Source organism: Chitinophaga eiseniae (assembly GCF_012641265.1).
Classification (GTDB): domain Bacteria; phylum Bacteroidota; class Bacteroidia; order Chitinophagales; family Chitinophagaceae; genus Chitinophaga; species Chitinophaga eiseniae_A.
On the sequence record NZ_JABAHZ010000004.1, the window covers coordinates 576,715 to 634,385 of the forward strand.

At 46.2% G+C, this 57,671-nt stretch carries 50 protein-coding genes (2 of these 50 only partly in view); 32 read left to right on the plus strand and 18 right to left on the minus strand.

All coding sequences use genetic code 11. The features are described from left to right. The 3 genes in view from HGH91_RS19315 to HGH91_RS19325 are tightly spaced (at most 16 nt apart) and all read right to left on the minus strand, a layout consistent with a single transcriptional unit that may run on beyond the window. Positions 1-1,029, minus strand: partial view of a radical SAM protein gene (locus HGH91_RS19315; RefSeq protein ID WP_168740428.1) — the 5' portion only. 267 nt of this gene lie to the left of the window's left edge; only the first 1,029 of its 1,296 coding nucleotides appear in the window; the start codon lies at positions 1,027-1,029; the stop codon falls past the left edge of the window. 16 nt (positions 1,030-1,045) lie between these two features. Then, positions 1,046-1,633 (minus strand): hypothetical protein, encoded by a 588-nt coding sequence (locus tag HGH91_RS19320; protein WP_168740429.1) that lies wholly within the window; start codon positions 1,631-1,633, stop codon positions 1,046-1,048. 16 nt (positions 1,634-1,649) lie between these two features. After that, entirely contained in the window at positions 1,650-2,693 is a 1,044-nt protein-coding gene (locus tag HGH91_RS19325) for an agmatinase family protein (protein ID WP_168740430.1), read from the minus strand. A 233-nt stretch (positions 2,694-2,926) separates the two neighbouring features. On the opposite strand from HGH91_RS19325, the gene HGH91_RS19330 reads away from it, so the two are divergent. The 20 genes from HGH91_RS19330 to HGH91_RS19425 all read left to right on the plus strand — a co-directional run bounded on the left by HGH91_RS19330 (position 2,927) and on the right by HGH91_RS19425 (position 22,711). Further along, complete coding sequence (locus HGH91_RS19330; protein WP_168740431.1) at positions 2,927-3,325, plus strand: cytochrome c maturation protein CcmE; 399 nt, start codon at positions 2,927-2,929, stop codon at positions 3,323-3,325. Between the two features lie 106 nt (positions 3,326-3,431). Then, a complete protein-coding gene (ccsA, locus tag HGH91_RS19335) occupies positions 3,432-5,912 on the plus strand; it encodes a cytochrome c biogenesis protein CcsA (RefSeq protein WP_168740432.1) in 2,481 nt (826 codons plus the stop codon). Positions 5,913-6,043: 131 nt separating this feature from the next. Beyond that, positions 6,044-7,045, plus strand: coding sequence for an alpha/beta hydrolase (locus HGH91_RS19340; protein WP_168740433.1), 1,002 nt, complete (start codon positions 6,044-6,046; stop codon positions 7,043-7,045). 153 nt (positions 7,046-7,198) lie between these two features. Continuing rightward, positions 7,199-7,750, plus strand: coding sequence for a DUF4294 domain-containing protein (locus tag HGH91_RS19345; protein WP_247651783.1), 552 nt, complete (start codon positions 7,199-7,201; stop codon positions 7,748-7,750). Positions 7,751-7,796: 46 nt separating this feature from the next. Then, positions 7,797-8,294, plus strand: coding sequence for a hypothetical protein (locus HGH91_RS19350; protein ID WP_168740434.1), 498 nt, complete (start codon positions 7,797-7,799; stop codon positions 8,292-8,294). Between the two features lie 35 nt (positions 8,295-8,329). After that, positions 8,330-9,058 carry a bacillithiol biosynthesis deacetylase BshB1 gene (bshB1, locus tag HGH91_RS19355; protein ID WP_168740435.1) on the plus strand — a complete coding sequence of 243 codons (729 nt, stop codon included), beginning with the start codon at positions 8,330-8,332 and terminating at the stop codon, positions 9,056-9,058. Between the two features lie 44 nt (positions 9,059-9,102). Next, entirely contained in the window at positions 9,103-10,014 is a 912-nt protein-coding gene (locus HGH91_RS19360) for a serine hydrolase (protein ID WP_211092359.1), read from the plus strand. A gap of 441 nt (positions 10,015-10,455) precedes the next feature. Continuing rightward, a complete protein-coding gene (locus HGH91_RS19365; protein ID WP_394349218.1) occupies positions 10,456-10,998 on the plus strand; it encodes a peroxiredoxin in 543 nt (180 codons plus the stop codon). Between the two features lie 89 nt (positions 10,999-11,087). Continuing rightward, positions 11,088-11,675 (plus strand): carboxymuconolactone decarboxylase family protein, encoded by a 588-nt coding sequence (locus tag HGH91_RS19370; protein WP_168740436.1) that lies wholly within the window; start codon positions 11,088-11,090, stop codon positions 11,673-11,675. Positions 11,676-11,869: 194 nt separating this feature from the next. Continuing rightward, the gene (gene rpmB / locus HGH91_RS19375; RefSeq protein ID WP_089759466.1) at positions 11,870-12,106 is read left to right on the plus strand and encodes a 50S ribosomal protein L28; all 237 of its coding nucleotides are present in this window, start codon (positions 11,870-11,872) and stop codon (positions 12,104-12,106) included. 30 nt (positions 12,107-12,136) lie between these two features. Then, positions 12,137-12,319, plus strand: coding sequence for a 50S ribosomal protein L33 (gene rpmG / locus HGH91_RS19380; protein ID WP_079468086.1), 183 nt, complete (start codon positions 12,137-12,139; stop codon positions 12,317-12,319). 74 nt (positions 12,320-12,393) lie between these two features. Beyond that, positions 12,394-12,567, plus strand: a complete 174-nt coding sequence (locus HGH91_RS19385; RefSeq protein ID WP_145669504.1) for a DUF4295 family protein — start codon at positions 12,394-12,396, stop codon at positions 12,565-12,567. Between the two features lie 235 nt (positions 12,568-12,802). Further along, complete coding sequence (gene ftsY, locus HGH91_RS19390; protein WP_168740437.1) at positions 12,803-13,765, plus strand: signal recognition particle-docking protein FtsY; 963 nt, start codon at positions 12,803-12,805, stop codon at positions 13,763-13,765. Between the two features lie 208 nt (positions 13,766-13,973). After that, entirely contained in the window at positions 13,974-14,855 is an 882-nt protein-coding gene (locus tag HGH91_RS19395) for a cupin-like domain-containing protein (RefSeq protein ID WP_168740438.1), read from the plus strand. Positions 14,856-15,075: 220 nt separating this feature from the next. Then, positions 15,076-16,386 carry a 30S ribosomal protein S12 methylthiotransferase RimO gene (rimO, locus tag HGH91_RS19400; protein ID WP_168740439.1) on the plus strand — a complete coding sequence of 437 codons (1,311 nt, stop codon included), beginning with the start codon at positions 15,076-15,078 and terminating at the stop codon, positions 16,384-16,386. Positions 16,387-16,589: 203 nt separating this feature from the next. After that, positions 16,590-18,362, plus strand: coding sequence for a DEAD/DEAH box helicase (locus HGH91_RS19405; RefSeq protein ID WP_168740440.1), 1,773 nt, complete (start codon positions 16,590-16,592; stop codon positions 18,360-18,362). 140 nt (positions 18,363-18,502) lie between these two features. Then, entirely contained in the window at positions 18,503-20,455 is a 1,953-nt protein-coding gene (glgB, locus tag HGH91_RS19410) for a 1,4-alpha-glucan branching protein GlgB (protein WP_168740441.1), read from the plus strand. A gap of 293 nt (positions 20,456-20,748) precedes the next feature. Next, a complete protein-coding gene (locus tag HGH91_RS19415; RefSeq protein WP_168740442.1) occupies positions 20,749-21,657 on the plus strand; it encodes a DUF4382 domain-containing protein in 909 nt (302 codons plus the stop codon). Positions 21,658-21,813: 156 nt separating this feature from the next. Beyond that, complete coding sequence (locus tag HGH91_RS19420; protein WP_168740443.1) at positions 21,814-22,413, plus strand: toxin-antitoxin system YwqK family antitoxin; 600 nt, start codon at positions 21,814-21,816, stop codon at positions 22,411-22,413. Positions 22,414-22,552: 139 nt separating this feature from the next. Beyond that, positions 22,553-22,711 (plus strand): hypothetical protein, encoded by a 159-nt coding sequence (locus tag HGH91_RS19425; protein ID WP_168740444.1) that lies wholly within the window; start codon positions 22,553-22,555, stop codon positions 22,709-22,711. 353 nt (positions 22,712-23,064) lie between these two features. Here HGH91_RS19425 and HGH91_RS19430 read toward each other — a convergent pair whose 3' ends face one another. Then, complete coding sequence (locus HGH91_RS19430) at positions 23,065-25,461, minus strand: glycoside hydrolase family 31 protein (protein WP_168740445.1); 2,397 nt, start codon at positions 25,459-25,461, stop codon at positions 23,065-23,067. 260 nt (positions 25,462-25,721) lie between these two features. Further along, complete coding sequence (locus tag HGH91_RS19435) at positions 25,722-26,834, minus strand: YCF48-related protein (protein ID WP_168740446.1); 1,113 nt, start codon at positions 26,832-26,834, stop codon at positions 25,722-25,724. A 145-nt stretch (positions 26,835-26,979) separates the two neighbouring features. On the opposite strand from HGH91_RS19435, the gene HGH91_RS19440 reads away from it, so the two are divergent. Beyond that, complete coding sequence (locus tag HGH91_RS19440) at positions 26,980-30,093, plus strand: sensor histidine kinase (protein WP_168740447.1); 3,114 nt, start codon at positions 26,980-26,982, stop codon at positions 30,091-30,093. 48 nt (positions 30,094-30,141) lie between these two features. Next, on the plus strand, positions 30,142-30,810 hold the full coding sequence (locus tag HGH91_RS19445; protein ID WP_079468073.1) for a response regulator transcription factor: 669 nt from the start codon (positions 30,142-30,144) through the stop codon (positions 30,808-30,810). 361 nt (positions 30,811-31,171) lie between these two features. On the opposite strand, the gene HGH91_RS19450 is transcribed toward HGH91_RS19445, so the two are convergent. After that, on the minus strand, positions 31,172-31,321 hold the full coding sequence (locus tag HGH91_RS19450) for a hypothetical protein (protein WP_168740448.1): 150 nt from the start codon (positions 31,319-31,321) through the stop codon (positions 31,172-31,174). Positions 31,322-31,653: 332 nt separating this feature from the next. Between HGH91_RS19450 and HGH91_RS19455 the strand changes: the two genes are divergently transcribed. The 8 genes from HGH91_RS19455 (at position 31,654) to HGH91_RS19490 (ending at position 44,714) form a co-directional block, all read left to right on the plus strand. Beyond that, a complete protein-coding gene (locus HGH91_RS19455; RefSeq protein WP_168740449.1) occupies positions 31,654-33,561 on the plus strand; it encodes a DNA topoisomerase IV subunit B in 1,908 nt (635 codons plus the stop codon). A gap of 8 nt (positions 33,562-33,569) precedes the next feature. Next, a complete protein-coding gene (locus HGH91_RS19460; RefSeq protein ID WP_168740450.1) occupies positions 33,570-34,463 on the plus strand; it encodes a DUF1835 domain-containing protein in 894 nt (297 codons plus the stop codon). Further along, positions 34,460-34,864, plus strand: a complete 405-nt coding sequence (locus HGH91_RS19465) for a hypothetical protein (RefSeq protein ID WP_168740451.1) — start codon at positions 34,460-34,462, stop codon at positions 34,862-34,864. Before HGH91_RS19460 ends, HGH91_RS19465 begins: the two co-directional genes overlap by 4 nt. 17 nt (positions 34,865-34,881) lie before the next feature. Beyond that, a complete protein-coding gene (locus tag HGH91_RS19470) occupies positions 34,882-37,422 on the plus strand; it encodes a DNA gyrase/topoisomerase IV subunit A (RefSeq protein ID WP_247651784.1) in 2,541 nt (846 codons plus the stop codon). A gap of 214 nt (positions 37,423-37,636) precedes the next feature. Then, positions 37,637-38,224: an RNA polymerase sigma factor gene (locus HGH91_RS19475; RefSeq protein ID WP_168740453.1), complete on the plus strand. Its 588-nt coding sequence runs from the start codon at positions 37,637-37,639 to the stop codon at positions 38,222-38,224. Between the two features lie 51 nt (positions 38,225-38,275). Then, complete coding sequence (locus HGH91_RS19480; RefSeq protein ID WP_168740454.1) at positions 38,276-39,307, plus strand: FecR family protein; 1,032 nt, start codon at positions 38,276-38,278, stop codon at positions 39,305-39,307. Between the two features lie 164 nt (positions 39,308-39,471). Beyond that, the gene (locus tag HGH91_RS19485; RefSeq protein ID WP_211092360.1) at positions 39,472-42,942 is read left to right on the plus strand and encodes a SusC/RagA family TonB-linked outer membrane protein; all 3,471 of its coding nucleotides are present in this window, start codon (positions 39,472-39,474) and stop codon (positions 42,940-42,942) included. A gap of 26 nt (positions 42,943-42,968) precedes the next feature. Beyond that, complete coding sequence (locus HGH91_RS19490; protein WP_168740456.1) at positions 42,969-44,714, plus strand: RagB/SusD family nutrient uptake outer membrane protein; 1,746 nt, start codon at positions 42,969-42,971, stop codon at positions 44,712-44,714. Between the two features lie 48 nt (positions 44,715-44,762). Here the strand turns inward: HGH91_RS19490 and HGH91_RS19495 are convergent, their stop codons facing one another. The 11 genes from HGH91_RS19495 to HGH91_RS19545 form a co-directional block, all read right to left on the minus strand. Then, positions 44,763-45,188, minus strand: coding sequence for a MarR family winged helix-turn-helix transcriptional regulator (locus HGH91_RS19495; protein WP_168740457.1), 426 nt, complete (start codon positions 45,186-45,188; stop codon positions 44,763-44,765). 10 nt (positions 45,189-45,198) lie between these two features. Beyond that, positions 45,199-45,570, minus strand: coding sequence for a VOC family protein (locus tag HGH91_RS19500; protein WP_168740458.1), 372 nt, complete (start codon positions 45,568-45,570; stop codon positions 45,199-45,201). A gap of 101 nt (positions 45,571-45,671) precedes the next feature. Continuing rightward, positions 45,672-46,649, minus strand: a complete 978-nt coding sequence (locus tag HGH91_RS19505; RefSeq protein WP_168740459.1) for a hypothetical protein — start codon at positions 46,647-46,649, stop codon at positions 45,672-45,674. A 26-nt stretch (positions 46,650-46,675) separates the two neighbouring features. Continuing rightward, complete coding sequence (locus HGH91_RS19510) at positions 46,676-47,197, minus strand: D-glycero-alpha-D-manno-heptose-1,7-bisphosphate 7-phosphatase (RefSeq protein ID WP_168740460.1); 522 nt, start codon at positions 47,195-47,197, stop codon at positions 46,676-46,678. Between the two features lies 1 nt (position 47,198). Further along, entirely contained in the window at positions 47,199-47,903 is a 705-nt protein-coding gene (locus HGH91_RS19515) for a nucleotidyltransferase family protein (protein ID WP_168740461.1), read from the minus strand. Then, on the minus strand, positions 47,900-48,475 hold the full coding sequence (locus HGH91_RS19520; protein ID WP_168740462.1) for an SIS domain-containing protein: 576 nt from the start codon (positions 48,473-48,475) through the stop codon (positions 47,900-47,902). Before HGH91_RS19520 ends, HGH91_RS19515 begins: the two co-directional genes overlap by 4 nt. Before the next feature lie 27 nt (positions 48,476-48,502). Continuing rightward, complete coding sequence (locus tag HGH91_RS19525; protein ID WP_168740463.1) at positions 48,503-49,528, minus strand: dehydrogenase; 1,026 nt, start codon at positions 49,526-49,528, stop codon at positions 48,503-48,505. Positions 49,529-49,573: 45 nt separating this feature from the next. After that, positions 49,574-50,707: a glycosyltransferase gene (locus tag HGH91_RS19530; protein ID WP_168740464.1), complete on the minus strand. Its 1,134-nt coding sequence runs from the start codon at positions 50,705-50,707 to the stop codon at positions 49,574-49,576. 17 nt (positions 50,708-50,724) lie between these two features. After that, a complete protein-coding gene (locus HGH91_RS19535; protein WP_168740465.1) occupies positions 50,725-51,723 on the minus strand; it encodes a glycosyltransferase family 2 protein in 999 nt (332 codons plus the stop codon). A 15-nt stretch (positions 51,724-51,738) separates the two neighbouring features. Continuing rightward, positions 51,739-52,278, minus strand: a complete 540-nt coding sequence (locus tag HGH91_RS19540; protein ID WP_168740466.1) for a DUF4199 domain-containing protein — start codon at positions 52,276-52,278, stop codon at positions 51,739-51,741. 9 nt (positions 52,279-52,287) lie between these two features. After that, positions 52,288-53,553, minus strand: a complete 1,266-nt coding sequence (locus tag HGH91_RS19545) for a dihydroorotase (protein WP_168740467.1) — start codon at positions 53,551-53,553, stop codon at positions 52,288-52,290. A 151-nt stretch (positions 53,554-53,704) separates the two neighbouring features. On the opposite strand from HGH91_RS19545, the gene HGH91_RS19550 reads away from it, so the two are divergent. Both HGH91_RS19550 and HGH91_RS19555 read left to right on the plus strand, forming a co-directional pair. Then, a complete protein-coding gene (locus HGH91_RS19550) occupies positions 53,705-54,649 on the plus strand; it encodes a hypothetical protein (RefSeq protein WP_168740468.1) in 945 nt (314 codons plus the stop codon). A gap of 145 nt (positions 54,650-54,794) precedes the next feature. After that, the gene (locus tag HGH91_RS19555; RefSeq protein ID WP_168740469.1) at positions 54,795-56,972 is read left to right on the plus strand and encodes a S9 family peptidase; all 2,178 of its coding nucleotides are present in this window, start codon (positions 54,795-54,797) and stop codon (positions 56,970-56,972) included. 343 nt (positions 56,973-57,315) lie between these two features. On the opposite strand, the gene HGH91_RS19560 is transcribed toward HGH91_RS19555, so the two are convergent. Then, positions 57,316-57,671: the 3' end of a LacI family DNA-binding transcriptional regulator gene (locus HGH91_RS19560; RefSeq protein WP_168740470.1), read on the minus strand. Its footprint extends 670 nt past the window's final position; the window shows 356 of its 1,026 coding nt (coding positions 671-1,026); its start codon lies beyond the right edge, outside the window; its stop codon occupies positions 57,316-57,318.

Sequence of the window (57,671 nt, forward strand, 5' to 3'; positions counted from 1 at the left end):
AAATACAAAGTAGTTGATGGAAGTCCACCCGCCAAATTCACGTACCACCTTCAGGCTCTCTACAATATCATCGAAAGTATAATTATTAGGACGATAGTACGGCGTATAGTATTTTTCCTGGGCAGAGTTCAAACTTACACGGATACTGTTCAAACCTGCTTCACACAAGGCTCTTACGGCATCTGGTTTACTTCCGTTGGTGTTGATATTGATACTGCCTTTAGGCGTATGCTTGCGTATTTCAATGATCGACTCACGAATGGTTTCCCACATCAGTAAAGGCTCTCCTTCACAACCCTGGCCAAAGCTCACGATGGGGTAAGGGGCTGTTTCCAGGTGAGGAACCGTATATTCCACGATTTCTTCGGCAGTAGGTTTAAAGCGTAACCGGTCCTGCGTGGATACAATGCTTTCTTCTTCCGGCTGGAAGGAAATACAACCTACGCAATTGGCGTTACATGCCGGTGAAGAAGGAATCGGGCATTCCCATCTCCCCATAAAATAATTACGGGCAGCAGGACATTCATAAGTCAGCGCACAGTTTTCGGCCAGGTGTTGTACCAGGCGGTTATGCGGATATGCTTCCTGTAAGGTTTTTACCCCTTGCTTTACTTTTTTGGCATCAAATCCTGCGCATTCCTGGCGGATATCGGCTTCAATGCGGGTTGCCGGGACATAAAATTTACCATCGAGCCAACCCACAGCGGTATAGCAAAACAGCGGCAGGGTAGGCGCATCGGGCATGGTTTCGTAGGCAGCCAGGTAAAAGCCGGTATGTGCCGGCGGAATAAAGGCGGCTACAGCCCATCCCTTTTCACAAAGCTGCATGTCGCCGGTTTCGGCATTGATGCCAATACCGCGGCGGCCAGGCAACTCATACAGATTACCTCCTTCCGGTAATTCAATCCATTCATCCGCTTCTACCGGCCATGCATCCCAGCCGCTACGGCCGGTAACATACATGCTGGTATCTTCAAAAATATTTCCTTTACCGTCGGAATATAATATGTAAGGTGTCTGTTTTAACATCGGGTGATTTTATAAATTATTGAACCCTGCTCTGAAAGAAGGTATTTAATGCTGCTCTCTGTTCCTGCCCTGGCTCATCCAGTACTTCCAGTTGCAAAATCTTGTTGTTCTTATAGTCCATTGTCAGCAGGTCGTTCCGCAAAATTACGTTATTCAGTTCGTTCCAGCCAACCAGCCTTTTAGAAAAGAGGGTAGGCAGGGTAATACCGGTATTGTCCATCGTTATATAGGAAGGCTGGAATATTTTGTACTCCATCCAACCTACATAGGCCATACAACAGCCTACTGCAAATAATAAAAGCGCTGTAACCGGGTACAGGTGCGACAGGAAATACAGGCTGCCGGTGAAGCAGATAAAGGCTTCTATCATCCTTGCTACCGTATTGGCTTCTGTAAACTTTTTGAATTTCTTCATCATAAAAGGGAAGCCAATACAGGCTATTCCTATTACGAGGAAGAAGAATACCAGGAACCAGTTGGGCTGCGGACTACGGTACACGCCAATGGCATTAAACAAAAACAGTATGCCGGTAAGGCCATGCATAATCGGTAATAACCGTATTCTGCTGCTGGTATTCGGATGCAGGATGCGCAAGCGGTGCATGAATAGAAATGTAAGATTAAGAATTAGAACTGATCAACAGGTTACAGAGCTTAAACAGTACCCGGGCACCCACATTGGCATCCCACTCATCATGGGAAGCGCTCACTTCATTCAGGTCGAAGCCAATCAGTTTACGCCCGCTTTCCAGCACACGTCTGAAAAGATAATAAACCTGTTCTGCTTCAAAACCACCAGCCACCGGTGTTCCGGTATTGGGGCATAATTTCGGATCCAGTCCATCTATATCAAAGCTGATATACACCTGTTGCGGTAAGGCATCCACAATGCTATCGCAGATGGACTTCCAGGTTTCGCCTTCGAATTGTCTTTCTTTGATCTGTTTATCAAAAAAGGTCACTACCCGACCTTCGCTGTTATTGATATAATCTACTTCTTCTTCGCAATAGTCGCGGATACCTACCTGCACCAGTTTGCTGAGCTGCGGTACTTCGGCCAATGCGTTAAACATAATAGAAGCATGTGAATAGTGGAAGCCTTCATAAGCGTCGCGCAGATCGCAATGCGCATCGATTTGCAGGATACCGAATTCACCCTTGTTTTCGCCGATGGCTTTGAAAAAGCCCAGGGGCGTGCTGTGGTCGCCGCCCACGAGGCCAACCAGTTTACCTTTTTCCAGTAAAGCCTTGGTTTGGTTGTATACCCATTCGTTCATCGCACGGGTACCATTACCCACATCTACCAGCGTTTTCTTCAGGAATTCGTTTTCGGAAATATCTCCCCCTTCAGTCAGGAATTTCAGGTACAACTCCGCTTCCTTACGCAGGTAATCGCTGCGCAGCAAAAGGTGCTTATCTGGTTCACGCATGTAAAAACCCTGTTTCCAGCCATCTTTTATATCCGCATCGTAAAGGTCTACCTGGAAAGAGGCGCGGAAAATATGTTCTGGTCCACGGGCAGTACCGTTATTATACGAAACCGTTACTTCCCAGGGAACTGGTAATAATACCAGGCGCGCTTCTTCTTCAGAAAAAGGTAAGCCGAAAACGTTGTTGGACAGCAGGCCAACTGAATTAGGGTCAAATTGAGATAAATCTGCCATGATAAAATCGTACTTTTCTAAATTCGGCGCAAAGATAGGATTATGTTTACTTCCAGCCTTCCTTCTCCTAAAAAGAATTGCCTTTTATATAAAATTTGCCGTAAGAAGGTCATTTTGACGTAATTTTGCCGATCGATCGGAAACAATTAGAGAAGAGCAAACAGGACGGAAGTGTAATCGTGTGCTGGTAGTGGGTTTTGCCGCTTATGTCAAATAGGGAAGATAATTTTCATATGAAAAAAACAAATATTATTCTGCTGGTGGTAATTGCAATTGCAATTGGAGTGATCGTCACAATGGTGGGAGATTTCAGTACCTATGAAACTTTCGCAACCGCAAGGGAAAAGGAAGGGAAGGAGTTCCATGTTATCGGGAAGCTCGACACCCTCCACGCCATGAGCTATGATCCAACAAAAGATGCTAACTTGTTCAGCTTCTATGTACACGATAAAACCGGGGAATCACATAAAGTAGTATTCTACGGAGCTAAACCTACCGACTTTGAAAAAGCAGAGTCTATCGTGCTCACCGGTAAAATGGAAGGCAACGAATTCCATTGCAGCAAAATACTGATGAAATGTCCTTCCAAGTATAAGGACGACCAGGTTGTCGTAGGCAATAAACAACTGTAATTTAATTGTTTGAGGGTTTTACAGGCGATCAGCTTACTTCCAGAAGTGAGCCGGTATCGCATGAAAGCTTTCAGATGCCGGAATATTCACATCTCAGAGGAATTTTATGAAGTTTGTAGGGGAACATTTACTGCCAGGCCAGATAGGCCACTTCTTTGCCATACTGGCATTTGTAGCATCCATGGTAGCCACCGTGGCTTATTATAATGTGGTTAAATTAAAGGATCCCGCTTTACAGGAGTCCTGGAAAAGACTGGCCCGCTGGTCTTTTATTATACAATCCGCCGCAGTGATTGGTGTTTTTGCCTGTCTGTATCATATTCTGTATAATCACTATTTCGAATATAAATATGCCTGGCGCAATACTTCCCGCGACCTGCCTATTCAATATTTATTATCCAGCCTCTGGTCCGACCAGGAAGGTAGCTTCCTCCTCTGGAGCATCTGGAACAGTATCCTGGGAGTGATCCTGATCCGTACTTCCAAAAAATGGGAGGCCCCGGTAATGACCACCTTTTCCCTGGCACAGCTGATTATGGCCAGCATGCTACTGGGTATTTTCATCCTGGGGTATAAAGTGGGCAGCAACCCGTTCATGCTCCTGCGCCAGGCAGCTGAAAATCAACAGGCGCCCATATTCCAGACACCTAACTATATGGAACATATCCATGATGGTAATGGCCTGAATGTAACCCTCCAGAACTACTGGATGGTGATACACCCGCCAATCCTGTTCCTGGGCTTTGCTTCCATGATCATCCCGTTTGCCTTTGCTTTTGCCGGCATCTGGACCCGCGACTACACCGGCTGGGTAAAACCAGTACAACCCTGGGCACTCTTTGCTGTGGCGCTCCTGGGTACCGGTATTATGATGGGGGCTGCCTGGGCATATGAATCACTGAACTTTGGCGGCTACTGGGGCTGGGACCCGGTAGAAAATGCTTCGCTGGTGCCCTGGCTTACCATGGTAGCGGGTGTGCATACCCTGCTGGCTTATAAATCGACCGGCCACTCGCTGAAATCTAGCGTATTCTTCTTCTTCATCTCCTATATCCTGATCCTCTACTCTTCTTTCCTGACCAAGAGTGGTGTTTTGGGAGATACCTCTGTACACTCCTTTACAGATATGGGAATGACCGCCCAACTGCTGTTTGCCATGCTGGTATTTACCATACCCTCTATTGCATTGCTGGTTATGCGCAGGAAAGAAATTCCAACTGTGCGGAAAGAGGAAAGCAGCTACTCCCGCGAGTTCTGGTTGTTTGTAGGTTCCCTGATCCTGCTGATTGCAGGTATCCAGATTACCTTCACCACTTCTATCCCGGTTTGGAATAAATTACTCAGCGCTACCGGGTTGAAAACATTGTTTAAAATGAATGACATCGCGCCACCATCGGATGTTATTTTCCACTATAATAAGATCCAGGTATGGATTGCCATTGTACTGGGCGTATTGACCGCCATTGTGCAATTCATGAAATACAAAGACACCCCGCGCGGACAATTGACCAAGAAGCTGGCCGTGCCTACTGTTCTGGCATTGCTGCTCACCGGCCTGGTAGCCTGGAAAGGAACCATCACCTACGACAACTATGGCGCAGGGTTCCTGACAGCCATTTACCTGATGCTCTTTGCCAGCATTTACGCGATCACCGGCAATTTCGTGTACATATTTTCCGGGCTGAAAGGCAAACTCAAAAACGCCGGCGCTTCTGTGGCGCATATTGGTTTTGGGATGGTATTGCTGGGCGTGTTAATCTCTTCATCCAGGATGGAAGTAATTTCCCTGGATAAGATGAGAATGCTGAATGATGGTTTCTTTAGAAAGGAAAGCAAGCAGAATCCGCGTGAAAATATCATGCTGCCGAAAGATGTACCGGTTCAGATGGGGGACTATCATGTCACCTATGCCGGCGACTCCATCGCACAAGGCGATCCGAAAACTTATTACATTGTACACTACGAGAAAAAGGATAAACAAACGGGTAATATCCTGGAGAAATTTACCCTTTACCCGGATGCGTTTGTAAACAGGAAGGAAAATGCTATTTCTTCCAATCCTGCGTCCCGCCACTATCTGACCCGCGATATCTTTACTTATGTATCGGCTGCGCCCAATAAGGAAGAAGAAGCAAAAGCGGATACTACCGCATACGTGACGCACGAAATTAAACAAGGCGATTCCATCTTCTTCTCCAAAGGGTTCATGGTGCTCAAGGGATTAAATACCAAACCGGAAAGCCGCAACTATATTCCGCAAAACGGAGACTTAGCAGTGGGAGCAGAACTGGAAGTATATACGCAAACAGACGATCACTTTAAGTTACAGCCTATTTACTTTATCCGCGACAGCAGCTACCAGTACAGTGTGGAAGACACCCTGGCGCCATTGTCGCTGAACGTAAGGTTCTCTAAGATTTTGCCTGCGGAAAATAAGGTTGAGCTGAAAGTAAAAGAATCGACTGGCTTCAACGATTACATTGTAATGAAAGCCATGATATTCCCTTATATCAATGTACTGTGGCTGGGCGTAATCATTACGATTATAGGTACTGCCATGAGTATTTTCCAGAGAATAAGAAGATAACCGGAGATATTTAATAAAAGGAATCCTCCAGCGGCTGGTCCGTTGGAGGATTTTTTCTTTATTAAATGTTCGCGCTGTGTATGGCATATCAGAAATCTTATCTACATTTAATCTTATTAAAAATCCTCGTAATGCCCAGGTGGTTACGTATATCCCTCATCGTTATTGCCACGTTGTCGGTGGTATATCTGTTGGGTCCCAAACCAGCAGATCCGGTATATAGTCGTGCCTTACCGCCCGTTCCGGCGGCCGGCCCGGCGCTCGACAGCTATATAGCCGCGAAAGAATCCCGGCACCTCCTCAAACCTGATAACCAGGCCCGCATCGTGTGGCAGGACTCAGGATTCCACAAAACACCTTATGCGGTAGTATATCTGCACGGCTTTTCGGCCAGCCAGGAGGAAGGAAACCCTGTGCATCGCAATTTTGCGCAAAAATTCGGCTGTAACCTATACTTGTCGCGGCTCGACGGGCATGGCATCGATACCAGCGATCCCTTGCTGCACATGACGGCAGAAGGCTTATGGAAAGATGCAGAGGAGGCATTGAGCATAGGAAAGGCGCTGGGTGATAAAGTTATCCTGGTGGGCACTTCTACCGGTGGCACCCTGGCACTCAAGCTGGCAGCTGCATATCCCAAAGATGTATATGCCGTGATCAATATGTCGCCCAATATAGCGATCAATGACAACCTCGCGTTCCTGGCCAATAATCCCTGGGGACTACAGCTGGCGCGGCTTGTTAACAAGGGCGATTTCAGGCGGGGAAAAGATACCAACCCGGAAGTGGCTAAATACTGGTACAACAGTTATCGCCTGGAAGCAGTGGTACAGCTGGAAAGCCTCCTGGAATCCTCTATGACGAAGGAAACATTTGAAAATATCCATCAACCGGTGCTCAACTTATATTACTATAAAGATGAAGAACACCAGGACCCTACCGTAAAAGTATCCGCTATCCTGCAAATGGAAGAAGCATTGGGTACCCCTGCCTCCCTGAAAGAAGCCATCCCTGTGCCCAATGCCGGCGGGCATGTAATGGGATGCTCCCTGGTGGCACATGATGTGCCTGGAGTAGAAAAGCTTATCAGTGATTTCGCTATAAATAAGCTTAATTTGACACCCATCCAGTGACACTATTTAGTTAGCCGCGAATCTGAAATCTTTTATAACTTGTGATAACATTATATATAGAAGCAACGTTAGGTATCTATGCGGTTCCGTCTTAAACAATTTCTTGTTTCCACTTTCCTGTTAATGGGCCTATCCCTTTGCTATACAAGGACGATGGCACAGGAAGCGCATGGAGCGGACGTAATACCCTTACACGCCATTGTAGTAGGAAAAGACACCATCCCCGTTATCACCCTCGCGATTGTGGATGTGGTAGAAAAAATGCCGAAAGCACTGCGTAAAGAACGGGAACGCTGGAGCCGCCTGCGTAATGCGGTATATGTAACTTATCCCTACGCCCGCTCAGCTGCCCGGGTATTAAAAGACGTAAACAGCCGCCTGGCTACAATGAATAGCAAAAGAGAGCGTAAAGCTTACCTGGCCACTAAGGAAAAAGAACTGAAAGCCGAATTTGGCGATAAGCTGGAAAACTTGTCCGTGTACCAGGGAAAAGTGCTGATGAAACTGATAGACCGGGAAACCGGGCAGAATTGCTACGACATTATCAAGGAACTGAAAGGCGGATTTAATGCCCGCGTATGGCAAACGGTGGCCTTTTTCTTTGGTGGCAACCTCAAAAGCGACTACGATAAACAAGAAGACCACGATATAGAAATCATCGTGCAGGAGCTGGAAATGTACCAGCACTACCGCGCCTACAATTAATTCAGCTATCTTCGTAATATTCGCCTGAATCAGAAAAGGGACTATTATGAAAGCAAGGATCTTACTTATCAGCTTATTGTGTATATCAACGGGGGCCATGGCCCAGTCTGTAGCAGACGATGACCCGGTATATGTACTGGACAGCGTGGTGGTTACCCAAACCGCTATCGGCCAGGTATCCCCGGATCGTATCGGGGTTATTACCATTGCCAAAGGCTCAAAAGCTATCCTGAAATACGGCAGCCAGGCCGCCAATGGCGTAGTATATATTGAAACCAAACCCTTTGCCCGCCAACGCGTCAATGTGTTGTTAAGCAGCCAATCTCCCGCCTACGATAGCCTGTTGCATAAATATGGCAACGACAGCAGTTTTTATTTTATCGTGAACGGCACCCCGGTAACGCCTGTAAATGAAACCGGATTTATGACCCTCGACCGGAAAACATTCCGTTCCCTCCAGGTAATTTCCGAAGCGGTGCTACAGGATAAATACCGCATCATGGATAAGAAGGCCGGTGTGATCATCACCAGCACAGAAGATTAAATATTTTCCCATCTTTGCACCTCAATTTACAGCATATGAAACTGGACATACTGGCTATAGCCGTGCACCCCGATGATGTAGAACTGGGATGTGCCGGCACATTGATGATACATGCACAACAGGGAATGAAAGTAGGCGTGGTAGATCTTACCCGTGGAGAGCTGGGTACCCGCGGTACGCCTGAACTGAGAGAAAAGGAAGCCCAGGACGCCGCAAAGATTATGGGCCTGGAAGTACGGGAAAACCTGGGGCTTGCCGATGGCTTCTTTAGAAATGACACCATGGAACAAATGACCATCATTACGGCCATCCGCAAATACCGCCCCGATATCGTACTGGCCAATGCTGTGGACGATCGTCACCCAGACCATGGAAGGGCCGGCAAACTGATTGCCGACAGCTGTTTCCTGGCCGGATTAAGAAAAGTAATTACTACCATAGATGGACAGGAGCAGGAAGCCTGGCGCCCCGCCCAGGTATTTCATTTCCTGCAGGACCGCTACCATGAGCCTGACTTCGTAGTAGATATTACCCCGGTTATGGAAAGGAAACTGGATGCCATCCGCAGCTTCAGCTCACAGTTCCTGGCGCCGAAAGACCATGAGCCGCAGACCTATATTTCCGGTGCCGGTTTCTTCGACAGCGTTATTTACCGGGCAAAGATGCTGGGTAAAATGGTGGGCGTGGAATATGCCGAAGGCTATACTTCCGCTAAAATGATCGGCGTAAAGAGTTTTGCCGACCTGATTAATAAAACTACCTGATCATAAATACAGGAAACAGCAGGTTCTTTTATTATATTGGTAGTATGAATCCAATGAAGTTACCCATCCTGCTGTGCCTTATTTTCGTCAGCTTTTCCGCGGGCGCTCAAAAGAATGATGAACGCCTTACTGCTATCTTACAGCCCATGTTGCAGTCCTTTCATGGCGTGGCAGGCATTTATGTACACCACCTGGGAAAGGACCGCGCCGTGGCGATTAATGCCGATACGGTGTTTCCTACCGCCAGTATGATCAAAATGACAATCCAGGTTGGCATTTTCAATAAGCTGGCCGCGGGCGAGCTGCAATATCACCAAAACCTCATCTACCGGGACTCTTTATTGTATAAAGGGGAGGACATATTAGGTTCCTTCCGCGACAGCGAACAGATAGCACTGGATAAAGTGGTGATGCTGATGCTAACCATGAGCGATAATACCGCCAGCTTGTGGCTGCAATCGCTGGCTGGTGGGGGAGCGGTGATTAATCAATGGTTGGCCGGGCAAGGCTTTGAGCATTTGCGGGTGAATTCCCGCACCAGGGGGCGGGAGGCGAACCGGGAAGAATATGGCTGGGGACAGACAAGTCCGCGCGAAATGGCCCGGTTGATGGAAATGATCTATAGGGGACAGGTAATTAATAAAACAGCCAGTGAGCGGATGTATCGTAATCTTACCCGCAATTACTGGGATGCCCAGGGGATACTGCAGGTACCCCCAAACGTTCGCACCGCGTCAAAAAATGGCGCGGTGGATGAATCACGTTCGGAAGTGATAATGGTGAATGCGCCTCACGGCGACTATGTATATTGTGTGATTACCAAAAACAACGAGGATCAGGGATGGAACCATGATAATGAGGCATGGCAATTATTGCGGAAGGTGGGATTTGCGATCTGGCAATACTATGAACCGGCCAGCGCGTGGAAACCCGACCCCGCCATGGGGCAGTATTAAGTAACGGTCAATGGGACCCGCTAAACACTAAATGAACAGATCTCGGGTAGCGTCAAATTCATCGTGTTTAATGATACTGTTTTTAATAAACGGAATCAAAGCAAGTCCAATCGTTATAACCACCAGTAAAATGTATTTTTTCTTCATTTCCATGCTATAAATAATTAATAATAAAGTCCTCCTATATAACTAAATAACGTGCCAAAAGGTTACAGAAATAGCATTAAAATGTTAACTCCGTACTATTTTTTTTGTGTATATCGGGCATGTCCCCGCCTTTGCGTGCAGCAGCAGCGGAAAAGCATATATATAGAGAAACTCAATGTCGTATTTCTAAAATCTATTTGATTAATAATGAATGTAATGTGATCTTTGCGGCGTCAAAGAAGAAAAATCATTAGTCTGTAAATCAAAAAGAGAATCGTAATTATGAAAAATGTTATCTTATCCGTAGGGTCAGAGTTTCCCGAATTCAAAAAAACGGCTGTTGTTTCCATCGAAAAAGGTAAAGAGTTTTATGAACTGTCTTCTGAGGAGCTGAAAAACTCTGGTAAATGGATGGTGATGTTTTGGTGGCCTAAAGACTTTACGTTTGTTTGCCCTACCGAAATAGCTGAGTTTAACAAACATGCACAGGATTTTGCGGATCGTGATGCAGTATTGATCGGAGCATCTACTGACAGTGAGTTTGTACATGCTGCCTGGAGAAGAGACCATGAAGACCTCCGTGGTTTACAATTCCCTATGCTGGCAGATACTTCCAAATCTCTCGCCACTGAACTGGGTATCCTGGAAGCCAATGAAAAAGTAGCTTACCGTGCCACTTATATCGTAGATCCACAGGGTATTGTACGTTGGGTTTCCCTGTACGACCTGTCTGTAGGCCGTAGCGTAAAAGAAGTACTGCGTGTACTGGATGCACTGCAAACAGATGAGCTGTGCCCTTGTAACTGGACTAAGGGAGAAGCTACCCTGAGCGTTTAATTAATTCATTACTTATTTTATAGGAGGATATTTTATGCCGGCGTTTACCCGGCGGCATAAAATATCCTCTTTTAGAAAATCTATATATTATGTTTGCAACTACAAATCAGGATACAGCGGTACAATTGCTGGAAACGGTAGGTTTGACGGGGGCGCATCTTTCCGGAAAACTGCAGTCGCTGGCTAATGTGGATGCACGTTACCTGAAGGATCTGAAGATTAATGTGACCAATGCTATTGCGGCAGGGACATTAAGCAAAAAAGAAGCTTACCTGATCGGGTTGGCGGTAGCTGTTAATGAGCGCCACGCCGATTTGCAGACAGCCTTCGAAAAGCTGGCGGTACAGGAAGGCGCTACTGAAAAAGAAACTGCCGAAGTATTGAGTTGTACTTCCCTCATGGCTGCCAATAACGTATATTATCGTTTCAGGCATTTTGTGAATAAGGAATATTATACCGCTACACCTGCAGGCATCCGCATGAGTATTATGGCTAACCCGGTATTGGGGAAAGAGTTTTTTGAGCTGCTCAGCCTGGTGGTGTCTGCCCTCAATGGCTGTGAAATGTGTGTTACCTCCCACGAAGAAGCCGTAGTGAAACATGGCACTGAACAACAACGGGTGTTGGAAGCGGTAAGATTAGGGGCAGTGTTACGGAGTCTTATTGTACTATTGTAAAAAAAATATCAGGCAAAAGGACAGATGAAAATTCGTCCGATAATCTAATGATTATCAATCTTTTGCATTGTGTTCACTTATTAAGTAAAACCGGTGTTAAGGCCGTTTTTTATGCGTATGTGAATAAATTCATTTAATAATATTTGCAAAATCCGTAAAAAATATGGACTTTTGCATTCCTAAATTTTTAGATCATGGCAAGAGTATGTCAGGTGACAGGAAAGAAGCCGATTACGGGTCACCATGTTTCCTTCTCCAACATCAAGACAAACAGAAGGTTTCTTCCTAACCTGCAAAAGAAACGTTTTTTCCTGGCAGAAGAGGACAAATGGATTTCATTAAAAGTATCTGCTGACGGTTTAAGAACCATCAACAAGAGAGGTCTGTATGCGGTTGTGAAGGAATTGCGTGCAGCTGGTCAGGAAATCTAATTCTAAGACTCACTTAATTTGTAATACACAATGGCAAAAAAAGGTAATAGAGTACAGGTAATTCTGGAATGTACAGAGCACAAAGCTTCTGGTCAGCCTGGAACTTCCCGTTATATCTCTAACAAGAATAAGAAAAATACTCCTGAGCGTCTGGAGTTGAAGAAGTACAACCCGATCCTGAGAAAGGTGACTGTACACAAAGAAATTAAATAAGTAATTGTTGATGGTGAATGGCTGTATTTGCATACTGCCAATTAGCCATTAGACCATAAAAACAATAGTATACTATGGCAAAAGTAGCTTCAAAGAACGCGAAAGTAAAAGATGCTAAAGCAGCAGCTGAATCAAAGGTTTGGACCAAGGTTATCAGAGCCGTTCGCTCTCCTAAAACTGGTGCTTATACCTTTAAGGATGCTATCGTGCACAAGGACAAAGTCCTCGAGCACATAAACCAAAAGTAATTCGGCTTTACTAAATAATACTGAAAAGCTGTCCCGTTAAACGGACAGCTTTTTGTGTTAATACCCTTTGGGGAGTTATACCGGGAGAATAATTCATGTAATGAACCATCTGCGGGTAAAATCCGCTTCGCGATTGTTAACACAAAAGACGTATTTTAGCAACTTATTACAACAGGTGCTGCAGTAAGGCAGCCGGATCACTCAAAAAGGGGCACCCATACCCACTAAACTAACTATGAGCTTTTTCAATAAACTATTTTCCAGGGAAAAGAAGGAGAATCTGGATCAGGGATTACAGAAAACCAAAGAGAGCTTCCTGAGTAAGATAGGACGCGCTATTGCAGGGAAGTCGACCGTAGATACCGAAGTATTGGATAACCTGGAAGATGCCCTTATTTCTGCTGATGTAGGAGTGGATACCACTGTAAAAATCATTGATCGGATTGAGGCCCGTGTGGCAAAAGATAAATATCTGGGAACCAGTGAGTTGAACAGGATGCTGCAGGAAGAAATTGCAGCACTCCTGGTAGAAGCGCCGGATAGTGGCTTCCGCGATTTTGACATACCGGCCGGTAAAAAGCCTTATGTGATCATGGTAGTCGGCGTAAATGGTGTTGGTAAAACCACTACCATTGGTAAACTGGCCTATAATTTTAAGAAAGCTGGCAAATCTGTGATGCTGGGAGCGGCGGATACCTTCCGTGCTGCTGCAGTGGATCAGTTAACGATCTGGAGTGAAAGGGCCGGCGTACCTATTGTAAAGCAACAAATGGGGTCCGATCCGGGAGCAGTTGCTTTCGATACAGTGCAAAGCGGGGCCGCTAAAGACGTTGACGTTATTATTATAGATACCGCCGGGCGTTTGCACAACAAACTGCACCTGATGGATGAGCTGGGCAAGATCAAGCGGGTAATGAAAAAGGTTATTCCGGATGCACCACATGAAGTGTTGCTGGTGCTGGACGGCTCTACTGGTCAGAATGCCCTGGAGCAAGCCAAGCAATTTACAGCTACCACAGAAGTAACGGCCCTGGCCATTACCAAACTCGATGGTACTGCCAAGGGTGGGGTGGTGCTGGCAATTGCCAACCAGTTTAAAATACCGGTAAAATACATCGGTATAGGCGAAAAAATGGAAGATTTGCAGGTGTTTAATAAAGAGTCTTTCGTAGATTCGCTGTTTAGCATAAATAGCTGATTACCTGTAAGTTACAACGATTGTTTATCAATTAAAATACATCTTATTTAATATTTCACTTTAAGTAAAACGAAGTTCGGGCTCCAAATGAGGGAGTCCGGACATTTTTATAACTTTCCAGCACGTTCTTTGTTTCTTTAAAATAGTTCTGCATTTATTACATTTGATATTGTTCCCTTTTTGTACCCTTTTTAACCAATTCGTAAGTATGATAGTACAAAACATAGATCGAGTTGAAGGAATTACACCAGCGGATTTCAAGAAGCATTACTACACTCCACGTAAACCTGTTATTATTGCCGGAACGGGACTTAGTCAAAACTGGCCGGCATACTCAAAGTGGACATGGGATTATTTCAAATCGATAGTGGGAGACAAGACAGTAGGAGTTTACAACAATGAACGGGCAAATGAGAATACCCTGGTAAACGGGGCGGATGACTACATCACCTTTGGTGAGTATCTGAGTATGGTGGAGAAAGGGCCGGTTGCCCTCCGCATTTTTCTGTTTAATATCTTCCAGCATGCACCTCAACTGGTGGAAGATTTTACCTGGCCGGATGAGCTGGCATCAGGATTCCTGAAAAAATACCCCATGTTATTCGTGGGAGGAGCAGGTTCAATAGCGCATATGCATTATGATATTGACCTGTCACATATCTTTCATACCCAGTTTATAGGCCGTAAACGGGTATTATTATTAGAAAACAATCAATCTCCCTTTATTTACCGCATGCCATTTACCGTGGAAAGCGCTGCCAGTTTTGTAAACTGGAATGAACACCTGGATACAGAACAGTTTCCTGCTTTAAAGCATGCGCGGGGCTATACCAGTATATTAAATCATGGCGATACAATGTTTATGCCTGCTGGCTACTGGCATCATATGGAATACCTGGATGGCGGTTTTGCCATGAGTTTGCGCGCCCTGGATCCCAGCCTGCTGGGTAAGCTCAACGGGTTATACCATATCGTGGGCTTACGGGGTATGAATAACCTGATGATTAAGATGGCGCCTAAATGGTGGTATCATAAAAAGAGAGAAATGGCCCGGCAGCGTGCCGAAAAAGCCTTGCAGGAGTTACATTGACAAATATGTTCGGGAATGGCTAAGTTGCTAATTAACAGATAGTTAGTATAAATTTCTAATTATCAATTCTTTTTGCTACCTTTGCACCTTCCTTATTCAACCCCCACTAAGACTCAAGTCACATACAGTAAGTCTGCTGTTAAATTCAATCAGTGTCTGTGTGTCTTCGTGGCGGTAGCGGCTCAATGAATGCTTGACCGCTTGTTAAAAACATTCGCGCTTGAAGACAAAAACTTTAAAGAAAGACAAGGTTAATATTATTACGCTTGGTTGTTCCAAGAACATGGTGGATTCAGAGGTACTCAGCGGACAGTTGGCGGCTAATGATATCGACGTGGTGCATGAGAGTGCCAAACGCGACCACAATATTGTGGTAGTGAACACCTGCGGATTTATTGACAAGGCCAAGGAAGAATCGATTAACACCATCCTGGAACAGGTAGAACTGAAGCAGCGTGGTAAACTGGATAAAGTATACGTTACCGGATGTTTGAGTGAGCGTTACCGGGGCGACCTGGAATCAGAGATTGCAGGGGTGGATGCCTGGTTTGGCACCATGGAACTGCCATTGATCCTCAAAAAATTTGACGCAGATTATAAAGCAGAGCTGGTAGGAGAAAGACTTTTAAGTACTCCTTCTCACTATGCTTACCTGAAAATAGCCGAAGGTTGTAACCGTACCTGTTCTTTTTGTGCGATCCCGCTGATGCGTGGTAGCCATGTATCCAAACCGATTGAGGAGCTGGTAAAGGAAGCCGAAAAGCTGGTAAAATCAGGTGTAAAAGAAATCATGCTGATTGCACAGGAGCTGACCTATTATGGTCTGGATCTGTATAAGCAACGTCGCCTGGGAGACCTGATGCGGGCGTTGGCAGGAGTAAAAGGGCTGGAGTGGATTCGACTCCACTATGCATATCCCACCAAATTTCCTATGGAGATACTGGATGTGATGAACGAGTTCCCCAATATCTGCAAGTACATTGATATGCCGCTGCAACATGCTTCCAATGCCATGTTGAAAGCCATGAAACGTCAGATTACCCGTGAAGAAATTGAAGAGTTGGTACATAATATCCGGGCCAAAGTACCGGGTATCTGTTTACGTACTACCCTGATAGCCGGCTTCCCCGGTGAAACGGAGGATGACGTGGAAGAACTGAAAGGCTTCCTGGAAAGAATGCGCTTCGACCGGGTGGGTGTATTTACTTACAGCCACGAAGAAGGTACCAGCGCTTATGAACTGGAGGATAATATCCCGGCAGAAGAAAAGGAGAGAAGAGCGCAGGAAATCATGGAAGTACAGCAGGAAATCTCTCTCGAGAAAAACCAGGAGAAAGTAGGGAAAACATTCAGGGTAATTGTAGATAAGAAAGAAGCGGGTAGATACCTGGCTCGTACAGAATTCGACTCCGTGGAAGTAGACAATGAAGTGATCATTGACACCACTAAACGCCTGAAATCAGGCGATTTCGTGGAAGTCAGGATTACCAAGGCATTCGACTACGACCTGGAAGGCGAGCTGCTGAGCTAACGGGTAGGAATCCGGCGGCGATTCGTTCCGGCCACATTATTTTTATAAACGAGGCAACACGATTCAAGCACAAGCCGTAAATACCGGCGGCTGCACAGCTAATAGTAAACACCTGATAGCTGAAATAATATTTCTAACGGCTGATAGCAAATAGCTAAAAGCCATATCCACAGCTCCCGACGGAGCTTGATTAATGCAAATCAATGACAACATTTGAATCACTGGGCTTACAAGAGTCCATCTTAAGGGGAATTACAGACCTGGGTTTTGTTTCCCCAACCCCCATCCAGGAACAGGCAATACCCGTATTGTTAGGAGGTGACCGCGATTTCGTAGGTCTTGCCCAGACGGGCACTGGTAAAACGGCAGCTTTTGGTCTGCCTTTGCTGCAACAGCTGGATCTGAAGATTAATAAACCACAGGGACTGATCTTATGTCCTACCCGTGAACTTTGTCTCCAGATCACCAATGATCTGAAAAACTTTAGCAAATACCTCGGCGAAGTAAGCATCGTAGCGGTATATGGCGGTTCCAGTATCGTGCAACAGCTGCGCGAACTGAAAAGAGGCGTACACATTGTAGTGGCAACTCCGGGCCGTTTGCTGGATATCATCGACCGTGGCGCCATCAACTTTGAAAATGTGCGTTACGCTGTACTGGATGAAGCGGATGAAATGCTGAACATGGGCTTCCAGGAAGATATCAACAACATTTTATCCAACACACCGGAAGGTAAAACTACCTGGCTGTTTTCGGCTACTATGCCGCAGGAAGTTCGCCGGATCGCCAAGAAATACATGGAAGATCCATTTGAACTGACTGTAGGTAGCAAAAACAGCGGTAACGTTAATATAGAACACGAATACTATGTAGTGCGTCCGCGCGATAAATATGCGGCACTCAAACGTATCGTGGATTTCAACCCTGAGATTTTTGGTATCATCTTTACCCGTACGAAGATTGAATCCCAGGAAATCGCTGAATCGCTGATTAAAGATGGTTACAACGCCGATGCCCTCCACGGTGACCTGACCCAGCAACAGCGCGATAAGGTAATGAAGCGTTTCCGTGAAAGAGCCTTACAGGTACTGGTGGCTACCGACGTGGCAGCCCGTGGTATCGACGTAGATAACGTAACGCACGTAATCAACTACGACTTACCGGATGACGTAGAAAACTACACCCACAGAAGTGGTCGTACCGGTAGAGCGGGTAAATCCGGTATCTCTATCGCTATCATCAGCGCTCGCGATACTGGCAAAATTCGCCAGATTGAACGCGTGATCCAGAAGAAATTTGTGAAAGCGGAAGTTCCGGATGGTTTTGCAGTATGTGAAAAACAACTGTTTGGCCTGGTACATAAAGTACATAACGTAGTTGTAAACGATGAGCAGATCGAGCCATACATGGAGCGTATCAACGAAGAGTTTGCAACCATGAGTAAGGAAGATCTGATCAAGCGTTTCGCTTCCCTGGAATTCAACCAGTTCCTGGATTACTACCAGGATGCACCGGATCTGAATGCGAAAGATGATCGCCGTGTGGGTGATGACAAGGGACCACGCAGAAGCGACGGTAAATTTACCCGCTTGTTCATCAACCTGGGTTCAGTAGATGATTTCAACCGTGGCGATATGCTCCGTTACCTGTGTGATAACACTGGTTTACGTGGCAACAAGATTGGCCGTATCGACCTGAAGGGCGTATATTCTTTCTTTGAGGTAGAGAACGACGAACTGGCGAAGGTAACAGAAGCTTTCAAGAAAGTGGAATACAATGGCCGTAGCGTGAGGATTGAAATGTCGCAGGATGGCGACAGACGCCCTCGTAGCGGTGGTGATCGTGGTCCACGCAGCTTCGATGGCAACCGCAAGAGAAGCTGGAGTTCCGAAGGCGGTCGCCCGGGCGGTAGCCGCGGTGATAAGCGCGAATCATTCGGCAGCGGTAACAAACCTCCGTACAAAAAGAAATACTAATTCCGTTACCGGAATAGCGATAAAAAGAAAAGGTGTCCAATCGGGCACCTTTTCTTTTTTATATCTAGTTGGGTTGTATCTGTCATTTTCCCAAAAATTAAACTATCTTGTTAATAAAGACACCCAATTCACACGTTATTATGACCGGAGATACTAATCGCACTATACAGTATGTAGAGCCCTTTACCTTGTTTTCTTCCACTGATATTACGTTGTTTCAGTCGGGATCACATTACCGGCTATACGAAAAATTCGGTGCCCACCCGATGGAGGTGGAAGGTGCCAACGGTACCTATTTTGCCGTATGGGCGCCGGATGCTGCTTTTGTGGCCATTATGGGTGATTTTAACGGGTGGGATCATTACAGTCATACCTTGTTGCCCCGCTGGGACAATTCGGGCATCTGGGAAGGATTTGTTCCCGGTGTGAAATCGGGGTCGTTGTATAAATATTTTATCCGGTCTAACAGTGGTGAGGAGCTGATTAAAGGAGATCCTTACGCCAATTACTGGGAGGTGCGCCCCAAAACGGCTTCTGTTGTGCATCCGCTGGACTACGAGTGGGATGATAAGAAGTGGATGACCCAACGGCAGCGGCGTAACTCGCTGGATAGCCCGTTTGCCGTATACGAAGTGCACCTGGCTTCCTGGCGCCGCCCGGATCCGGCAGATCCGGAACAGGTATACTCTTACCAGGAGATTGCCGACATGCTGGTACCTTATGTAAAAGAGATGGGCTTTACCCATGTGGAGCTGATGCCGGTGATGGAGCATCCTTTCGATGGTTCCTGGGGTTACCAGCTGACGGGTTATTTTGCGCCTACCTCACGCTATGGTACGCCACAGGATTTCATGGAAATGATAGAAGCATTCCACCTGGCGGATATAGGGGTGATACTGGATTGGGTACCCTCGCATTTCCCGTATGATGCGCATGGGCTTTTCCGCTTCGACGGATCGCATGTGTACGAATATGCGGATATGCGTAAGGGTTATCATCCTGATTGGAACAGCTATATTTTCAACTACGCCCGTAACGAGGTGCGTTCGTTTTTACTGAGCAATGCTGTTTTCTGGCTGGATCGTTTTCATGCCGACGGGTTACGGGTGGACGCCATTGCCTCTATGATCCACCTGGATTATTCCCGGGAACGAGGGGCCTGGGTTCCCAATGAGCTGGGAGGAAATGAGAACCTGGAAGCGATCAGCTTTTTGAAGAAGCTGAATGAAACCATTTATGCATTGTTTCCCGATGTACAGACTATCGCGGAAGATTCCACTTCGCATTATGGGGTATCGAGACCCACGTTTATGGGCGGTTTGGGATTTGGTATGAAGTGGATGATGGGCTGGATGAATGATACGCTGGATTATTTCAAGAAGGATCCTATTCACCGTAAATGGTACCAAAATGATTTCACCTTCAGCATTGTATATGCATTTGGAGAAAATTTTATGTTGCCGCTGAGCCACGATGAAGTCGTGCATGGAAAATCTCCTATGATTTATAAGATGCCCGGGGATGACTGGCAGAAATTTGCGAATCTGCGTTTATTATATAGTTATATGTACACGCATCCAGGCACCAAGTTATTATTTATGGGAGATGAATTCGGGCAAACGTCTGAATGGAATTTCCGTGGGGAGCTGGACTGGCACCTGATGCGACATGCCACACACAAAGGATTACAGGCATTTGTAAAAGATTTGAACCAGCTATATACGCAGTCTACCGCCTTGTATGAACAACAATTTGACGCTGCAGGGTTTGAGTGGATAGTAGTCAACGACTATGACAATTGTATACTGGGTTATGTAAGAAAAGGGAAAGAACCGGGAGATGTGTTACTCGTAGTACTGAATATGACGCCGGTAGTGCGGGAAAATTACCTGGTAGGATTGCCGGTAGCAGGTGAGTGGGTAGAAGTACTGAATAGTGATATGTCTGTATATTATGGCAGTGGTGTGGTGAACACCGGTATATTAAAGACGGTGAAGCAAACATATAACGGCAGGGATTATACGCTTTCCTTGCGCCTGCCTCCGCTGGGAGCTACCATATTGAAGTGGCAGCCGACAGTTCCCGGGAAATAAAAAATAATGATTTTTATATGTTGATGTTAGGCAGGCTTTAGCAAAGCCTGCCTATTTTTTATAAATAACCTGTTGATAAGCTATCTTTTATAAAAAGATCAGGCCCATTTTGAATATCTTCTCTCGATAAATTTTAACACTGCTTTAAACCTTTTTATCTTTCATCGATCTATATTCAAGCTGTTCCGGAATAGCAATAACGATGGGGAAATGAGCGTTTTATCATTACGTCAACTTTCAGCCAGATCGATCGAGCCATACTTTTTATTTAGTTATTTTAAAACCATTAATTTATGAAAAACTTTCTCCGTAAGCCGGGGCTAGGTTTAGTGATGGTAGCAGTGGCTGCCGTTTCACTGATGGAGGCCTGTAACAAGGATAATTCGGCCTCTACAAAGCCAATTGCCGCCAATCAGCAAAAAGTTAGTCTTTACCTTTCAGATGATCCTGGATTTTTTGATAAAGTGTTCCTGGATATCCGTAAAGTGGAAGTGCTGGTAGATACGTGTGGAAAGACAGATGATGAAGGTTGGGATGATAAAGATCGCTGCTGGTGGGATGAAGATCATGACCATGACCGGGGTAGCAAGCCTGACAGCTGCCAGGTATGGGATTCCTTAGACATTCATCCAGGGGTATATGACCTGTTAACCCTGCGTAATGGCGCCGATACACTGCTGGCCGGTGGCGCTGTTCACAAAGGTACTATGGAACGCATTCGTATTACCGTGGGCGACAACAATTCGCTGGTAAAGAATGGCGTTACCTATCCGTTGAAATCCGTTTCTGGTCAGTCTAAAATTATCGTAAGGGTACGTCACAACGAATGGGATGCGTTGACCACCGACAATCTGCAGTTATGGCTGGATTTCGATGTACAACGTTCTATCATCAGAGTATGGGATGGCAAGTTTATTCTCCGTCCGTTTATCAATGTATTCACCATTATAAAAATGGGTAGTATTTCCGGTAAAGTAACTCCTTGGGATGCATATCCGGTGATTTCTATCTACAACAGCAATAAAGATACATTGTATGCACTGCCATGGAGAGATGGTGGTTTCAAAGTACGCGGTTTGAAAGTAGGCAGCTGGAATGTGTTTGTAAATGCTTCCAATGGTTACAAAGACACTACTGTTACCAATGTGTCTGTAGAACGCGGAAAAGATACCCGGATAGGAGATATCAAACTGCATAAATAATAAACTGTTTATTACCAGTTATTCTGAAGTTGACATTTACACGATTAGCGCTGGCCGTTGGCCGGCGCTAATTTTTTATGCGGAAAGGAGGACATCATTGACGACGCTATCTTTTTATATACATAAAATATATAAATTGTGCTAAAAGTAGTTAAGATGAAACAGACATTCTTTTTATATCTGCTGTTGCAGCTGACGTTTGCAGCGGGCATAGCACAGGTAAAATCCAACCAGCGGGATGCCCAGCACCGCAAGCAGGGTTATTGGGTAGAGGTTGTGGGAGAGGTAAGAGGGGAGCCTGGATATACCTGGGAGGGGGCATACAAAAATGATCGTAAAGAAGGGGTTTGGAAAAAGACCTCCGCCATTGGTAATCTGCTAGCGGAGGAAACGTTTAAGAACAATGTGCTGGATGGCTATTGCAAGTATTACTATTCCAATGGAAAGCTCAGTGAAGAAGGCGCTTATATGGCCACGGAAATCGACGGGCAGCGGGACACGATTATGATTATAGACCCGGTGACGAATGTAGAAACACCCACGGAAATTGTGCGTAAAGGAAATTCTGTGCGTAACGGCGTCTGGAAACTGTATGATGAAGAAACCGGTAAGATGGTAAAGGAGTATTACAAACGAGGGGATACCGTTACTGCGGAGGATTTAGGGGATAGCACTACCGTAGAACCTGCGCCGGTAAAGAAAGCCACGTTGCAGTTGCCGCATGAACATAATACCAGGCAGAAAAAGAAGGGTTAAAAAATGAACAGGCTAAAAGGCTAAAATGAACAAAAAGATTTGTCCATTTTAGCTTTTTTTATGTAATTTCATTAAGAGGATTGAATTTTAGGACCCCATCAGTTAATCTTTTTTGTGTAAATCCTTTTAACTTGTTTGTATGAAAAGCCTGACAATCAACCACGTGGAAAACTCTCCTGAATTACATGGAATTGACTACAGCGGCACTTCCCGGATGGAAATGCTGTTCAGAGGTATTTTTATTTTCCTGGTATTCTGTGCATTGGTATCGATATTTTTCCTGTCTATATTTTATTAAGCATAGATAATTTATTATCAGTAGGCACTACCTGCCAGAAAAAAGCGCAAGGATTCTTTGTAATCCTTGCGCTTTCTGTTTTAGCACGGAATTTATCCTACTGCTAAATTGATTTTTTCCTTTGAAACGCTTGTCCGTTATGCCTTTCGGAAGAAACTTGTTTTTCTTTTTCCGCCGGCACTCTTAATACAATGTTAACAGGTTATTCATTTTGTTCATTGTGAGTTTCAGGCGGTTACATATTTTGTACAATGATTTTTAGCATCTACTTTTATATTCTAAAGTTGGCATAGGTTATGAAACCGGCGCGAGATCTCTATCTGTAGTGCCTTTTCTTTTCCCTTGCTTTTTGTTTAGCTGATTTTTATTTCTTCAAAGCTACGCGGTACTACAATCGCCACCGTATTATCCGCTAACACGCTTTCCGGCTGCCAGGCTACCGGCGCACCATCTACCATCAGCGACGATGGCTTGAAGGGGAGTCCGTGTATAATGATCCGGTGGTTTTTATAGGCTGTTTCATAATTCACATAAAACTGCTTTCTCAGCTGGAACTGTTGTGCCGTAGAGTGTTGCTTGAAGCGGATTACGTTGTATTGGCCGTTTTTATAACCGTAATGATCCCCGGCATCTTCGTACAACACGCTCTTTACTTCCTGGTCGCTGTAGTATATATGCAGCAGCATTTCTGTAACCGGCTTTTCCTGGGTGTATTGCATATCGGGATACTGCGGAATAACCACACCTGCTTTTACAAACAAAGGCATTTCGTCGAGCGGTGTAGGCACGGTAACTTCCCGGGCGCCGGTATATTGTTGGTCGTTCCAGAAATAATACCAGTTACCCGCGGGAAGGTAAACACCTTTTTCTTTCATGCCTTTTTCACTGACATGGCTGATCAGCATGGAATCTCCGAACATGAACTCATGTGAGCAGTTGTGGGTGGCCGGATCCTGCTGGGCTACAAATGCCAGCGGGCGGAGCATAGGCGTACCGTGGGTAGCATATTGCCAGAAGGTAGTATACAGGTAGGGTTGGAGCCGGTACCGAAGGGTAATGAATTTGGTGACCACTTTTTCGTATTCCGGTCCAAAGCTCCAGGGTTCCTGGTTAAAACCGGTTTCGTTGCTTGCTGAGTGGGTACGCATCAGCGGATGGAAGACTGCCAGCTGAATCCAGCGGGTATACAGTTCTCCATCGGGTTCCCCGATAAATCCGCCGATATCGCTACCGGTAAATGAAATACCGGATACGGCCAGGCGCTGACATTGTACACTGGCCAGCCAGAGATGTTCCCAGCTGGATACATTGTCGCCCGTCCATACGGAAGACCAGCGCTGGGCGCCGGAATAGCAGGAGCGGGTGATCAGGAAAGAGCGGTGCGGCATGAGGTATTTTTTCATACCAGCTGCCGTGGCCTTGCTCATCAGGTGACCATATATGTTATGCGCTTTACGGTGGCTCACCTCTTCTCCATCGTAGTCGTGGCGTACATCTTCGGGGAAGGTACCCATTTCAAAAACCGCGGGCTCGTTCATGTCGTTCCATACACCACGCACCCCTGTTTCTGCCAGACTTTTGAACAGGCTGCTCCACCATTCCCGCACTTCGGGATTGGTATAATCGGGGAATACGCATTTCCCGGGCCATACATCACCTTCCATGAGGGCGCCGTCAGCACGTTTGCAGAAGTAGTCATTTTTAATCCCTTCCTGGTAAACCGCGTAGTCGGGGTCTACCTTGATACCAGGATCTATAATTACCACCACTTTAAAGCCTTCTGCTGCCAGTTCTTTTATCAGGCCTACAGGGTCCGGGAACCACTCTTTATTCCACGTAAAGCAACGGAAACCTTCCATATAATCGATGTCGAGGTAAATGACATCACAAGGGATCTTCCTGGTTCTGAATTCTTTGGCAATTTCTTTTACGCGGGTATCGGGATAGTAGCTCCAGCGGCATTGGTGATAGCCCAGTGCCCATAGCGGAGGGAGTTCCGGTGTACCGGTAATCTTAGTATAGGATTCCGCTACTTCCAGCAGATCCGGTCCGTAAATAAAGTAGTAATTCATTTCACCGCCACGGGCCCAGAAGCTGCAGGCATCTTCCCTTTCCTTTCCAAAATCGAAAATGGTGCGGAAGGTATTGTCGAAGAAAATGCCGTAACCAATACCATGGTGCAGCCCGTAATAAAAGGGAATATTGCGGTAGAGCGGGTCGGTATCTTTCTGGTAGCCATAAGCGTCGGTACCGTAGTTTTCCAGGCGCTTACCCCGCAGGTTCAATTCCGTAGGTTTATCGCCCAGGCCGTAGAAACATTCGCCTTCCTGTACCAGTTTGCTGCAATACTGGATCTTACCGCCTTTCAGCAGGTAATGTTGCCAGTGATAACCCATTTCATCCTGGTTAATTACTTTGCCTTCTTTATCGGAAATGGTGATACGGAGGTTGTCGCGGGCAATAAATACGCGGAGGGCATCAGTATATATTTCAAAAGTTTCTTCCCATTCCTTGATACCAAACGAAATAGGCGATTCCTGCAAGGTATCGCTGGTGGCGTAGGAAAAGTCGCGTTGAAAGGTTCCTTCCGCCGCATACCTGAAGCGGATAATTTTGTCGGCTATGACCCTTACTTCGAGTATCGTTTCAGTGGTATAAAAACAAAAGTAATTTCCTTCTTTTTTCCATTCCCTTATACTATCGGGATAATGTTTGGCGCCATATTTACTTGACGAGGTTTCAACTTGCATAATCTCTTTTTCTGGGTCCGTGGCAATATAATACCGTGGTTTTAAATTACATAAAAAAATCAGACTAGTGATAACGTATCGCGTTGGAGGCAGATATTTCTGCGTTCACCTGATTATTAGTGTGCTTGACAAAAAATACTACAAAGTGATTCAATTACTCGTTAACTTCATATCAATATAATTACTTTTTGCTTTAACCTATTTTAGCAGGTGCACCTTTCCAGGAGCACCTTTTTGTTGGCGATTACCTGTTACCTGTCTTACTTTTTAATGATATCCAGCTGAGCAATTTCCTTTCCTGCCAGGTATATTTTCCTGCCTTTTCTTGCCCTGGCAGCCACATTGAATCCTTTCCCGATTTCCTGCCAGTTTTGCCCGCCATCCGTTGAAACAGCGGTGCCGGAGGTGCCGGTGGTAATGAGAAACCGGGGCGACTGGAAGGCCACGCATGACTTATAGCCTACCGGCGGTGCCTGGGGCGTTGTCCAGGTTTGACCACCATCGGTGGTAAGCAGGCAGTTACCTTTGCTGGCGGTATCCTGTTTATAGTCGCCGCCTACTGCTACTCCATCGCGGTTGTTACGGAAGGCAATGGAAAATATGCCGGTAGTGCTGCTGCCCTGTATGGTGGGTATCGTATAGGCCTGCCAGTTGCCTGTTTCTTTAAACAGCCTGGCTACCGTTCCGCCGGTGGCAAAATAAACTTTTTTCCCGGGAAGCTTGACTATACTGGTACCGCTGGCGGCAAAAATTGCTTCTCCTTCTTGCGCTACCGGCAAAATGCCCTCGGGATCTGCTTCCCAGGAGAGGCCTCCATTATGTGTTCGAATGACAATAAATTTATTATTGATCGGATCGCCGATAGCGATTCCTTCTTTATCATCAAAAAACTGCATGGCATCGAAGAAGATCCCGGGGCGATGATCGGAGAAAACGCGGCGCCATGACTGGCCCCCGTCTTCCGTTAGAAAAATAAGCGCAGGAGCACCCGCATTCAGTACTATGGCTTTGTGGTCATTAAAGGCATAAAGGGAGCGCCAGTCGCAGCTATCGCACCCCGGCACCTGTGTCCACTGCCAGTGCGCACCGCCGTCGATACTACGGCCTACCTGTCCGCCGGTACCAGAAGCCCACACGATATTATCTGTGACTACGCTCAGGCCCCGTATACTTTTTGCCGGCGGCGCCGGGGAAATGACCTTAATCTGGTATGAGGGAGCGTGCTGCTGTGCCGATGCGGGTAGCCACCCCAGGAAACAGCCCAGGCACCCTACGAACAATATATGAGAACGGAAGGCAGGCCTGCTGGTGGTAAACAGCCATAGTAAGGCTTTGAGCGAAAAGCGGCCGGAGAAGGCGAGGGCGGTAGTCATAAAGTATATCATTTATTTCCAATCTGTTATCGGGAAGAAAATTACAAAATTGCTACAAAGTGTGAGGCAGATTTATATATTTGCAGATTACCTGACCTGCTTACTTCAATACATTATTATAGTGCATCAACCGCGTCGCTTAAAAATGTTCGTCCTGTGCTGCTTATGGGGGATTATCTCCGGGGCGCTGCATGCACAGGATAAACCCTATATTTTTGACAGCTATAGTGTAAATGAAGGACTTTCTCAGAGCACGGTATTCGATATTACACGGGACGACCAGGGATTTATGTGGATTGCCACCCGCGATGGGATAAACCGGTTTGATGGTTATACTTTCAATGAATACCGTTATAAACCCAGCGCCTTATACAAGGCCGGGGAAGGCAAGGGGGAACTGGTACCCCGGGGGGCCACCGGCAGTAGCGCCGTTATCAATCGTTTTGACCTGAAGGGATATAAGGGCTTTTCTTTTTATAAGGATAGTCGTCATCAGTTGTTACTGGCGCATAACAACGGAATCAGCGTATATAATAAGTACCGCAATAATTTCCGCACCCTGCTGGAAGATACCTCCAATGTAAACGCAGCCGAGCGCGACGCCAACGTAAAATTCAGTATACTGGGCGAAGACACTGCCACTAATTCGCTGTGGGTATGGCGCCCTATGAAAGGCTTATATATCCTGGATAATACCACTTATGCTATTCGGCGTATTATCCTGTACCCGCCACAGTTCCGGCAGAAAGGCATATTGCCATCGGCCATGATCAAAGACGGGAATACTATCTGGATGAACGGAGAGCCAGGGGAACTGCTTTCCCTGAATATCAGGAACCTGCGTTTATCTACCTATTGTTTGCCGGGAGTAGGCGCCCAGCCTTTGTTGCGGAGTCTGAACAAGGACTCGATGATTATTGTAAGTCCCGGGCATATTACCATCTTCAATAAACAAAGAAATAAGTTCAGCGACCTGGCCTTTGATATTAAAAATGAGCGGGGCGAGGCTTTTGAGCCTGCTGTAGCAGAGCAGGACCAGTACGGGAATGTATGGATAGGCGGCAGTGACGGCGTGCTTATATATAGTATTACCCGCAATGAAATCATCCGTCACATTGTTAGTTTCAACACTTTTGAAACCCGCTCTTTCAATAACGTATCTTACCTGTACCGGGATAGCTCGGATAATATGTGGGTAGGCACAGATGGAGATGGTTTGAAGAAATATTCTCCGCATAAAAAGGTATTTAACCTGTACCGGTCGCCTTATATCACGCATAACATGGTGCAGGCGTTATACAAGCACGATGATGGGAAACTCTACGTAGGCCTGATGCGTGATGGGTTGAATATTTATGCAGAAGGGGGCCGGTTCCTGGAGCGTATTTCCAATGAGTTATACCCGGGAAAATTTCCGGGAGATGACCTGGGCGCTATTTGCCGGGAGGATGCAGATCATTTGTGGCTGCATTTTGCAGAGATGCATATAGGCTTGTTCAATGTACAAACGAAGGCTTTCCAGGATCTCACCGCTAAAGTGACGGCGCTGGGATTGCCGAAGCAGCGTGATGCCTATCCATTCCTGTTTAAGCGTACCAATGGCGAACTGTATTTCAACTATGGCAGCTACCTGTTGTTATTCAACGACCAGCGCAATGATACACGAACGGGTTATGAAGTAGCGGTAGTACATAATTTTACCGACGAAACGTTGACCACCTATTTCGAAGATATGATGGGTAACCAGTACGTAGGTACGAAGTCAGCTTTGTATGTAAAGAAAACCACCGACTCGCGCTGGAAGTGGGTGCAATTACCTTCCGGCACTACCGTGAAGTCGATCAACAAGAATGCGCATAAAGAGTTGCTGGTAGCCACTAACAAAGGATTGTTTATCATTGACGAGGCCAATAATATCAAGCAGCATTACAACAGTTACGACAATCCAAAACTGATTAACGACTACATGTATGGGGTGCTGTTGGACGATAAAGATAAAATTTGGGTGAGTCATAATAAGGGGTTATCGATGATTAATCCATTGGGAGGAGAGATCACTACATTCAATTATGAAGATGGGTTACAGTCGAATGAGTTTAACACCGGTGCATTTTATAAATCGATAGACGGTGAGTTATTTTTTGGTGGGATACGGGGTGTAAATGGCTTCTATCCTAAGAATTTCCGGGATAACCTGTCTAATGCCAAAGTGATTATTCGCCGTATGGAAGTGCTGGATAAGCCTTACGAATCAGATACGGCCATATCCCTCCTGAAGAAAGTAGAGCTGCCTTATAACCAGAACACGATTGCCATTGAATTTGTGGCACTGGAGTATACCAATCCGTTAAAAAACCGCGTGCAGTATAAGCTGGAAGGTGCAGATGAAGACTGGGTACAGGCAGGTACATTCCGCATGGCCCGCTATACCAACCTGCATCCGGGTAGTTATACTTTTAAAGTGAGAGGATCTAATAACGATGATATCTGGAGCACGGTGCCTACCACGCTGGAAATCGTGATTAAAATACCTTTCTGGCAATCGTTGTGGTTCCGGTTTTTATTGTTGTTGTTGCTATTGGGAATTGCCTATTATTTTTCCACGCTGTATCTCGACTATAAGATCCGGCATGAGAAGCTAAAGCTGGAAAAAGAGCAGGCGGTAGACCAGGAGCGGGCGCGTATTTCGAGCGATATGCATGATGACCTGGGATCGGGATTGTCTACCATTCGCCTGTTGAGCGAAGTGGCCAAGCGTAAGATCCAGGACCCATCGCAAACGAGGGAAGTAGAGCGTATTTCAGAGACAGCGGGAGAGATGGTGGATAAAATGAGTGAGATTATCTGGGCGATGAGTTCGGCGAATGATTCACTGGCCAACCTGATTGCATATATGCGGAGTTTTGCGGCGGAGTTCCTGGAGCATGCCCATATTACGCACCAGTTCTATATTCCTGAAACCATTCCCAATATTAAGCTGAGTGGGGGAACGCGGAGGAATATTTACCTGGCGGTGAAAGAGTCGCTACACAATGTAGTGAAACACGCGAAGGCTACCGAGGTAATTGTAGAGGTGAAAGTGCATAAGAACATGACGATAATGATTAAGGATAACGGGAAAGGATTTGACCAGGAGAAAGTGAGATTATTCGGTAACGGATTGAAAAACATTCAGAAAAGAATGTTGTCTGTAGGGGGAAATGCCGATATTACATCGAACAATGGGACAATAGTTTTTCTCGATATCCCACTAAATTGACATACATTTGTTTTTAATAACATCTAAGTGTTATAATTCCTTTTAAACATGACGGTATACTCTAAGAAAAAGTCCCAGGATAACATGGACACTATCACCATTGCGATAGTAGAAGACAATCATGATATCCGCACGGCGATGGAATTGCTGATTAATGGTTCTGACGGTTACGCCTGTGTTGGTACTTTTAATAATGCAGAAACCGCAGTTGAACAGATCCCTCAATTGATGCCAAATGTAGTGCTGATGGATTTCAACCTGCCGGGAGGTATGAATGGCATAGAATGTATTGCCCAGCTGAAGCGGGAGCATCCGGATATGCAGTTTATGATGCTCACGGTATATGAAGATGACGACAAGATCTTTATGGCGCTGGAGGCAGGTGCCAGCGGGTACATTCTGAAAAAAACTTCTCCGGGTGAGTTGCTCGAGGCTATCCGCGATTTATATGATGGCGGTTCGCCTATGAGTTCGCAGATAGCGAGAAGGGTCGTAGCATTTTTCCAAAAGCAGGCGAAGCCTAATCCGGCCCTGGAAGCTTTGACTACCAGGGAAAAAGAAATCCTGGATCAGTTGTCCAAAGGCTATCTTTATAAAGAGATTGCCAGCAATCTTTTCATCAGTATCGAAACAGTACGCCGCCACGTACACAACATCTACGAGAAGCTGCATGTAAGAAGCCGCACCGATGCAGTAAATAAATACTATAACAGATAATGAAGAAGCTGAAGGCATAAAGCTGAAAGCAAAAAGCTATTGAAGCGGATAACCTAAGCGGATATTTAGATATCATGTTGGCCATTCGCTTCAATAGCTTTTTTGTTTTCAGCTTTATGCTTTTTGCTTAGCTTCCAGCTTTTTGGAAAGATTGTGCGCAGTCAGGACTACAGCGGCTATCAACAGACAGGTAAGCTTAAATAAAAGACCAGTTTTCATAAGATAGGGATTATGCGGTTAATAGGTGAATACGGTAAAGTATAGACATAACACTCCCTGATGGCTAATGCCAGGCTGATGAAACTTGTAAAAAGCTATGGTGCAGTGCCGGTTATAAATAAACTAGTGAAAGAATGATTGATTATCTCATCATTTGCCAGGAATCAAACTTTTGCATTAGTTGCAGAAATTTGTTACCAATACGGTTATCCTGTTCTTTTTTGATAAAGTAGGTAGCTACCAGGGCCACTAATAATAGGACAGATAGCAGGATCAGACATAGTGTTTTCATAAGGACATAGGTTAGGATTGTTCAAAAACTTGACTGTTGTAAATATAGATAAATATTTGATATAAGTTTTATTTTGCATGAATTTTTTTATCCTATTTTCGGCGCCATGCCGGAAGAAATTTTTTCAGGGTAAAAAAATGGAGAATCCGCTTAATTTTAACATGTCTTATTGTATTGATTGTCAGTATCGTAAGCATAGTGTATAACTTATACTTGGGATGATTCACTGAATCCTTTATTTTTGCCAGCAATCAGATTTTGCTAAAAGATTTAGTATCCTTGCAAAATTGAATACATCCTTGAAACAATAGTATTTAGGAAATTTAATATATATGGCAAACACGGACAAAACGGATAACAAAGATCTATTTGCTTCCTATACGGAAGACTCCATACGGTCGCTGGACTGGCGGGAGCATATCCGCCTCCGGCCTGGTATGTACATTGGAAAGCTGGGAGATGGATCGAGCATGGATGATGGTATTTACATCCTGCTGAAAGAGGTGACCGACAACTGTATTGATGAGCATACGATGGGTTTCGGTAAACAAGTTGACATCAAGGTAACAGAGCATCATGTTACTGTCCGCGATTTCGGGAGAGGTATTCCTCTGGGGAAAGTGGTAGATGTAGTGAGTAAGATTAATACCGGCGCCAAATATGACAGCAAGGCCTTCCAGAAATCGGTAGGGTTGAACGGGGTAGGTACAAAGGCAGTGAATGCTTTGTCGAGCTATTTCCGGGTACAATCCGTTCGCGATGGCCGCATAAAAGCCGCCGAGTTTGAAAGAGGCGTACTGGTAAAAGAATATAAAGAAGGGACTACCACCGAAGCAAATGGTACCCAGGTTACATTTACACCGGATGATACGGTATTCAAGAACTACCGTTTTATCCCGGAGTTCCTGGAAAACCAGATCTGGAATTATTGCTTCCTGAATGCTGGTCTTACTATCAGTTTCAACGGCAAGAAATATCTTTCTAAAAATGGCTTGCTGGATTTGCTGCAACGCAAAACCAATGAAGACGAACTGCGCTATCCTATTATTCACCTGAAAGGAGAAGACATAGAGGTAGCCATCACCCATGAGAGCCAGTACGGGGAAGAATATTATTCCTTTGTAAACGGTCAGCATACTACCCAGGGAGGTACGCACCTGGCAGCGTTTCGTGAAGCGTTTGTAAAAACCGTTCGCGATTTCTACAAAAAGGATTACGATGCTACCGATATCCGGGCTTCCATCTGTGCTGCTGTTTCCATCAGGGTACAGGAGCCGGTTTTTGAATCGCAAACCAAAACCAAGCTGGGCTCACTGGTAGTGTATGAAGGCGGTCCTTCTGTGAAAGCCTTTGTACTGGAATTCCTTTCCAAACACCTGGATGATTACCTGCACCGGAACCCTGCAGTAGCAGAAGCGCTGAAGAAAAGAATAGAGCAGAGTGAGCGTGAGCGTAAAGAGCTGGCCGGGATTAAGAAACTTGCCAACGAAAGAGCTAAGAAAGCCAATCTTCATAACCGGAAACTGCGCGACTGCCGTTTACACCTGAATGATGAGGTGACGGGGAAAGACAAGGCTGAGCAGGAAGCCCGCCGTTTAAACTCTACTATCTTCATTACCGAAGGTGATTCTGCGAGTGGTTCCATTACCAAGTCCCGCAACGTGGAAACGCAGGCGGTATTTAGTTTACGTGGTAAGCCACTGAATAGTTTCGGGTTGACCAAGAAGATCGTATATGAAAATGAAGAGTTCAACCTGTTACAGCATGCGCTCAATATCGAAGAGGGACTGGAAGGACTGCGGTACAACAACATTGTAATTGCCACAGATGCCGACGTAGACGGGATGCACATTCGTTTGTTGTTGCTGACTTTCTTCTTGCAATTCTTCCCTGACCTGGTGAAGAACGGACACGTATATGTCCTGGAAACGCCTTTATTCCGGGTACGTAATAAACAACAAACGCTTTACTGTTATACAGAAGAAGAGAAGCAGAAAGCGATAAAACAGCTGGGTAACAAGCCTGAAATTACTCGTTTTAAAGGATTGGGAGAGATTTCCCCGGATGAGTTTAGCCGTTTTATAGGTGATGATATGCATATAGATCCGATTATTTTATCGAAGGATATACATATCCAGAAGTTGCTGGAATATTATATGGGTAAGAACACCCAGACCCGCCAGGAGTTTATTATCAACAACCTGCGGTATGAAAAGGATTTAGTTGAAGAAACTGTATAGCTAGGTATATGGGTTTAGTACACATTGTTTTTGGTCAGTCTTCGGTACCGGTGTTGAGCGAAGCCGTGGCGATGGATGAAAAGATGAGCGGAGAGATACGCTGTTTTGAAGATGATCTGTCGGTAGGGCCCCTGTTCATACTGGACACCAAAGAAGGCCGGGCCGGGCGTAAGCAGTTCTGGATGCAATTGGCAGGTGTTGCTTTACCTGCGGTAACAGCCGCTGAAACGGAAATGCCGGCAGCACCGGTAACGCCGGCAGATGAAGCACCGGAAGATGCTGACCGGTTCCAGGCACTGAAAGCACAGCTGAAAGAAAACCCTGACCTGGAAGTATGGATCTGGGCCGGGCAAAATGCACGGGATGTGTGTGGTTACTATTGGCTGGTGAGCCAGTTATACGATTTTGCAGGCCGTATTCATATTATTTACCTCAACAACCTGCCTTTCCTGAATGAGAAAGGAGCGGTATTTTATCCTACCCATTTGCATCAGATTTTGCCAAAAGAATTCCTGAAAGCGAAGAAGCTGGCGCGTGCTATTTCCCTCGCGGAGTACGAGCTGGATGGAGATGAATGGCATCGCCTGATGAATGAGAACGCAGGTATCCGCCTGCTGGAAGGAGGAAAGAAAATTAAAGGAGAGCCCACCCTGTTTTATGATAAGGAGTTGCTGGCGCAAAGTGGAAAAGAATTTGTGAAAGCATGGCGCGTGGTGCAACAGGTAACTGGTAAGTTGAAATACCCGGTGATGGACCAATTCCTGGGTTGGAGATTGAAGGAACTGATCCGCGAGGGCAAGCTGGAAAGCAAAGGGGAGTTAAAAACCATTCGTGATTTTGAGGTGAAACTACCGGGAGAAAATGCGCCTGTAGAAAATACTGAAAACCCCCATACTGTATGATTAAGATAACACCGCTTGCATTAATGGGCGCCGATGACCGCGGCAGTGGCTACTTTTGGGACTGTAACCGTACCGGCAATTTCGTAGTATGCTACCGCAATGCCGGTAGCAGTAGTGGACAACACTACCACGAAGGCAAGCGGGATAACAAGAACCCGGAAGTCATGTATCTCTTTACCGGCAAGGCTGCCATTCACTGGTGTGCGAAGGATGGAGATACCATTACCGTTAGCGAAGTAACAGCACCGGCAAGGGTGGAAATCCCCATCAATATATGGCACCAGCTGATTGCCATTACAGATTGCTGTTTTATAGAAATGAATTCTCTGGAAGATGTACAGCAGGACAGCGTCCGTGTATGGAGGCCCGATTTTGAAAAAATGATTAACGTAAAACCGTAAGTGTATTATACATGGATATGGAAAATAAAACATCAGACGAATCTCTGCACAATGTCATCCACGTGGGAGGCATGTATGAGAGCTGGTTCCTGGATTACGCTTCCTATGTAATCCTGGAGCGGGCCGTGCCCAGCGTGGAAGATGGGTTGAAGCCTGTACAGCGTCGTATCCTGCATGCCATGAAAGAAATGGATGATGGCCGTTTTAATAAAGTGGCCAACGTCATCGGGCAAACGATGCAGTATCACCCGCACGGGGATGCTTCTATCAGTGATGCTATTGTAAACCTGGGTCAGAAAGACCTGCTCATCGAAACCCAGGGTAACTGGGGGGACGTAAGAACCGGTGATGACGCTGCTGCCGCCAGGTATATCGAGGCCCGCCTGTCGAAGTTTGCCCTGGACGTAGCTTTTAATGCTAAAACCACTTCCTGGCAGCTGAGCTACGATGGCCGTAAAAATGAGCCATTGGCATTACCGATGAAGTTCCCGCTGCTGCTGGCACAGGGAGCAGAAGGTATCGCCGTAGGGTTGTCTACCAAAATATTACCGCATAACTTCTGCGAGCTGATAGAAGCTGCTGTGAAGTACCTGAGAGGCCGGAAGTTTGAGCTGTTTCCCGATTTTACCACTGGTGGTATGATAGATATCGCCAACTACAACGATGGTAAACGTGGCGGAAAAGTAAGGGTACGTGCGCACATTGAAGAAAAGGATAAAAAGACGCTGCTGGTAAAGGATGTACCGCATGGTATCACCACCACCCAGCTGATGGAGTCTATCGTCAAGGCAAACGACAGCGGTAAAATCAAGATCAAAAAGGTAGTGGATAATACCGCTGCCGATGTCGAAATTGAAGTGCAGCTGGCGCCTGGTATTTCTCCGGATATTACCATCGATGCGCTCTACGCTTTTACGGATTGTGAAATTTCCATTTCTCCCAACGCCTGCGTAATTGTCAACGACAAGCCGCAGTTCATCACAGCGTCCGACTTGTTAAGGGCTTCTGTTGATTATACCAAAGACCTGCTGAAGCAGGAACTGGAAATCAAACTGGCGGAGCTGCAGGAAAAATGGCATTATACATCGCTGGAGAAGATCTTCTTTGAAAAAGGGATCTACAAGGAACTGGAGCAAAAGCATAAGGACTGGGAAGCCGTACTGACAGCCATTGATAAAGGATTTAACCCATACAAGAAGCAATTGAAACGCGAAATTACCCGTGAGGATATTGTGAAGTTAACGGAGAAACCTGTACGCCGTATCTATCGCCTGGATATTAACGAGCTTAATGAGCAGATCAAGGGTATTGAGGCAGATATTAAAGAGGTGAAGCATCATTTAGCTAACCTGGTTGACTATACGGTGGCTTATTATGACAACCTGCTGAAGAAATATGGTAAAGGCCGGGAGCGTAAAACACTCATTAAAACCTTCGATACCATCCAGGTGGCGCAGGTGGCCATTGCCAATACGAAGATATATGTGAACCGGGCAGATGGATTTATCGGTACGTCCCTGAAGAAAGACGAGTTTGTAGCCGATTGCTCCGACCTGGATAATATCATCGTATTCCGCCGTGATGGCAAGATGCTGGTAACTAAAGTAGCTGATAAAACATTTGTGGGTAAGGATATTATTCACGTAGATATCTTCCGCAAGAATGACGAACGTACTACCTACAACATGATCTATGTGGAAGGTAAAACGGGCGTAAGTTATGCCAAGCGCTTTAACGTAACCGGTGTTACCCGCGATAAGGAGTACGAGCTGGCACATAAAGGAGAGAAAAACTCCAAGGTGCATTATTTCTCTGCCAATCCAAATGGGGAAGCAGAAGTGGTGACGATCAAGCTGAGTCCAAACTGTAGCGCCCGTAACAAGGAATTTGACCTTTTCTTTGAGCAGATTGCTATCAAAGGACGGAGCTCAATGGGAAATGTAGTGACCAAATATCCTATCCGGGGGGTGAAGTTTAAGGAAAAAGGCGTATCAACACTCGCAGGGCAGAAGATCTGGTATGATACCGAAACCGGCCGTTTAAATACGGAAGAACGCGGGGTATATATAGGCGCCTTTGAAGGTGACGACAAAATATTTGTGGCATTTAAGAATGGTACCTATGAGTTGACCAATTACGACCTTACGAATCGCTATGAGTCGAATGATGTCGTGTATATTGAAAAATTCAACCCGGAGAAAACAGTCACCGCCATCTATTTTGATGCTGATAAGAAACAGTTCAATGTAAAACGTTTCCGTATTGAAACGCAGACATTGAACAACAAATTTCTGTTCATTAAGGAGGGCGCTTCTAATTACCTGGAGATGGTGACGACCCATTCCCAACCGGTTGTATTGCTGAAAACAGGTAAGAAACGCAGCCCGGAAGAGGAAGAAATAGACCTGTCCGAGTTCGTGGAAGTAACCGGCTGGAAAGCAGTAGGGACAAGGATTGCCGGCGATGACCTGATCAGTGCTGAATTGCTGTCGGAAGACGAAGATCCGGATCCTAATGAAGAAGGCCCGGCAAGCGGAGGACAAGGGGAATTATTTTAAGAGCCGAAAGCGCAAAGCATAAAGCAGAAAGCTATTGTAGCGAATGATATCAGCGGATATTGACTAATACTCGCTTTGTTCATTCGCTACAATAGCTTTCTGCTTTATGCTTTGCGCTTTCGGTTTTTCCCGTTTTTTTTCCCTTAACAATTAAATAAAACAGTATCTTAATATGGATGTTTAATTTGCACCTGTCCATATTTTTATTGTTGGGATGAAATACGAGAACTTAGCCGAAACTGAATTGTTACAATTGATCTCCGCTGATAATGGCGCCGCTTATGAGGTATTGTATAACAGGTATTGGCAACCGCTTTTTCTTTTTGCCTATAAGCGGCTGAAAAATAAGGACGAATCGAAAGATGCTGTGCAGGATGTATTTATCAATTTATGGAAGCGAAGAAATACACTGCAGTTAACAGCTTCTCTGCGAACCTATCTTTTCACTGCAGTCCGGTATGAGTTACTGCGGAAAATAGCGCAGTCAAAGAAAACATCAGGTTGCGAGGAAATGGCGTTGATGCCAGTAGAAGCGGCTACTATTGATATGTTGAATGAGAAGGAACTGCAGCATGCGTTGACCATCGCCATTGATCATTTACCAGCTAAAATGAAGGAAATCTATCTCCTGAGCCGGCACCAACATAAACCCGTTGCCATCATAGCGGAGGAATTATCTCTATCTGAACAAACCGTGAAAAACCAGCTTTCCAAAGCCTTACTGCGACTGCGTCAGCATTTAAAAGAAGCGACCGTTATCCCGGTGCTCTTTCCCTGTGTTTTTTATTTCCTTAACATTTAGTTAACATATTGAAATGGTACTACCTTCGGGTTTAAGATGCTTCACTATAGCATGAGTACATCTGAATTTAAAAATATTGTTGAGCGTTACCTGAAAGGAGAGGCCAGTGCAGTAGATCAGGCGATGATTGAGGCCTGGCTGGCCGCTACGGAGGATAACCCGGTGGAACTGACTGCCGATGAGTTATCGGAAATCCGTGTGGATATGCTCCAGCATCTGAGAATTCAGAATGGGTATACCCTGGCCGCCGGGGAGCCCGCAGCCGCAGCAGCGTACCCGGAAATAAAGGAGCGGCGGTTACTATCCTGGCTGCAGCGCATAGCAGCAGTACTGGTGGTAGCTGTCGGCGTGGGAGCTTTATTTTACTGGGGGCGTACGTTCACCCGTACCAGGCCTCCGGTAACAGCAGTGAGTACGCCGGCGCCGGTTACCATTTACCGGGTGAGGGTAGTGGCTACCGATGCTGTACGGAGAGTGACGCTGCCCGACAGTTCTATCGTGCTGCTAAACCGTGCCAGCAGCCTGTATTACACCATTCCATTTGATCGTGCAGCCCGGGAAATATATATGGAACGCGGAGAGGCCTTTTTCCAGGTAAAGCAGCTGGCCGCCCATCCGTTTATTGTGCATGCCGCAAAAACCACGACGACCGTATTAGGTACCTCTTTTAATATTCGTATATCCGATAACGTTAGATCTATCAAAGTAATAGTGAAAACCGGGAAGGTACAGGTGGCCACTGGCTTATCCGTAACAGACAGTACCCGGCAGCTGAGGCCGGAGCAGGGCATTGAAATTAATACCGTTCATAATAGTATACGCACCTTTTCCCAGCCCGCAAATAGCATCACTTCCTGGTATGATGGTGTGCTGGAATTTCAACAGCATACCATGAAAGAAGTGGTAGAAGCATTAGAAAACCGCTACCAGGTCCGCATCCGGCTGGGCTCACCTGCCACGCAGCAATGCCGCGTTTCGGGCAACTTTACCAGGAGTCATACTATCACTGAAGTATTGGACGCTATATGCCTCGTACATCGTTTGTCTTACAAAAAGAAGAACAATGAATTTTTCATCTATTAATTAATAAAAAAACCGGCTATGCGCTAACATAACCGGTCACTTGTTTTGCTGACTAATCCTTCCGTAACGCTAATTACCGGATGAGGCAGCGTGTTTTTAATTCAACATAAAAACTGTTCAAATTTATGAAAAATGTAGCAAGCAATTCTACAATCCGTTATCTTATGCGCCTAAGTTTACTGACAACCTGCCTGGCCGTGGCAAGCTTGTCTTTGTGGGCCAAAAGCCTGGAGGGGCAATCTCTCAAAAAGAATGTGTCTCTTAAAGTAACCGGCACTAACCTTAACCGTATCTTACAGCAGATTGCGCGTCAAACGCACCTGCGCCTGATCTACGATGCAAAAGAGGCCGACAATTACTACATGGATTCGCTGGATACAAGGGTACGCCCGGCAGACGCGCTGCTGGACTCCCTGCTGGCGCCTACCACGTTGGCGTACCGCGAGGTGAATGACCTGCTGGTAATTTATCATAAAGATGAACAGGAGTTTGGCCTGCATGGAAAGGTGATAGACGAAGGCAGTAAGACACCGTTGCCGGGTGTAACGGTGTCGTTAAAAGGCACCAAACGCGGTAACGTTACCAACACGGAAGGTGGCTTTACGCTGGCTGCTGTAAAGCCAGGCGATGTGCTGGTGATATCGTATGTGGGCTATGAAACAAAGGAAGTGGTTGTTTCCAACAATAGCTTTCTGACCATCGCCCTGAAAAGTAGCAATGCCCGCATCAATGAGCTGGTGGTGGTAGGTTACGGCACCCAAAAGAAAGTAAACCTTACCGGCGCTGTGAGCCAGATCGATGCCAGCGCCATCGAAAGCCGCCCTATCGCTAACCTCGGACAAGCCCTGCAGGGTGCTATTCCCAACCTGAACATTAATTTTGGCGACGGCCGTCCCGGTGGCAGCGCCTCCCTGAATATACGCGGCTTTACCTCCATCTCTGGTGGCGCCCCGCTGGTACTCATCGATGGTATTCCTGCTAACATCAATACCGTAAACCCCCGGGATATTGAATCGGTATCGGTATTAAAGGATGCCTCCTCTGCTGCCATATACGGCGCCCGTGGCGCCTTCGGTGTAATATTAGTGACCACCAGGAAAGGAAAGTCCGGCAAGATGCAGATCAACTACGGCACTAACTACGGTTGGGCTACGCCTACTACCAGCACCAATTTTGTTACCAGTGGCTATGATGCTGCTATGCTGAATGATGAAGCATTTAAAATTACCCTGGGTAAAACCTACACCGGTTATACCGATGAAGACTATGCCGAACTTTTGAAAAGAAAAACAGATCCTACCTTACCTTCTGTTGTTATACAGAACCGCAAGGGTAAAGATATGTACATATACTACGGAAATACCGACTGGTGGCATACGATGTTCCGCGATGAGCTGCCATCACTGGAGCATAGTCTGAACGTAAGCGGTGGATCCGATAAAATCAACTACCTGGTATCAGGCAGGGTATATCAGAAGAAAGGGATGATGCGTATTTCACAGGACGTATATAATTCTTATAACTTCCGCGCGAAACTGGAGGCAGAAGTAAAGCCCTGGTTGACATTAACCAGCAACACCCAGTTTAATGCCAACGACTATACCTATCCGGGCAGTTCGGTTAACGGAAACTTTGTTTCTGTAAGCGTGCATGCGTTACCGTCATATGTACCCGTAAATCCCGATGGTACTGCTACCTATCGTACAGAGCTGAATAACTACACCATCGGAGATGGTATATACGCCGATCTGCTGCATGGTAAAAGTAAGGGTGCTACCAAACAAACGGAACTGATTAATACCATTGGAGCCGTTTTTAAAATTACGCCCGACTTTAATATTAATGCGAACTACTCACTGACAGTAATTAACGGCAACAGCTATCACCGGCAAACAGCCTCTCCCTGGTCAATCTTCCCGGGCATAATCAGTTATGTAAATAATGATGATCTGTGGCAACAAGACGATAACTGGACCAACCAGGTGGTAAACCTGTATGGTAATTATAACAAACGTTTTGGCAAGCATTCCCTTAGTCTTACTGCTGGGGTGAATGGTGAATTACAGCGGTATCGTATGTTGTATTCGCAACGGAAAGATGTGTTATCAGAAGATTTGAACGAAGTAGCGCTCGGTACCGGCGATGCTACCGTGAACAGCGACAGGCAGGAACTGGCGTTGCTCGGTACTTTCGGTCGTGCGGCCTATAGTTACGCCGATAAGTACCTGGTGGAATTTAACGGTCGCTATGACGGCTCTTCCCGCTTCCCTTCCAACCGTCGCTTTGGTTTCTTCCCTTCGGTATCTGCCGGATGGCGTATGAGCGAGGAAGCTTTTTTTGCGCCGGTAAAGAACGTGATCAACGATATCAAATGGCGGGCATCTTATGGTGCGTTGGGCAACCAGGACGTGCGTAACAACAACTATCCCTATATCCCGATCATGGGAATGGGTACTTTAAGCTATATCACCGAAGGCAAACGTACGCAGTATGTAAGCCTTCCTACGCCTATTTCTCCCAGCCTTACCTGGGAAAAAGTAAACTCTACCAACTTCGGGGTGGATATGAGCTACCTGCGCAACAGGTTGAATGTAACGTTCGACTGGTATGTACGCAATACTAAAGACATGCTGACCAAAGGGATGACTTTGCCCGGTGTTTTTGGCGCTTCAGAACCCCGGGAAAATGCGGCCGACCTGAGATCCAAAGGTTGGGAAGTGAACGTGGACTGGCGTAATTCGCTAAAGGTAGCCGGTAAAGCGTTTACTTATAATGTTGGATTTAACGTGGCAGACTTTAAAGCAGAAATTACCCGCTTTGATAACCCCAATAAAATTCTGAGCGATTACTATACCGGTCAGCGTTTAGGGGATATCTGGGGCTACAGCATCGCCGGATACTTCCAGTCAGACAAAGAAGCAGCCGACTGGAAAGTAGACCAGACGCAGGTCGGTAATAACATTTTCTCTGCTCCCGGCGAATGGGGGAAACTCCGCGCAGGTGACCTCAAGTTTATGGACCTCAATGGCGATGGTATTATCAACAAGGGAAAGAATACACTGGAAGATCATGGCGACCAGAAAATAGTAGGTAATTCGCTGCCTCGTTATACATTCGGTATCCGGGGTGGAGCAGACTGGAACGGTATTGATTTCAGTTTCTTCTTCCAGGGCGTTGGCCATCAGAGCTGGTATCCCGGCGCCAACGCAGATAAGTTCTGGGGCCCCTTCTCCCGTCCTTATATGTCTTTTATCCCGACGGATTTTGCGGATAAACTGTGGAGCCCTGAAAATCCAAACAGCTATTTCCCGCGGTTGAGAGGATATATCGCCCTGAATGATAACGGATCATTAAAAGAAAACAACGATAGATATATGCAGGACCTGGCTTATATCCGTTTGAAAAGCGTGATAGTAGGTTATTCCCTGCCGGAGACTTTGCTGAAGCGCATTAAGCTTACCCGTTGCCGCATTTACCTGAGTGGAGAAAACCTGCTCACTTTCACCAAGCTGAAAAGCAGGTACCTGGATCCGGAGCAGCTGACAACCGATCCTAACCTGGTAAAAACAGACGTGAATGGCCGTGTATATCCTTTCAGCAAAACGTTTTCTGCCGGTCTGGATATCAGTTTTTAATGTTTATCAACGAAAAAGAAATGACGATGAAACAAATCAACTTACTTATTATATGCTTGCTGGGCTTGATGATCGGCTCCTGTAATAAATTCATGGACAGAGACCCGCTGGCGAAAATTTCTCCCGATAACTTCTTTAAAACAGAAAAGGATTTGCGGTTGTATATCAACTCCATGTATAGCATGGTGCCGGATGCAGAAGGTATCTACAACGAGGATATGGACAATGTAGTAAAATCCAGCACTTCTGAATTTCTCACGGGCAAGCGCCAGGTGCCGGTAACCGGTGGGGGATGGACCTGGACAGAGTTAAGGAAAATCAATTATTTCCTGGTCAATTGCAATAAGGTGTTGCCTTATGCGACCACCCGCAAGTATGTAGGCGCCGCTAAGTTTTTCCGCGCCTGGTTTTATTTTGAGATGGTTAAAAAGTTTGGAGATGTGCCCTGGTACACTACTCCGTTGGATGTAAATGACCGGGCGTTGCTGCAGAAAGCCCGGGACCCGCGTAAGCTGGTGATGGATTCTGTAATGGCAGATATTGATTCAGCAATTGTATCATTGGATGGTGTTAAGAGTAATGAGCTGGTGACCAAGTGGACTGCCCTGGCATTGAAAGCACGTATTGGTTTGTTTGAAGGCACTTTCCGCAAGTATCATAAAGAATTCAATTTGCCGGATGAGAATAAATTCCTGCAAGCTGCTGCGGATGCTGCTGCCCAGCTAATGGCCGGCGGACAGTATCGCATTTTTACCAGCAGCCCGAATGTGGCTTACCGCGATTTGTTTGCCACCAAGAATGCCAATCCGGATGAAATTATTCTGAGCCGGAAATATAGCGCAGGGTTGCAACTGTATCATAACGCCAACTACTATACGATTACCGCTTCCTACGGGCAACCAGGGCTGGAGAAGAGTTTGGTAAACAGTTACCTGATGAAGGATGGCGCCCGTTTTACGGATCAGCCAGGGTATGATAAAATGCAGTTTTTCCAGGAGTGCCAGGGCCGCGATCCACGGTTGGCACAAACCATCCGCACGCCAGGCTATACCCGTATTGGTAATACGAATAAGCTGGTGCCGGATTTTGGTGCTGCCGTTACAGGTTACCAGGTGATCAAATATGTGACCGATGAATCACAGGATTCTTATGTGAAAAACGATAACGACATGCCGGTGTTTCGCTATGCAGAAGTATTACTCAACTACGCTGAAGCGAAAGCAGAGCTGGGGCAATTAACCCAGGCTGATCTTGATCAGACCATCAGGTTAGTGCGCAACCGGGTAGGTATGCCAGGCCTGGATATGGCGGCAGCTAACGCCAATCCCGATCCCTATGAGGCTGCCCGTTACAGCAATAAAAATATCAGCGGCGTTCTCCTGGAGATCCGCCGTGAGCGCCGTATAGAACTGCTAATGGAAAATTTCCGCTGGAATGATATCTGTCGCTGGAAAGAAGGGGCTATGCTTACCAAACAGTTTAAAGGCATGTATTTCCCTGGTACCGGTTCATTTGACCTGGATAATGACGGCAAAGTGGATATCGTGATTTATGAAGGAACCAAACCAACAGGACCGAAAGGACCAGCTTACCTGAAACTGGGATCAGAAATAGACCTGGAAAATGGTACTTCCGGAGGCTCCATTGTTGTAAACCGGAATATCAGTAAAACCTTCAGCGAAACACGTGATTACCTGTATCCTATACCTATACAGGAACGTACGCTGAACAGGAATCTGACACAGAATCCCAATTGGAATGACGGACTATAACAATGATGATCAAGGCCGGGAGCATTTGCTTCCGGCCTTGATTCGTTTTTAAATTTTACCCCCCATGTTGGTGATCATCGTTTCCAGGAAACGGATAGTAGCCAGGTATTCTTCTACCGTAGTTCCTTCCAGTACTTTTTTCCTGTTTTCTTCCTGTAAGGCTGCTATCTCCGCGTAAGCGGTTTTCCCTTTTTCTGTAAACATATACAGGTCTTCGGCGGGTTGCAGCCATTCCCGGGCCACCAGTGCAGCCATCACCTCATCGAGTGCTTCAACGGTCAGGAATTTGTCGACCAGGTGATAGTATAGTTGCTTGCTGATTTTTCCGTGCTTGTCGATGCTTTTCAATACCTGCCAGTGAAACCGGTTAATGCCGTGTGTTTCAAAAGCAGCATTGGTGAAGGCGGTGATCAGGCTGTCGGCTTCTTTCAGGTACCAGCCAATGGGAAGTTTGTGGGCAATGTCGGGTTGCATAAAAGTGCTTTTAATCGTTGACAGGTGTAGTGACCTCTATCAAAAATGTATCAAATGAAAAATAGAAACCATAGGTTTTGCGCATGAACTGTGGCGCTTGTGTTGCCGGGATGCCGCCCTGTAACAGGCGTTCATGCATCTGGTTCACAGCCGCCTGGCTGTCCAGGTAAAATCCTATGTGAAAGGCATCCGGGTAAGTATGATTCCCTTTCTCGTTAAAACGTTGGTGCATCAGCACCAGCACAAAGTTGTCGGGGCCTTTCAAAACAGAAAGAGCATCGTTGGGCTTAGGGTCCGTACAGGTAAAGTCGAAGTAGGTTTCGAATAAAGCGCGTGTTGCCGGCACATCCTGCACGCTGAGATTGAGGTGATTTAATTGCATGTTTAAACAGATAATAAATGAATGTTCGCTCTTTTAAATGCAAATATAAACGAATGACTGTTCTTTTATAAATTATTTTTTTTGAGAGATAGATGTACGGCCTATTGTTTCTTTTTCGGGGCCGGTTTCTTCGGAGTTGGCTGTTCGAGATAATCTTCCGCACTTTTAGGCTGGGTCATGCTTTTCTTTTTCTGGTCCAGTGGCAGGGGGGTAGGAGCACCTTTTCCCAGTGGAATGGCATCATGGAAGATTTTATCGACATGCATCCACTTGCCAGCCGCCCATTTAAAACCTTCATAGTCCATATCGGATACGTAGGTATATTTCTTCCCGGGTTCATTGGTTTCGGATATCAGGTGATCAAATACGATCATATCCAGCTCTTTATTGTAATTCAGCGTGGCAGTGCTTTCCTTTTTATATTCTATGATAAAACGATTTCTGACCGGCTTAGGGACGCTATCTTCTGCAAAGCTGAAGTAGGGGCCGCCGAATACCGGTACCCCGTTTTTAAAGGTCAGTATTTCAATTATTTTCTTCTGGCTACGTGGGTTATTGGCATCCCAGCCAAAGAGCGTATAAAACTCCTGGTTGAAATAGTGACGGTGAATGATATTGTAATACAGGCAGCCGTACCAGGACTTGTTGTTGGTAATGGTGTCGGTATTGGTCATAAAGTCGGAGGCATCAAATAATGGAAACAGTTTGAGCGTTCCATCAGGCGTATTCATCTGGATGGCGCCAAAATGCCTGTAGAAGCCATTTTCGTGCTCAAGTGCCCAGGTAAAGACCCGGAAGGTACTATCCTGCGGATACTGAATGGATACTGTTTTCAGCGAATCGAACCGGAAACGGAAAGAATATTTTGTTTTCAATGTCCGCACCAGGAGGGGAATAAACTCATCTGTGGCCCTGGCCCGGCCATCATCGCCTTTGCCGCTAAAGATTTCCTGGCTTAGTGCCTGCAGGGTATCCTGGTCGCGCTTCAGCTGTTTTAAGCCAGCAGCATCTGGTTGCTGTGCATAGGTGAGTAAGCCGGTAAGGAGCAGGATAATTGACAGGAGTGGTTTTTTTGCCATATCTATTATACGGTTCAGAAAGGGAATTATTGTACAGACTGTGCAAACTGCAACAGGTTTTCGTATCGCTGGTCGATGAGCGGATGCGGAAAAGGTATTTCCGGACGGGTAGAAGGAATGAAAACAGTTTTCATGCCCAGGCTTTTCCCAAACTGCATATCACTAAGGGTATTGCCTACCATCACCGCCTGGTTAAAGTCGATATCCGGGAAATCCTGTTTTGCCTGCAAACCCATACCTGTAGCTGGCTTACGACAAGGACTATTACTATCCACATCCGGGCAGAAATAGATTTTATCAATCCTGCCCTGGTGCGCTTCAATTTCCTGCAGCATCCGGGCGTGAATATCCTGCAAACCGGCTATTGTCAATAGTCCCCGGCCAATACAACGTTGATTGGTGACCAGGATAATACGGCTGAAGTGTTTAGCAAGTATAGGCATGGCCGTTAATACGCCCGCACTGAAATGGAACATGTCAGGGCGCAATACGTATCCATCCCTGATTTCATCATTTACCACGCCGTCTCTGTCGAGGAATAAAGTCATATCAGTGTTTAGCAGTTACCAGGTATTTTTTCGCCGCTTCATAATCTTCCGGAATACCAATGTCGATGAAATAGGTATCGCTGACAAAACCGTACAATTGTCCCGCAGCCACACCTGGTTCCAGCACTTCTTTCTCAAAGGAAAATTTTTCCGGTAAGGCCAGGCTTTTTAGGAAATGTATGCTGGTAAGGTAAATACCTCCATTGATCAACCCGTTTTCACAATATTGTTTTTCGTGGAAAGCGGTGATCTTTTGCTGTGCATCCAACTCGATGCTGCCATAGCGGTCAAATTGCTGCATAGGCTTCAGCGCCAGCGAAAGAGGCGCCTGTTGTGCCTGGTGAAACTGGTACAACGCAGGCAGGTTTACGTCGAAGTAAGTATCCCCGTTTACAATGAATACTTCCTCGCCGGTAACGGCAGGCAGGGCGTGTACGATGCCTCCACCGGTACCCAGGGGCTCCGGCTCTACGGTAAAGGATACACGAAGCGGTAACTCCATGCTATTACACCAGTCAATCACTTGCTCCGACAGGTATCCCAGGGATAATACCGCATGGGTAATACCCTGACGGTGCAGGTATTGCAACAGGTAATATAAAAAGGGATGTGCTCCGAGGGGAGCCATGCACTTGGGTTTGTCGGCTACTACGCTACGCAGGCGGGTACCTAAGCCCCCGGCGAGGACAATACATTCCTTGGTCATTCTCCAAACAGGTTGGTTTCCACTATTTCGCAAATGATATGTCCTACGGTGATATGTGCTTCCTGGATGCGGGGTGTGTCGGTAGAAGGAATATTGATCAGGTAATCGCTGTTTTCCTTCATTTTTCCGCCGGTGCTACCGGTCATGCTCACTACGAGCATTCCCTGTTCCTTAGCCACTTTAATCGCTTCGAGAATATTAGCGGAATTGCCCGAAGTAGAAATGCCTATGAGCACGTCGCCCGGACGGCCTATTCCCCGGAGAATGCGGGCATACACCTGGTCGTATCCATAGTCGTTACCCACTGCCGTCATATAGGAACTATTGCAGTGCAATGCTTCTGCATACAAAGGCTGACGGTCTTTATAAAAGCGCCCGGAAAATTCAGCTGCCAGGTGTTGTGCATCTGCAGCGCTGCCACCATTACCACAGAAGAGCACTTTATGATCGGTTTGCAGGCTGTGTGTGATGGTATCTGCTACCAGTTTGATGGTATTAAGCAACCGCTCATCCTGGCAGATGGCTTCTTTCACTGCAATGCTTTCCCGGATCTTATCAATAACTTTTATCATCAGGCAGATTTTTGAATTGTTGTAACGTTAAATACTCCACGTTTGAATACCGTTATTCGTAAAGGTATAACGTTTTACATCGCCGCCAAAACTGCTCAGGGCGTCTACCACCGCAAAGCGGGTGTTTTTGGGGCAATAGAAGATCATAAATCCTCCTCCGCCGGCACCTGAAATCTTGCCGCCGCTGGCGCCTGCTTTGCGGGCTGCATCGTAAATTTCATCCAGTTGCGGATTGGTGATACCATGAGCCATCTTCTTCTTATACTCAAACCCGTAGTCCAGGATTTCACCTATTTTATCGATAGTACCACGCAGCAATGCTTCTTTCATCATCACGGCCTGTTCTTTCAGGTGGTGCATGGCTTCGATGGAAGTATCTTTCTTTTCAGTAACGTTTTTCTGTTGTTCCGATATGATAGAGGAAGATAGGCGGCTGGTAGAAGTATAGAACAATACCAGGTTATTTTCCAGTTCATGCAGGTTGACTTCTTTGATACGCAGCGGGTTTACAATTACTTTGTCGCCTTTGTAAAACTCCATGAAGTTAACACCCCCGAAAGTGGCGGCGTATTGATCCTGTTTACCACCGGCCTGTTGTAAATCCTCGCGCTCAATAGAATAGGCCAGGTGAGCCATATCATATTCTCCCAGCGGGAGTTTCAGCCATTCGGCAAATGCGCCCAGCGCGGTTACTACCAGGGTGGAAGAGGTACCGAGTCCTGATCCGGCAGGGGCATCTACAAAGGTGGTCAACTTAAACCCCGTGGCAGGCAGCGATCCATAGTCTTTCTGTACCCGGTTAATCACCCCTTTCAGGATATCCAGTTTGCCATCTAACGGTAAAGGATATACGGCATCGTAGGTAGCTGTTTCCCTTCTGTCGGCGCAATCAAAGACAACCTTCCCATTGCTGAGTGGTTCTATGGATGCGCGGGCATATAAAGAGATCGTGGCATTCAGGATGGCGCCACCGTATAAATCCGAGTAGGGGCTTACATCTGTACCGCCACCGGCCAGGCCTATACGTAATGGTGCTTTACTTCTGTATATCATTGTCGTTGTTTAAATGTTTGTTGTGCAAAGTGCACGGCCGGCCATTCAGCTTGCTGCTAAAATATGGATTTCTTTGGCCAGCCTTGCCCAGGAATATTGCAGCTTTTCTTTCTGAAGAGCGGCCACCATGTCTGCTTCGCGGTTATCTACAAAATATTTTTCGATAGCGGCGGCGATAGCGGCGGGGTCGGGTGCTGCCTGGAACCCTACAACACCGTCTGGTACCATTTCTACGAGTCCCCCTACATTGGTCACTACCATGGGTTTTTCGAAGTGATAGGCAATCTGCGAAATTCCGCTTTGGGTGGCGCTTTTATAAGGCTGTACCACCAGGTCGGCGGCACAGAAATAGTTTTTCACTGCTTCATTGGGAATAAAGTCGGTATGCATCAGTACCCGGTCGCCCAGTTGTAACTTTTGGAGCAATTCCAGGTAAGGAGCGGCATCTTCGTAATATTCCCCTGCGATAATAGCATGTACATCCAGTTTTTTGAGCCGCTCGTCTGCCATGGCCTGCAGCAGCAGGTCTAGCCCTTTATATTGACGTATAAATCCAAAAAACAGGATATAGCGTTTGCCGGGTTGCAGCTTCAGCTGCGCTCTGGCAGCTTCCTTACTGATCAGGGCGCCGTAATTATCGTAAATAGGATGGGGGATGAGCGAGGCTTTTTTGGAAGGTTCAAATACCCGTAAGTCGTTGAGTACCGACTGACTCATGGCGATGAAAGCATCTACCGGTTTCAAAAAATACTTGGTAAAAGCCACGTCGCCCGGACGTTTCTCGTGTGGTACCACGTTATCAAGTACAGCGATGACTTTCGTATTTTTTCTTTTCCCTAGTCTCAACAGGGAGCCAAGCGCTGGCCCCATAATAGGCAACCAGTATTTGGAGATAATAATATCCGGGTTCATTTTCCGGATTTTGCGGCCTACGATCAACCAGTTGAGCGGGTTAACGGAATTAATGAGCCGTTTAATCCGCAGGTGTGAGGGCGCAGGATCAGTGGAAAACTGGCTTTTTCCCGGGAAGAAGAGTTTGGGATACTGAACGGTAAACGTCCAGATTTCCACCTCATCCGTTTGTTGCAGTTCTTCTGCCAGCCGCTCGTTATAAGCAGCCAGCCCACCCCGGAAAGGGTAGGCTGTACCTAAAATAAGTATTTTCTTTTTGTTGGACATAGCTACAAATTACAGGATTAGAGGCGTCTCTCCGCCAGGTTTGACACTTGCAGATCGTAATCTGTAACCGGCTGGGTGTGATCCATCCGTTCTTCCACCAGGTAGGCATTGCGCTCGGTGGCGTTGCGGGTTACCAGTTCTCCAATAAATCCTGTAAGGAACAGTTGAGAACCAATAATCATGCAGAGCAACCCGAAGTAGAAAAGGGGCCGGTCTGTCATGTTTACTTTATCGAAAAAGATTTTGGCGAGCGCCAGGTAAGCCGCTACCACAAAACCCACAAAAAAGCAGAGGGAACCCAGGGCGCCGAAGAGGTGCATGGGCCGTTTGCCGAATTTGCCGATAAACATGATGGTGGCCAGGTCGAGGAAGCCATTGATAAAGCGTTCCAGCCCGAATTTGGTGACGCCGTACTTGCGGGCACGGTGTTCTACCACTTTTTCTCCGATTTTCCGGAATCCGTTCCATTTGGCTATTACCGGGATATAGCGGTGCATTTCACCGTATACTTCGATAGATTTCACCACCTTTTTGCGGTAGGATTTAAGGCCGCAGTTCATGTCATGCAGCTTTACCCCACTCATACGGGTGGTGGTATAGTTGTATAACTTGGAAGGAATATTTTTGGTAAAGGTATTGTCGTAACGTTTCTTTTTCCATCCGCTCACCAGGTCATACCCGTCTTCCATGATCATGCGGTATAATTCAGGTATTTCATCCGGGCTATCCTGCAGGTCGGCATCCATGGTAATTACAACATCACCCTGTGCGGCGCTGAAGCCTTCATTGAGGGCAGCAGATTTGCCATAGTTACGCTGAAATTTAATCCCCTTGATACATGGATTTTGCGCCGCCAGTTGCTGGATAACGCTCCAGGAGTCGTCGGTGCTGCCATCGTCTATCATCCATACCTCGTAGGTAAAATGATGGGCGTCCATTACCTTCTCAATCCATGCGGTCAGTTCAGGTAATGATTCTTCTTCGTTTTTTAAAGGAACGATTACGGATATGTTCATCTTTATAGAATAGTATTATAGTTTGGCGCCTACTGGTGCTTTTTTCCGGACAATCAGTGACAACACCACTGATACAATGAAAAATTTGATCAGGTTTCTCAGGTATTCGATGAAGGAAGAAGCCATGGTTACCCGGTAATCAGCGTTTTTCAGATCATTCAGTTGTTTGTCAATCTCCTCCTGTGGCGCTTTAAATGCGTGCAATAACCATTCTGTATCTTTCATCAGGTGTTGTTTGGATATTTCCAGGAATGCTGGTGTGGCCATATAGTTAAATACAACGTAGTTGTATATTGCCACTAACAGCGAGCTGAGAATAAATGTGGTAAAAATGGGCTTAATCGCCTCTTTAAAACCGATGTATCCGCCCAACTCCTTTCTCCTGGCTATTCCTGCGAGCATTCCCAACACCGCCCATACAATAAATTGTATAAATTTCAGCTTCAGTGAAAACAGGTATTCATATCCGGCTTTCCAGGCTACCAAATTCCAGGCAATCATTATCACACCTACAAGCAATCCCCATTTCAGGCCGGGATTCGAATTTTTTTGCATATGCGCACGTTAGTTATTTATATGAAAAACGGGTCCATTCACCGTGGCATGTACTTTACCTTTCAGCTGTTCGCCAATATACGCTGAATTTTTGGACCTGGAAGCAATATGGTCGGCAGTGAATTGCCAGCCGGCTTCCGGATCAAAGATAGTAAGATTGGCGGTGGCGCCTTCCTGCAGGGCAGGTTGTGGTAACCCGAATATATTGCGGGGATGGATGGTCAACATAGTAATCAGCTGTTCCAGCGGCAGTTGTGGCAGGTATTGTCTTAATACGCCAAATGCGCTTTCCAGCCCGATCATACCATTTTTCGCATATTCAAATTCTACCTGTTTCGCATCCCAGTCCTGCGGCAGGTGATGGGTAGCGATACAGTCCACCGTACCATGTAACACTGCTTCCTGCAACGCTTTCACGTCATCTGCGGTGCGCAGTGGCGGATTTACTTTCAGATGGGTATCATAATTAATCAGTTGAGCATCTGTGAGCGACAGGTGATAAGGCGTTACGGAGCAAGTTACCTTGATACCTGCTGCTTTGGCGGCAGCAATCAGTTCTATCGACTGGCGGGTGCTAACGCCGGTGAAGTGGATCCGGGAATCGGTATATTTAGCCAGTTCGATATCGCGCTGTATCAGCAGTTCCTCTGCCAGGGCTGGTTTGCCGGGCATGCCGAGTTGCGTGGAGTAAATGCCTTCGTGCATGAGTCCATGTGAGGAAATACTCTGATCATCCGGCAGTTGTATCACGGTGCCATTGAAGGCTTTCACATATTGGAGGGCTTTGAGCATCAGTCCCGGCGACTGTACCGGTTTAATGCCATCCGAAAAGGCTACGGCGCCTGCCTGTTGCATTTCGTACATTTCTGCTAGCCCAGTGCCTTCCAGGTTTTTGGTAATGGCGCCAATTGGCAGAACGGTAGCTGCCGAATGGCGTGACTTGCTCAGTACATATTCGATTTGCGGTTTGGTATGCAAAGCGGGTTGCGTGTTGGGTATCACCATGACGGTAGTAAAACCACCGGTAGCAGCGGCCCTGATACCACTTTGCAGGTCCTCCTTATGCTCCTGTCCCGGATCACAGAAATGCGAGAAAACATCCATCCAGCCGGCAGATACATGCAGGTTGTTCCCTGAAATAACTGTTGCCCGGGCATCTTCCAGGTGATCTGCTACCTGTTGAATGATACCGTTCTGAATAGAAATATCTTTTTGCTGCCCGTGAAGGGGGGAGGAAGGCGCGATAATCTTTACGTTCTTGAGTAGTATGTGCATGCGTTACGTTCTATAACCGGTCCGAAAATACAGGGGCAAATGTAACATAAAACTATTAATTGATGAAGCCCGTTGCCCGTAGTTTTCGGATAGATATGCAGGTTGGTATGATAATTGAAAATGCAGGGGTAGCAGATCAAAATAACAAGTGATGACTGATTATCTTTCTAACCTCATAGCCCGGATATGCGACCGCTCGGAAGAATTGCATAATGGCCAGACAATCAGCTGGCAGGCCCTCCGCGAGGCCGAGCAATTGGCGAATCATGCCTATATTCCCCAGCTGTATCAATTTATTGAACAAGAACCTGGCAAAGAAAAACGCCGCGCCGCCTATTTCATTATCACCCAGCTTTCCCGGAATACCAGCGATCCGGAAGTAATCCGCTTCCTGCTGGACCGTCTGAAGCTGGAACAGGATGCCGATATGATTACGGCGATTCAGCAAGACCTGGAGCGTGGACCGGCCATCCCGGGATATATTAACCTGGAGCCATTATTTAATAATACCTTATCACTCAATAATAATGTACGCCGCTCCGCCTTGCTGGCCTTGCGGGGTACCCATAACCCGGTAGTGGAAGATTGGGCGCACAACCTGCTGAAGCGCACCAGCAATGAATATGATGTCTATTATATTACCTTGCTGCTACACAAAATAGGTACGCAAAAGAGTGTACCTATCCTTCGCAGACTACTGGAATACCAGCGACAGGACGTAAAAAGCCTGGCATTTGCTACCCTGGCAGACATCGAAAAGGAGAAGGAGGCCATGTTTTATATGCGTTGCCTGCTCCGCGGTCAACTGAAATTCGAAGCCATGGAAGCTATCTATAAATATGCAGATGAGAATGCCATCCAGGCTGTTACCACCCGTATTACCGAACTTTTATCCAAAAGGCGCAGCAATGCCCGGATGACCATAGAAACTGTGAAAAACGGGTTTACAGACCTGATGCTGGGGATGGAATTCCTGTTCCGCTTCCGCACCGCAAAATCAGATATCCGCAAAACTTTTTCCTGGATAACAGAAAAAAGAGCCGATTACCTGCTACCCGAAGAAAAAGAATGGGTAAAGCGGCACCTGGCACATTAAGCGGAAAACAAAAGGCACGCAAAGAGGCTAAGGAGCAAAGCAGCAAAGAAATACCAAGGATATCGGTAAAATTTCTTTGCTGCTTTGCTCCTTAGCCTCTTTGCGTGACCTAATTCCTTACTTTTGTTTCCCTAAAAAAGCCACCATGAAAAAAGCTTTCCTATTGATTTTAGCCGGATGGATGTGGAGTGGAACTCCGGGAGCAAAGGCCCAGCAACGTCAGTATACGATGGCAGAAGCCACCAATGGACTTCGCCAACAACTGGCACCGGAACGGTTAAAACAGTTTGAATGGATTCCGAATCAAAATGCCTATACCCGTGTAGTACAAGCAAATGGCAGCTATGCCTGGGTAAAGTACACGCCTGATGCCAACAGGACTGAACTAAAAGCAGATACTTTACTGACTTTGTCTTCGCTGAACCAGCAACTGTTTGCCTCCAGCGAATTGCGCGGTATGCCGGTGTTGCATTGGCTGTCTGACAACAGCGCCTGGTTTTCCATGAACAATGATTTGTATAAAGGACAACTGGAAAACAACACCATGCATTTTAGCCAGTGGTGCACATTGCCGGCTGCTGCTGAAAATATCACGGTCAACAATCAAACTGGCCAGGTAGCCTGGACGGAGAAGAATAATTTATATATCCGTACCGCCGCCGGCGCCGTACAGGCAGTAACCAGCGATACAGATGTGAATATTGTAAATGGGAAAAGTGTACACCGGGAGGAATTCGGTATCGATAAAGGCATTTTCTTCTCTCCTCAAGGCGACCTGCTGGCATTTTACCGCATGGATCAGCGTATGGTGAAGGATTATCCGATCATCGACTGGTCGGTAACTCCCGCCAAAGCCAATAATATTAAATATCCGATGGCTGGAGGCCCCTCTCACGAAGTTACTTTAGGTGTATATCAGCCGGCTAAGAAAAAAACAGTATTCCTGAAAACAGGAGGACCGGCAGATCATTACCTTACGTGCGTAACCTGGGCGCCTGATCAGCAGTCTATCTTTGTGGCGCTGCTAAACCGGGAACAGCATCACCTGTGGTTAAATCAATACAATGCCGCCACCGGCGACCTGGTAAAGACAGTGTTCGAGGAAACAGATCCTAAATATGTACATCCTACACACCCTTTAACTTTTATACCGGGTAAGAATGATCAGTTTATCTGGTGGAGTGATGCCAGTGGCTATGAGCATTTATATCTCTGTAATACCAGTGGAGATCGTAAGGCGATCACTGCTGGCAATTGGGTAGTAAATGAGTTGGTGGGTATCAATGCCAAACGCAATGAAGTAATTTATACGGCGGCGAAAGGGAGTCCGATGGAAAAACATATTTACGCCACGAAATATGGCGTAAACCGGTCTGATAATATACGTTTAGACACCGCTGCCGGTTGGCATGATGCGCAGGTGAGCAGTGACGGTAGTTACCTGGTAGATGCTTACAGTTCCGGTACCACACCGTATGCGGCCCGGGTAGCGACAACTTCCGGCAAGTGGTCACAAAATGTGCTGGTTGCCCAGGATCCGCTGAAAGATTTTCAACGTCCGGAAATCAGGCAGGTAACGCTGAAAGCGGACGATGGTACGCCTTTATACGGTAAACTGATATTGCCGGTAAATTTTGATGCGACAAAGAAATATCCTGTTATAGTATACCTGTATAATGGTCCCAATGTACAGTTGATCCGTAATACCTATCCTTACAGTGGTAATCTCTGGTATGAATACATGGCGCAACACGGTTATGTGATTTTTACGATGGATGGCCGGGGAAGTGACAACCGCGGAAAAGCCTTTGAACAGGCTACTTTCCGCCAGTTGGGTACCGTAGAGATGAATGACCAGTTGCAGGGCGTGGCCTACCTGAAATCATTGCCATTTATCAATACAGATAAAATGGGTGTCCATGGCTGGAGCTTTGGCGGTTTTATGACCACGTCGCTGATGTTGCGTCATCCGGATGTATTTAAGGTAGGTGTTGCCGGAGGACCGGTTATCGACTGGAGCATGTATGAAGTAATGTATACCGAACGCTATATGGATACACCGCAGGACAACCCGGAAGGATATGCCAATGCCGACCTGCTCACCAAAACAAAGAACCTGCAGGGTAAGCTGATGCTGATACATGGCACTAATGACGATGTAGTGGTGTGGCAGCATTCTATCGATTTTATCAGGACCTGTGTAGATAATGGTGTGCAGGTAGATTATTTTGTATACCCGGGACATTTACATAATGTATTGGGAAAAGACAGGGTACACCTGATGCAAAAGATTACCGACTATTTTGATGCACATTTGAAATAGCCGTCAGGTAGACATACAAGCGAGGCGAAGAAGATAATGAATCGTAGTGTTTCATTATCCTCTTCGCTTCTTTATTTAATATGCGTTATACCGTCTAATCGTTGAGTGATGCAGAAGTAGGGCATAAGGATGTTTTAGGGGCATTACGCAAACGCTTGCGCTGATAACGCAAGCGTTTGCGTATACAGAATGTTAAAAAAATCACGTAGAATCGTTGTAGCAATTAGCAATTAATCAGCAAGTAGATTAAGCCTGAAAAGCAGCAATTATAGACAGCGAACAATGAAGTCGTATAACCTGCCACGGTGAGCAGCTGTGGCAAGGTTATCGATCAAATAACTCCTCAACGGTTATGGATCACCAGTTGTGATTCCATAATAGTGCGTTGATAATCATTCAATGCATGTTCTCCACTCAGCAGTGATAATAGCATATTAGTGGCTGCCTGCCCTTGTTCATACGGGAATTGTTCCACAGAAGCCGCAGGGGGGAATGCCGTATACCCGCTTACCGGTGTATTGGCGTAAGATACAAAAGTTATATCCTTATTTATTTCTAATTTTTGTTTGAGGGCATATTGGACCGCATCCATGGCTACATAGTCATTGAAGGTGACCACTGCTGTTACTTTTCTTTTAAGCGACAGGAGGTATTCCATGGCTTCGGCGGTACCGGCAGCGGTAAGGTCGGCATTTACGA

Excerpts from the sequence above, each read along its gene's own strand:
- HGH91_RS19320 (WP_168740429.1), bottom strand. The coding sequence starts at position 1,633 with ATGCACCGCTTGCGCATCCTGCATCCGAATACCAGCAGCAGAATACGG.
- HGH91_RS19325 (WP_168740430.1), bottom strand. The coding sequence starts at position 2,693 with ATGGCAGATTTATCTCAATTTGACCCTAATTCAGTTGGCCTGCTGTCC.
- HGH91_RS19330 (WP_168740431.1), top strand. The coding sequence starts at position 2,927 with ATGAAAAAAACAAATATTATTCTGCTGGTGGTAATTGCAATTGCAATT.
- ccsA (WP_168740432.1), top strand. The coding sequence starts at position 3,432 with ATGAAGTTTGTAGGGGAACATTTACTGCCAGGCCAGATAGGCCACTTC.
- HGH91_RS19340 (WP_168740433.1), top strand. The coding sequence starts at position 6,044 with ATGCCCAGGTGGTTACGTATATCCCTCATCGTTATTGCCACGTTGTCG.
- HGH91_RS19345 (WP_247651783.1), top strand. The coding sequence starts at position 7,199 with ATGGCACAGGAAGCGCATGGAGCGGACGTAATACCCTTACACGCCATT.
- HGH91_RS19350 (WP_168740434.1), top strand. The coding sequence starts at position 7,797 with ATGAAAGCAAGGATCTTACTTATCAGCTTATTGTGTATATCAACGGGG.
- bshB1 (WP_168740435.1), top strand. The coding sequence starts at position 8,330 with ATGAAACTGGACATACTGGCTATAGCCGTGCACCCCGATGATGTAGAA.
- HGH91_RS19360 (WP_211092359.1), top strand. The coding sequence starts at position 9,103 with ATGAATCCAATGAAGTTACCCATCCTGCTGTGCCTTATTTTCGTCAGC.
- HGH91_RS19370 (WP_168740436.1), top strand. The coding sequence starts at position 11,088 with ATGTTTGCAACTACAAATCAGGATACAGCGGTACAATTGCTGGAAACG.
- rpmB (WP_089759466.1), top strand. The coding sequence starts at position 11,870 with ATGGCAAGAGTATGTCAGGTGACAGGAAAGAAGCCGATTACGGGTCAC.
- rpmG (WP_079468086.1), top strand. The coding sequence starts at position 12,137 with ATGGCAAAAAAAGGTAATAGAGTACAGGTAATTCTGGAATGTACAGAG.
- HGH91_RS19385 (WP_145669504.1), top strand. The coding sequence starts at position 12,394 with ATGGCAAAAGTAGCTTCAAAGAACGCGAAAGTAAAAGATGCTAAAGCA.
- ftsY (WP_168740437.1), top strand. The coding sequence starts at position 12,803 with ATGAGCTTTTTCAATAAACTATTTTCCAGGGAAAAGAAGGAGAATCTG.
- HGH91_RS19395 (WP_168740438.1), top strand. The coding sequence starts at position 13,974 with ATGATAGTACAAAACATAGATCGAGTTGAAGGAATTACACCAGCGGAT.
- HGH91_RS19405 (WP_168740440.1), top strand. The coding sequence starts at position 16,590 with ATGACAACATTTGAATCACTGGGCTTACAAGAGTCCATCTTAAGGGGA.
- glgB (WP_168740441.1), top strand. The coding sequence starts at position 18,503 with ATGACCGGAGATACTAATCGCACTATACAGTATGTAGAGCCCTTTACC.
- HGH91_RS19415 (WP_168740442.1), top strand. The coding sequence starts at position 20,749 with ATGAAAAACTTTCTCCGTAAGCCGGGGCTAGGTTTAGTGATGGTAGCA.
- HGH91_RS19420 (WP_168740443.1), top strand. The coding sequence starts at position 21,814 with ATGAAACAGACATTCTTTTTATATCTGCTGTTGCAGCTGACGTTTGCA.
- HGH91_RS19425 (WP_168740444.1), top strand. The coding sequence starts at position 22,553 with ATGAAAAGCCTGACAATCAACCACGTGGAAAACTCTCCTGAATTACAT.
- HGH91_RS19430 (WP_168740445.1), bottom strand. The coding sequence starts at position 25,461 with ATGCAAGTTGAAACCTCGTCAAGTAAATATGGCGCCAAACATTATCCC.
- HGH91_RS19435 (WP_168740446.1), bottom strand. The coding sequence starts at position 26,834 with ATGACTACCGCCCTCGCCTTCTCCGGCCGCTTTTCGCTCAAAGCCTTA.
- HGH91_RS19440 (WP_168740447.1), top strand. The coding sequence starts at position 26,980 with ATGTTCGTCCTGTGCTGCTTATGGGGGATTATCTCCGGGGCGCTGCAT.
- HGH91_RS19445 (WP_079468073.1), top strand. The coding sequence starts at position 30,142 with ATGACGGTATACTCTAAGAAAAAGTCCCAGGATAACATGGACACTATC.
- HGH91_RS19450 (WP_168740448.1), bottom strand. The coding sequence starts at position 31,321 with ATGAAAACACTATGTCTGATCCTGCTATCTGTCCTATTATTAGTGGCC.
- HGH91_RS19455 (WP_168740449.1), top strand. The coding sequence starts at position 31,654 with ATGGCAAACACGGACAAAACGGATAACAAAGATCTATTTGCTTCCTAT.
- HGH91_RS19460 (WP_168740450.1), top strand. The coding sequence starts at position 33,570 with ATGGGTTTAGTACACATTGTTTTTGGTCAGTCTTCGGTACCGGTGTTG.
- HGH91_RS19465 (WP_168740451.1), top strand. The coding sequence starts at position 34,460 with ATGATTAAGATAACACCGCTTGCATTAATGGGCGCCGATGACCGCGGC.
- HGH91_RS19470 (WP_247651784.1), top strand. The coding sequence starts at position 34,882 with ATGGAAAATAAAACATCAGACGAATCTCTGCACAATGTCATCCACGTG.
- HGH91_RS19475 (WP_168740453.1), top strand. The coding sequence starts at position 37,637 with ATGAAATACGAGAACTTAGCCGAAACTGAATTGTTACAATTGATCTCC.
- HGH91_RS19480 (WP_168740454.1), top strand. The coding sequence starts at position 38,276 with ATGAGTACATCTGAATTTAAAAATATTGTTGAGCGTTACCTGAAAGGA.
- HGH91_RS19485 (WP_211092360.1), top strand. The coding sequence starts at position 39,472 with ATGCGCCTAAGTTTACTGACAACCTGCCTGGCCGTGGCAAGCTTGTCT.
- HGH91_RS19490 (WP_168740456.1), top strand. The coding sequence starts at position 42,969 with ATGAAACAAATCAACTTACTTATTATATGCTTGCTGGGCTTGATGATC.
- HGH91_RS19495 (WP_168740457.1), bottom strand. The coding sequence starts at position 45,188 with ATGCAACCCGACATTGCCCACAAACTTCCCATTGGCTGGTACCTGAAA.
- HGH91_RS19500 (WP_168740458.1), bottom strand. The coding sequence starts at position 45,570 with ATGCAATTAAATCACCTCAATCTCAGCGTGCAGGATGTGCCGGCAACA.
- HGH91_RS19505 (WP_168740459.1), bottom strand. The coding sequence starts at position 46,649 with ATGGCAAAAAAACCACTCCTGTCAATTATCCTGCTCCTTACCGGCTTA.
- HGH91_RS19510 (WP_168740460.1), bottom strand. The coding sequence starts at position 47,197 with ATGACTTTATTCCTCGACAGAGACGGCGTGGTAAATGATGAAATCAGG.
- HGH91_RS19515 (WP_168740461.1), bottom strand. The coding sequence starts at position 47,903 with ATGACCAAGGAATGTATTGTCCTCGCCGGGGGCTTAGGTACCCGCCTG.
- HGH91_RS19520 (WP_168740462.1), bottom strand. The coding sequence starts at position 48,475 with ATGATAAAAGTTATTGATAAGATCCGGGAAAGCATTGCAGTGAAAGAA.
- HGH91_RS19525 (WP_168740463.1), bottom strand. The coding sequence starts at position 49,528 with ATGATATACAGAAGTAAAGCACCATTACGTATAGGCCTGGCCGGTGGC.
- HGH91_RS19530 (WP_168740464.1), bottom strand. The coding sequence starts at position 50,707 with ATGTCCAACAAAAAGAAAATACTTATTTTAGGTACAGCCTACCCTTTC.
- HGH91_RS19535 (WP_168740465.1), bottom strand. The coding sequence starts at position 51,723 with ATGAACATATCCGTAATCGTTCCTTTAAAAAACGAAGAAGAATCATTA.
- HGH91_RS19540 (WP_168740466.1), bottom strand. The coding sequence starts at position 52,278 with ATGCAAAAAAATTCGAATCCCGGCCTGAAATGGGGATTGCTTGTAGGT.
- HGH91_RS19545 (WP_168740467.1), bottom strand. The coding sequence starts at position 53,553 with ATGCACATACTACTCAAGAACGTAAAGATTATCGCGCCTTCCTCCCCC.
- HGH91_RS19550 (WP_168740468.1), top strand. The coding sequence starts at position 53,705 with ATGACTGATTATCTTTCTAACCTCATAGCCCGGATATGCGACCGCTCG.
- HGH91_RS19555 (WP_168740469.1), top strand. The coding sequence starts at position 54,795 with ATGAAAAAAGCTTTCCTATTGATTTTAGCCGGATGGATGTGGAGTGGA.